We start from the raw sequence: 57,671 nt of genomic DNA on the forward strand, positions 1-57,671 counted from the left end.
GCTGATCCTGCTTGCAGACTTGGTCTATGTACTGGTCGTTGCGGCGCTTGTGCTCAGTCAGGTTGGCACGTTGATTGCGGCACGGCGTGCGAAATCGGCCGGATCGCGTCTACACCTCAGACTGATCGGCGCATTTACGCTTTTGGCGTTGGTTCCAACCGTGACAGTTGCCATCTTCGCCGGATTGACGGTGAACATCGGACTTGAAGGCTGGTTTTCAGACCGTGTTCGGCAGGTTGTGGGTTCGTCTCTCACGGCCGCTGAAGCTTACGAACAAGAGCACCGCGAGGGCTTGACGCAGGACGCCACGGTTCTTGCGCGGTTCTTGGACAATTCACGCGCAGTGGATTTCTATATCTCGGACGCCGAATTGCGGTCTGTGTTGGCACAGGGACAATCTCAGATTCAGCGTGGTCTGCGCGAGGCTTATGTTATCGACGGCAGTGGCGAGATCAAATCGCGCGGCGACAGGTCGTATCTGTTCAACTACGAAGCTCCGACGCCAGAGCAACTGGTCGAAGCTGCTGATACCGGCCTCTTGATCATTGCAGATTGGCAGAACAGCGAATTCCGGGCGTTGGTTCCTTTGCGCGCCTTTCTGGATCGATACCTTTATGTAAGTCGCGAGGTCGACGGGCAGTTGCTGACCTTGCTGGACGACACCAAGGAAACGGCACAGTTCTATCAACAGCTTGAAAGCGACCGGGGGCGGGTTCTGTTCGAGTTCGGTCTTTTATATCTTGGCTTTGCGGTCATTTTGATCCTTGCTGCGATGTCTTTGGGAATGTGGTTTGCCGAGCGCCTCTCGCGCCCGGTGGGGCGGTTGACAACGGCGGCCCAAAGGGTTGGTGCGGGTGATCTGAGTGTTCAGGTGATTGAAGAGGCCAGCGATGATGAGATCGCGATGCTGGGCCGTTACTTCAATCAGATGACACGGCAGCTGAAAGGGCAGCGCGATACCCTTCTTGAGAATACGCGGCAAATCGAACGCCGCCGGCGATTGTTTGACTCGGTTCTCAGCTCGGTCACGTCCGGGGTTGTCGGCGTAGATCCGGATGGTTGCGTAACATTCGTGAACCGCTCGGCTGAACGGTTGCTGGACTGGTCGCGTGGCGAAGAACACTTGGCCATCGGCATTGCCGTTCCTGAATTCCTTCCCCTGTTCGAAACGCTGAAGGACAGCGGTCAGGAAGCGGTTCAGGGTGAGGTCAAGGTGACCCGTAAAGGGCGGTTGGAAAACCTGTTGGTACGTATGGCCACCCGCCGCGGCGAAGACGGTGGACTTGAAGGATATGTGGTTGCATTTGACGACGTAACCGATCTGGTCAGCGCGCAGAGGTTGGCAGCTTGGGGTGACGTGGCGCGCCGGATCGCGCATGAGATCAAGAACCCTTTGACCCCGATCCAGCTGAGCGCGGAACGGATCAAACGCAAATTCTCGACCAAGCTGGATGAAGAGGATTGCGACAAGTTGGTGTCGATGACCGATGTCATCGTGCGTCAGACCAACGATTTGCGCCGGATCGTCGACGAATTTTCGAAATTCGCCCGGATGCCCGAACCCGAGCGGCGCGAGGAGAACATTGTCGAGCTGGTGCAAGAAGCGGTCTTGTTGCAGCAATCGGGACAACCGGACGTCAAGATTCTGGCCTCTTTGCCAGACCAGCCCATCCAGTTGGATGTGGACGCGACGATGTTGAATCAGGCTTTGACGAACCTGATCAAAAACGCGGGTGAAGCCATCGAGACGCTGAAAAGAAAGGGCGCACCCGACAATCTGAAGCCACAGATAAAAGTGGACGTAACGCCCGATGACGCGGGTACGGTGATAACGATAGCAGATAACGGAATAGGCTTACCGGAAGACAGGGCGCGATTGTTCGAGCCCTATGTGACCACACGAGATGAGGGGACGGGCCTTGGCCTGCCCATCGTTAAGAAAATAATCGAAGAACATGGCGGTGCACTGACTTTGGAAGATGCACCGGTATTTGACGGACAGGACCATTTTGGCGCGATGGCCGTGATCCGGTTGCCGGGGGGCAATTTCCCCCAATCCTCGGCGCCACAAAAGCAGGCAATTAAAACAAACAAACTGAAAGCAGGCCAAAGATGAGTGACATTCTAATCGTAGATGACGAACGCGATATTCGCGAGCTGGTGTCCGACATTCTGGAGGACGAAGGCTATTCAACCCGGCTGGCTGGCAACTCGGACGAGTGCATGGCCTCGATCAATTCCGAGCCGCCGGGTCTGTTGATTCTGGACATTTGGCTGAAGGACAGCCGTATGGACGGGATCGACATTCTTAAGGCGGTCAAGCGCGACAATCCGGATGTGCCCGTGGTGATCATTTCTGGTCACGGGAACATCGAGATCGCCGTCGCGGCGATCAAGCAGGGGGCTTATGACTTTATCGAAAAGCCCTTTAACATTGATCAGTTGATGGTTGTGATCCGTCGCGCGATGGAAACCTCGCGCTTGCGCCGCGAGAACGCCTCGCTCAAGCGCAAAGAGGTCACGAATTCCGACATGATCGGCAAGTCCGCCTCGTTCCGCGCGATGCAGGGACAGTTGGACAAGGTGACCAAGTCGAACGGTCGCGTCATGCTCAGCGGTCCTGCCGGATCCGGCAAAGAGATCGCCGCGCGGTACATTCACGCCCATTCGAACCGGGCAAACGCGCCATTTGTTACGGTCAATTGCGCCGGTATCGAACCAGAGCGTGTGGAAGAGGTTCTATTTGGTCGAGAATCATCAGAGCGCGGCGTCGAATCCGGGTTGTTGGAAGAGGCTCATGGGGGCGTTGTCTACTTTGACGAGGTTGCCGATATGCCGTTGGGGACTCAGTCCAAGATCCTGCGGGTGCTGGTCGATCAGCAATTCCAGCGCGTTGGCGGGTCAGACAAGGTGCGGGTAGATCTGCGTGTCATTTCATCGACCAACAAGAATCTCGACGAAGAAATCGCGGCAGAACGGTTCCGCGAAGAGCTGTATCATCGCCTGAATGTTGTTCCGATTGACGTGCCCTCGTTGGAGGACCGGCGCGAGGACATTCCGGTTCTGGCGCAACATTTCATAGAAATGTGCAATGAGTCTCAGGGTCTGCCGGTGCGCGAGATATCGGATGAAGCCGTGGCTTTGTTGCAAACCATGACCTGGCCGGGCAACGTGCGTCAGCTGAAGAATTTGATCGAGCGAGTGCTGATCCTTGGGGATGGGACCGGCCCGATTGAGGCCAGAGAACTGCCGACCGAGGATGAAAAATCAGACGACTCCGGTCGTGTGGTTTTGTCGGGTGCACTGGCGACTCTGCCGCTGCGCGAGGCGCGCGAGGCATTCGAACGTGAATATCTGCTGACGCAGATCAACCGGTTTGGCGGCAATATTAGTCGCACCGCCAGCTTTGTCGGGATGGAACGCAGCGCGCTGCACCGCAAGTTGAAGTCGTTGGGCGTTGTGACATCGAACAAGTCGGGTGCGCGGGTTGCGCAGATTGACGAACCTGAGCCGGCGGAATAATCCGCCGGGTCTTTAACCCGCCTGGCCAGGTGTGATGATCTGGAAAGAGCCATCATCAAATTTGACGAAACAGGACTCGGTGCTCAGGGGTGGTAGTTCGGTTGTGCGAACGGCGGGCACGCGGCTTTTAACGCTTTGCTTACAAGGCGGCAGGCTGATCGGGCGATAACCTTTGGCGGCCATGCACTGTGCTTCGACTGTGTTGCGCAGGCCTTGGTTGACATCGACTGTGTAGATCTGACCAGGTTGCCACCAACCGCCTGTGCGGTGGCATCGGCCGCGGCTGTCGCAATATGTTCGTCCCGGCCAATAAGTCGGCGGCCCCTGACGAACCTGATTGGCGACTGGCGCATCATTCAGGGCCTGCACCTGACATTGCGTCGTCTCGGTCTGCACGCGCGATACACTTTCGCCCTCGCGATAGTACATCGACAATGGTCCGCATGCGGTCAGGACTGTCAAAGGAATGAGTAAACGAATTACTGTTTTCATGGACTTAGAATGCCCTGACCTTTGGGATTTTACAATTCAATTGACCACTTCGGGACCATCTGTCATTCAAAACGTTCAGGCAGAAGGGCCCACGATATGAAGGTCATCATTTGCGGCGCTGGCCAAGTAGGCTGGCAGATTGCACGGCATCTGTCGGGCGAACTGAACGACGTGACGGTAGTGGACAATAACCCTGACCTTGTCCGTAGGGCTACTGAAACACTGGACGTTCAGGGTATTGCCGGCTTTGCCAGCTATCCGGATGTCTTGGAACGCGCAGGTGCGCGTGACGCCGAGATGATCATCGCCGCGACCCATTCGGACGAGGTGAACATGGTCACCTGTCAGATGGCGCATTCCGTCTTTTCAATCCAGCGCAAGATTGCGCGTTTGCGGTCAAAATCCTACCTGCAAGCTATTCACTCAGATCTCTACCGTCGGGATCACCTGCCGATAGACGTCGTAATCAGTCCCGAGCGCGAGGTGGCCGCTGCCGCCATGCGCCGCCTCTCGGCGCCTTCGGCTTTCGATACCGAGATGTTCATGGATGAGAAGGCACAGCTTTTGGGCATCCGTATCGATGAGGATTGCCCGATCGTGAACACGCCCCTGAGGCAGCTGACGGATCTGTTTTCGACACTCAGTTCCATCGTTGTCGGGGTGCGGCGCGAGGGTACGTTGTTTGCGCCGGAATCCGAAGATCAGCTGTTCGTTGGTGACGAATGCTATGTCTTTTCCAATGTCAAAGACGTGGACCGCACGATGGAGGTTTTCGGCAAAGCGCAAAGGAAACAGGATCGCGTGGTGATCGTTGGTGGTGGCAATGTCGGGTTGGAAGTCGCGCGCACATTGGAAGAACGCGAAAGTCGCGTCCGCGCCAAGATTATCGAGCGGGACCGCAGTTGTGCAGAACAGGCCGCCGAAGCATTGGAACGGACAATTGTTCTGAACGGCGATGGTCTGGACGCTGCGCTGCTGCGTGAGGCCGGGATCGAACGGGCGGATGCCATGCTGGCCGTGACGGATGACGACCGCGCCAACATGCTGGCTGCCGTGCGCGCCAAAGCTGAAGGATGCGCATTGGCGATTGCTTTGATCAACGACCCCAGCATGGTCGCGCTGATGGGGCCGCTTGGCATTGATGCATATATCAACCCGCGCGCGACAACGGTCAGTTCGATCCTGCGCCATATCCGGCACGGGCGGGTGCGGCAGGTCTATTCGATCGGGGACGCCGAGGCCGAGGTGATCGAGGCCGAAGTCCTCTCGACCTCTCCAATGGCCGGGCAAAGGCTGCGCGACATTGACTTCCCCGAAGGTGTTCTGGTGGGTGCGGTCCGCAAGGGCGATGAGTTGGTGCGCCCCTCGGGCAGTCTGCGGATCGAGGAAAAAGACGTGGTCGCGATCTTTGCGATGGCCAAGGATGTGCCAGAGGTCGAGCGCTTGATGCAGGTTTCGATTGATTTCTTCTGATGGCGCGGGTTGTTGCACATCAGATCGGACTGGTGCGGCGCTTGCCGTTGTTCTTGTTGATCTGGGGCATCGCCGCGGTGTCGATGTGGATACCTGCGGCTTATGCGCTGGCTTTGAATGACCACGATACCTCGCGGTCGTTCTTCTACTCTGGATTACTGGGTTTGTTTGTGGTGGCCACGATTGCGTTGGCCTCATCCAATCGTATTCCTCGCCGGGGAACTCTTGGGCAATTGGCCGTGCTGCTGGCATGTTTCACAGTGCTGCCGCTGTTTCTAGCGGTCCCGCTGCATGATGCGATGGGGAACACGACTTTTCTGAATGCTTATTTCGACATGGTTAGCGCGATGACGACCACGGGGGCGGATATCTTCCCTGATCCTGAACGGTTGAGCGCCCCGCTGCATCTGTGGCGGGCCCAAGTAGGCTGGATGGGCGGGTTGCTGATGTGGATTTCGGCGGCGGCCATTCTTGCGCCGTTGTCGCTTGGCGGGTTCGAGGTAACGGCGCGTGGTCAGCCCGGACGTCCTGTAACAGGCGTGGCGCAAAGTGAACGTGTTGATCCGCGCGGCCGTCTGATCCGCGTGACCCGGACGCTGAGTCCGATTTATGCCGGGTTAACGCTGGTGATCTGTTTGTTGCTGCTGATAACCGGGGAAACCGGCCTGACCGCGATCTGTCATGCGATGTCCACGATGGCGACGTCGGGCATCTCTCCGGTCGGGGGATTAGAAGGAGCGCAGGCCGGGATCACTGGTGAGGCGATCATCTTTCTGTTCCTTTTCTTCGCGTTGTCGCGTCTGACGTTTTCCACCGATACGGCAACAACCGGGTATTCGCGGCTAGACAAAGACCCCGAGTTCCGGATCGGCCTTATGATCGTTGTCGCGGTCGCCGCACTGTTGTTCACCCGCGTTTGGGCCGGGGTAAACGAAATCGGCAACCAACTGACGCCGGTTCAAGCGCTCAGTGTGATCTGGGGTATGGTTTTCACAGTATTGTCCTTTTTGACCACCGCTGGGTTCGAAAGTGCAAACTGGAACGATGCGCAACAGTTGTCGGGGTTGGGAACTCCGGGTCTTGTTCTGTTGGGAATCGCGCTGATTGGCGGTGGTGTCGCGACCACAGCCGGAGGGGTTAAGCTGCTGCGTGTGTTTGCTCTTTACCTGAACGGTGCGCGCGAGATCGACAGGCTGATCTACCCGTCGTCTGTTAGCGGGGTCGGGGGCGGAAATAAGCGCATCCAAAGCGATGGCGCCTTTATTGCGTGGATCTTTCTGATGATGTTCGCGTTGACGGCTGCATTGTTCAACATGTTGTTGGCAGCAATGGGCGCGGGGTTCGAACAGGCGATGGTTTTGACCGTAGCCGCCCTCAGCACCACGGGCCCTTTGATCGAGTTGGCGACTGACGTGCCCATCAGACTGGTTGATCTATCGGAGGGCGCAAAGCTGACAATGTGCGCCGCCATGGTGATTGGACGGCTTGAGACACTGGCAATTATCGCCTTGATCACACCGTCCTTGTGGCGGGACTGAGAATCAACACTCGTGTTAATGATTGATTTTTCATCTGGAAACTCGGTTAACGACACTCCATACTCCGCCAGAGGGAGCGCGTTGGTCCGCAGCGCGTAGCAAGAACAATGGCGAGTTTATAAAAATATGGCTTCGGACAGACAGAATCTGCAGGACGCGTTCCTGAACAATGTACGTAAGGCAAAGGTCCCGGTCACAATTTTCCTGATCAACGGTGTGAAATTGCAAGGTGTGATCACGTGGTTTGATAACTTTTGCGTGTTGTTGCGCCGCGACGGACAGTCGCAGCTGGTTTATAAGCACGCGATCTCGACCATCATGCCATCACAGCCGATCAACCTGTATGAGGGCGAAGACGCCTCTTGATGGAACATGACAGGACGCGCACCCGCGCCTGGGTGCTGCATCCGGAAATCAAGTCAGATGAACAGCGCCGTGCCCCCGAACCGGCGCTGGCAGAGGCGGTTGCACTGGCCGCCGCGTTGCCCGACCTTGACGTGGTCGGGTCAGAAATTGTGCGCTTGCCGCGGGCGCAGGCCGGTTTGTTGTTCGGCAGTGGCAAGATCGAAGAACTGGCCGAGCGGCTGCATGACAACAAGATCGAACTGGTGCTGATCGACGGTCCGGTGACGCCTGTCCAGCAGCGCAACCTTGAAAAGGCGTGGAAAGTCAAAATCCTCGACCGAACGGGGCTTATCCTCGAGATTTTCAGCGACCGCGCCCGGACACGTGAAGGTGTTCTACAGGTCGAGATGGCCGCACTCAGCTATCAACGGACACGGCTGGTACGCGCCTGGACCCACCTGGAACGCCAGCGGGGCGGTTTGGGTTTTGTCGGCGGTCCGGGTGAGACCCAGATCGAGGCTGACCGCCGTGCGATTGACGAACAACTTGTTCGCTTGCGGCGGCAGTTGCAGAAAGTTGTCAAGACACGCACACTGCACCGGGCCGCGCGCGCAAAAGTACCATATCCTATTGTGGCGCTGGTGGGTTATACAAACGCGGGCAAGTCCACTTTGTTCAACCGTCTGACCGGTGCCGAAGTGATGGCCAAGGACATGCTGTTTGCCACGCTTGATCCAACTATGCGCCGGGTCGAACTGCCTGATGGTCCCGAGGTGATCCTGTCGGATACGGTGGGGTTTATCTCGAACCTGCCGACCGAGCTGGTGGCTGCCTTTCGCGCCACGTTAGAGGAAGTTCTGGGTGCCGACATCGTCGTCCATGTCCGCGACATCAGCCATGAAGAGACTGAAGCACAGGCGCAGGATGTCGAAACCATCCTGACCTCTCTTGGGGTCGAGGATAACCGCCCGCGTCTGGAAGTCTGGAACAAGATCGATCTGTTGAACCCCGAAGAACGCGAAGCGGCTGTTGCCCGTGCGGATCGTGACCCTGAGGTTTACGCGATTTCGGCGGTCACAGGAGATGGGGTTGGCCCGCTTTTGGCCGACATAGCGACCAAGCTTCAAGGCGTTCGACACGAAACGACGCTGTTGTTGGGCTATGCCGAGGGTGACAAGCGGGCATGGTTGTTCCGTCAGGACGTGGTTCGGGCCGAAAAACAAACCGAGGATGGTTTCGAACTGACTGTTCTGTGGACGGACAAGCAAGCCGCGCAATTCGCAGCGCTTTAGGCGTTATTTCCCGTCGATCTGGCGTTGATAATCGTCGGCGTCGAACCATCGCAGCGAAGTTTTCACCTTGTGGTCCTCGGTCAATTCCCACTCTTCCCAGCCGCGGGTGATGACATGGTTTCCGGTTTGCGCGTGATGACCTTCCAATGTCCAAACAAAGATGGCGTCACGACCTGCCCATCGCATCATGTCGCAGCGCACCTCGAGGTCAGGAAAGTCTGCGTAGAACCCGCGCGCCATTTCAGCAACTGCGGCCCGTCCGACAATCGGCTCTCCTCGGTTTATCGTGATTTGCCCGTCAGGAGCGTAAAACTGCGCCACTTCGTCAGGGTTGCCTGAACTCCAGGCAATTGCATAATCGCGCGCGAGATTGTTCAACCTATCCCGAATGCTGGCCATAAATACCCCCAAACCAAATGTCTTTGCTTTAGGGGAGGGTACGGCAAAACCACCGCTTTCGTCCACGTAAGCTGAAAAAAGGGGCAAGGTCTTGCCGAACAGGGGAAATTAGCGCGGGATCAGGTTGGTAACGCCGACCGCAGCCGCACGGGCGAGATCAAGGTCCAGCGACATCGGAATATACTCTCCGCGGCGCCACAGTTGGGCTTGGTCATCATAATAGCGGGATAGAAAATGACCCGACTGACCGGTTGCCGTGATAAAGACCGAACTGTCGGGGTCGGCAAAATCATAGACGCCCCGATATCCTGCACCATGAACGTTCTGGAAAGGGTCCGGCCCTTCGCCCGAGGTGCGCCCGCGTAGCAAAGTATTGTCTCCGCCGCTGGTGGATTGGCGGATATTGACAAAGAACCGCAGAACCGGGACCGAGCCCAGAACCGGGTGATCATGGGTCGCCTGATGCGCATCGCCCCAGCGTAAGGATTGCAGCGCGCCGCCGTATTTCTCGGTGATCCAGATCAGCGCATCATCCAGTGCAAGGCGGGCCATATCACTACATGTTTCCGTTGGTGCGCTTTGCCGAACGTCGCACCAGACCGCCGCGCCATCAATGTTCCGATAGACGCGTTCGATGAACAGCGGCTCGACATGCTTGAACTCTGCCGCGATCGGCCCCAATTCGTCCGAGATCAAACGAATCTGAAGCGCCCGCAGCCACGCCGCGTAGATCAAAGGTTCAGGCAGATGTTCGTTCATCTCGCCATTCCACTCGGCCAGCAAATTAAGTGCAATCTGACGTTGCCGTTCCGGTGTACCTTCGGGGGCCGAAGCTCCGGTGAACCACAAATCTGCCCCGATCAGCGGCAACAGGGACCGTGCAGTGAAGCTTACGGTGTCCAGCTGTGCCTCGATAAAGCTGTCGCGCGTATGGACCTCGCGCGATTGCATCAGCCTTTCCCATCGGTGAATGCGCTGGGTATCGCCCCATTCATACGACACATGTCGCGGGAAAGGGCGGTTGATGACCTTGTTGTTGGTGTTACCTAAGATGCCGCCTGCAGGGGCCACGAATTCGGGGTTATCGCCATAGGGCAGACGTCCCTGCCAGCGGTTTTCGTTCAGCCAACCCGGTGTCGGAATGCGTCCCCGGCTTTGGTTTCGCAGGTCGCGGCGGGGCATCGCACCGATCAGTTTCATACCAATGGTATCCGTATCGACCAGCGAAAGGTTCTGGGACGGAGCGATGAAGAGCTCGGCCGTGTCAATCGCCTGTCGCACTGTGTCCGCATTCATCAGCGCCATTGAAGCCGACATCGAGGTATCCTGCGCGCTGAGCGCAGTCCATGACAACGACGTTACATGCCCCGGAGGCGTGATGGTTCCCAAGTCAAAGTCACTGCCGGGCAGGACAGGTCCGTTCTCTGTCCAGCGTAAGGTCAGTGTAATGGGCGCTTCGTCCTTTATTTCTATGATCGATGGACGGCTGCGGAACTGTTTGAAACCGTCAGGCGTCAGGTATTCTTCAGGGTTGTCGGGGTTGAGCTGTTCGATATGTATGTCCTGGTCGTCCAGATAGGACGATGTCAGCCCCCATCCCAGACGGTCGCTGCGCCCTGTCATGATTGCCGGAACGCCGGGGATACTTGCCCCGATCACGCCACCCTTGGCCAGCTGCAGCCGGGCCAGATACCAAATGCCTGGCGCTGTAAAGCCCAGATGCGGGTCATTGGCCAGCAAGGTGCCCCCGATGGCCGAACGTGAAGGTGCGGCGCTCCAGGCGTTAGAGGCTCCGGCCAGTCCGCGCTTGGGCAATGGGGACAACGGGGTATCGGGCCTTGGGGTTCCCGCCGCGTATCGGGGCACGCCGGGAAACAAAGCTGCGTATTCGGGTAGGGCTGCGATCCCCGACCCCGGAACATCGGGTAAAATATCAGCCAGTCTTTCGGCATCGTTCAGCATCAGCGATGTGCGCGCCCGCAGCACCTCATCCTCAAGATGACCGGACAGTTGCAATGCCATCAGCTTAATGACCGCTAGGCTGTCGCCGGGCTGCCAAGGAGAGACCGGCGCGTTGAACAGGAACATCTCGGGTGCGCCGCGACCCAACGCGCTTTCGTTGATCTCGGCCAGACGTGCGTTGACACCCGAGGCATATGCCCGCAGGGCTGCTTTGGTATAGTCGTCCTGAACCGTGACCGAGCGATGGGCCAGCCCGTACAGGTCCAGTCTGCGCAACAGTTTGTCGATGTGAACGGTGCGTGCGCCAAAAACCTCGGATAAACGCCCCTGTGCGGTTCTGCGCAGAACGGTCATCTGCCAAAGCCGGTCCTGAGCATGCGCATAGCCCAGCCCAAAGAACACATCCGGGTCAGTCGCACCCAATATATGAGGAACATTTGCAGTGTCGCGGATGATCTCGACCGGGGCTGTCAGGCCCTGAACTTCGACCGTCTGATCATATTCCGGCAAGGATTGACTGGCCAGAAAATACACCAGCAGGACAGCGGCCAAAGTTAACAGAACGAGGCCCGATGCAATACGCACCAGCCAGCGAAATACTATAGCCATCTGCGGTCCAATTTCCTGTTCATCCGTCGAATGGCGCAAGAGTAAAGGAACCCATCGCGAACCGAAAGAGCAGCGCGGGCAGTTTGTTCCACTGCGCCGTTACGAAACGCAAACCCCGCCGCTGACCGGGGTCAGGGCGGGGCGAAACTGGGGGTCTCCGGTTCGGGTCTTACGGAATGACCCGTGTGTATTTCGTGCCTTCCACGGTGGCGCCAATCTGCAGGCCGGCTTGGCCAAATACAGCAGCCAACACGGGTGAACGCAGTGTTGTTGTGTCGGTCGAAAGGCTATCGCCCTGATCGCTGACCACATAGCCGATATCGGCCCCAGCGGTCCAACCGCTGGAGCGGCGGAAATCGTTTAGCGCGTCTTGCGTCATGAAGAACAGGACATGTGCGTATTGCTGCGCCCCGATCTGCAATCCGGCGGTGCCTTTGACTGCCGAGTAGTAATCGACAGTGGCGCCGTTGATACGCAGTGCGCCGCGGCCATATCCGCCACCAAATACAAATCCGGCTTCGGTGATCAAAGGCATGACCAGCATGCCGTTGGCCTTTTCGGCGATCTCAACCGTGTTGGGATAGCGCGCGTACATTTCGGTCAAGGTCGCATCGACACGCGCATCAATCGTGGCTGCGTTCGAATTGCCGACACCGTTGCCGCAAGCGGCAGTCAGGGTCAGGCCAGCCATGCCAATGGCAAAGCCACGACGGCTTAGTCGGGGGGAGTTGGAACTGCTCATGTTTTTTCTCTGTATAACTGCCTGAATTGTCGGGTGTTCCCGATCTTATCTGCAAGGATACGCCGATTGATTCTGCGTGTCACGGGAAAGCTGGCCCCGTACCGATCACAATCGGCGAAAATTCGCGACAATATGTCTTTTAACCTTGCAATAACTTGGCGACTGCGGGTGCGAAATAAGTCAGTATGCCGTCGCAGCCCGCGCGTTTGAAGGCAAGCAGGCTTTCCAGCATCACTTTTTCCCCGTCGATCCACCCGTTCTGCGCCGCGGCCTGAACCATCGCGTATTCGCCCGAGACCTGATAGGCGTAGGTCGGCGCTCCGAAGGCGTCTTTTACTCGGCGGCAGATGTCCAGATAGGGCATACCGGGTTTGATCATCACCATATCCGCGCCTTCGGTCAGGTCACGTTCAATCAACCGCAGGGCCTCGTCCGAGTTTGCCGGGTCCATCTGATATGTCTTTTTGTCCCCGGTCAGCGCGCCGGAGGCACCCACCGCATCGCGGAACGGACCATAAAAGGCGCTGGCGTATTTCGCAGCATAGCTCAGGATCATCACATTATGGTGCCCTGCCGCTTCCAACGCCTGACGCATCGCTCCGATCCGACCATCCATCATGTCCGAGGGGCCGATGATGTCTGCTCCGGATTCGGCCTGCGCGAGCGTCATTTTCACCAATGCCTCGACGGTCTGGTCGTTCACAATCTCGCCATCCACGACATAGCCGTCATGGCCATTGATGTTGTAGGGATCCAGCGCCACGTCGGTCATCACTGCGATATCAGGCGCCGCTGCCTTGATGGCCCGTATTGCCCGGTTGGACAGATTGTCAGGGTTCCAGGCTTCGGCACAGTCCTCGGTTTTCAGACCGGGATCAGTGTAGGGAAAGATGCAGATCGCCGGGATTCCAAGCGCCTGTGCCTCGACAGCGGCCTTTGCGATCAAATCGACCGAGCGGCGGACCACGCCGGGCATGGATGGAACGTGCTCTTCCACACCCTCTCCGTCGCGGACAAAGACCGGCCAGATCAGATCATCCGTGGTCAGAGTGTTCTCGCGCACCAACCCGCGTATAGCTGGCGATTGACGGGCCCTGCGAAAGCGGGTCCGGGGATAGGGGGCGATGGTGGGTTTCATGTCGCACTCTCCTTGAATATTCCCGCATTGGGTGGCATGAATTCCGCGTAGTCTCAAGGGTAACGATGGACGCGCCGGTGCGAAGAGGGTCCCTGGTGACAGTGAACAAGGGGCCGATGCGTGAACTTATACTCTTCGATCTTTGAAGTCATTGACATGCGCAGCTTTTCCAATCTGTGGTATTGGATCGTGCTGGCGGTGCTTTGGTCTTCAGCTAGCCACTGGGCGATGGGGGTTCCGTTTGATCTCGTTTCGCGCGCCCGTCGCAACGGAGGTCAGGCCGAGCAGGATCTGTTGGATATCGTTCGGATTAACGTTAATCGGCTGATTTACATCGTCGAGGTTTCGGGACTGGTTATTCTGGCGTTTGGCTGTTTCTTTTTCACAGGTCTGGCTACGCTTGGCTTTTATTACGGGATTGAACTTGCACAGGCGGTATTCTTGTTGTTGTTTCCGGTCGGTTTGGTCATGCTGATCAACATCTCGGCGGCTCGTAAGTTGCAACGAACCGAGGTTGGCCTTGAACCGGTTGCCAAAATACTGACCAGATGCAGGATTTATACGCAGATTGTCGGAATGATTTCGATCTTGATCACCTCGCTCTGGGGTATGTATCAGAACTTTTCGATTGGCGTTCTGGGATAGAGAATTCGGAAAGGCAGGGCGATGAAGGCTCCGAACCATGTCACGGTTGGCGGCGCGCCCGAAGGGTTTGACGCGCAGCTCGTCCTGAATGAGATCACTCGCTCGGGCGGACCGGTATGCCATGTGGCGCGAGATGACAAACGGCTTGAAGCGATGCGCGCTGCGCTGGCGTTCTTTGCGCCGGACATGCCGGTCTTTGTGTTCCCCGGCTGGGATTGTCTGCCCTATGACCGGGTTTCGCCCAATGCTGATATCGCCGCCGCCCGTGTGGCGACGCTGGCCGCCTTGGTGCATCAGATGCCCGATCGGTTTGTGCTGCTGACCACGCTGAATGCAGCGACCCAACGCGTGCCCGCGCGCGAGGTTCTGCGCGAGGCCGCCTTTACCGCCCGAGTGGATCACCGCGTGGATGAGACCGCGCTGCGCAATTTCCTTGTCCGCATGGGTTTCACCCAAAGCCCCACAGTGATGGAGCCCGGCGACTATGCCATTCGTGGCGGCATCATCGACATCTTCCCTCCGGGTGAATCCGGCCCCGTGCGGCTGGACCTGTTCGGAGACGTTCTGGACGGCGCGCGCCGGTTCGATCCCGTCTCGCAGCGCACCACCGAAAAGCTGGACGTAGTAGAACTGGCCCCGGTGTCCGAGGTCATTCTGGACGATGCCGCCATCACGCGGTTCCGCCAGAACTATCGCATCGAGTTTGGTGCGGCGGGCACCGATGACCCTCTGTACGAGGCGGTCAGTGCAGGGCGCAAACATCAGGGCATCGAACACTGGTTGCCCTTCTTCCACGACAAGCTGGAAACTCTGTTCGACTATCTGCCCGATGCGTCGATCACCGTGGATGATCAGGTCACGCCCGCGCGTCTGGCTCGGTGGGACACGATTGCCGATCAGTATGAAACCCGACGTCTGGCGCTGGAAAACCGATCCCGTATGGACACGGTCTATAAGCCGACCCCGCCGGGTCTGCTCTATCTGGACGATGCAGCGTGGGAGGCCGCTGTCGGCGACCGGCGGGTGCTGCAGTTCAGCCCTCTGCCACAAGCCAGCGGGCCGGGGGTGATCGACGCGGGCGGGCGGATTGGACGCAACTTTGCACCCGAGCGACAGCAGGAAAGCATCAGCCTGTTTGGCGCTCTGGCCGCGCATATCACGGACAAGATGGCCAAAGGCCCGGTGCTGATCGCGTCTTATTCCGAAGGCGCGCGCGAACGCCTGACCGGTTTGATCGAAGACGAAGGTCTGGCCGAGGCGATCCCCGTCACCGATGGCACCCGCGTCGGCAAACGGGGTCTGCATCTGGCTGTCTGGGCGCTGGAGCACGGGTTCGAAACCCCCGACCTGACGGTTATTGCCGAACAGGACGTGCTGGGCGACCGCCTGATCCGGCAACCTAAAAAACGGCGTAAGGCCGAGAACTTTCTGACCGAAACGCAATCGCTGTCGCCCGGTGATCTGGTAGTGCATGTGGATCACGGCATCGGGCGCTATCAGGGGATGGAGGTCGTCACCGCCGCTGGGGCCGCCCATGAATGCCTGCTGTTGGAATACGCCGAGCAGTCCAAGCTGTACCTGCCGGTCGAAAACATCGAATTGCTGTCGAAATACGGCCATGACGAAGGTCTGCTGGATCGTCTGGGCGGCGGCGCATGGCAGGCAAAGAAGGCCAAGCTGAAAGAGCGTATCCGCGAGATGGCGGACAAGCTGATCCGCATTGCTGCCGAACGCGCGCTGCGCAAGGCCCCAGTCATGGACCCGCCGCCCCACGCGTGGGAAGAGTTCAGCGCTCGTTTCCCCTATCAGGAAACCGACGACCAGTTGCGCGCGATTTCCGAGGTGATGGAAGACATGCATTCCGGCGCGCCGATGGATCGCCTGATCTGCGGCGACGTGGGCTTTGGCAAGACCGAGGTCGCCATGCGCGCCGCCTTTGTCGCCGCCATGTCCGGCGTGCAGGTGGCTGTGATCGCACCGACCACGCTGCTGGCGCGCCAGCACGCGGCGTCATTCAAGGACCGCTTTCGGGGTTTCCCGCTGGAGGTGCGCCAACTGTCGCGGTTCGTGTCCGCGAAAGAAGCGCAGCAAACCCGCGACGGGCTGGCACGCGGCACAGTCGATATCGTGATCGGCACTCATGCGCTGCTGGCCAAGGGCATTCGCTTCAACAATCTGGGCCTGCTGATCATCGACGAAGAGCAGCATTTCGGTGTCGGCCACAAAGAGCGCCTGAAACAGTTGCGCAGCGACATCCACGTCCTGACCCTGACCGCGACGCCGATCCCGCGCACGCTGCAACTGTCGCTGACCGGGGTGCGCGACCTGTCGATCATCGGCACGCCGCCCATCGACCGTCTGGCGATCCGTACCTATGTCAGCGAGTTCGATGCGGTCACAATCCGCGAGGCGCTGCTGCGCGAACATTATCGCGGCGGGCAGAGTTTCTATGTGGTCCCGCGTATCTCGGACCTGCCCGAGATCGAAGAATTCCTCAAAGAGCAATTGCCCGAACTGACCTATGTGGTCGCCCACGGGCAGATGGCAGCGGGGGAACTTGATGACCGCATGAACGCTTTCTACGACGGCAAATACGATGTGCTGCTGGCGACCACGATTGTGGAAAGCGGGCTGGATATCCCCACCGCAAACACGATGGTCGTGCATCGGGCGGATATGTTCGGCCTGTCACAACTCTATCAAATTCGCGGCCGGGTGGGGCGTTCGAAAACCCGCGCCTATGCCTACCTGACCACCAAACCGCGTAAGAAACTGACTGCCACGGCCGAGAAACGCCTGCGCGTTCTGGGCTCGCTGGATACGCTGGGGGCCGGGTTCACGCTGGCCTCGCAGGATCTGGACATTCGCGGCGCGGGCAATCTGCTGGGCGAGGAACAATCGGGTCAGATGCGCGACGTGGGCTATGAGCTTTACCAGTCGATGCTGGAAGAAGCGATTGCCAAAATCAAATCCGGTGAGATGGAGGGGTTGTCCGACAGCGACGACCAATGGGCGCCGCAGATCAATCTGGGTGTTCCCGTCCTGATCCCAGAAGACTACGTACCCGATCTGGATGTGCGTCTGGGTCTGTACCGGCGCTTGTCGTCGCTGTCGACCAAAGTTGAGCTAGAGGGCTTTGCGGCGGAATTGATCGACCGGTTCGGCAAGCTGCCCAAAGAGGTGAACACCCTGATGCTGGTCGTCCGCATCAAAGCCATGTGCAAACGTGCAGGCATCGCCAAGTTGGACGGCGGCCCCAAGGGCGCCACCATCCAGTTCCACAATGACAAATTCGCGTCTCCGCAGGGGCTGGTTGAGTTCATTCAAAACCAGCGCGGCATGGCCAAGGTAAAGGACAACAAGATCGTTGTGCGGCGCGACTGGAAGAATGACGGCGACAAGATCAAAGGGGCTTTTGCCATCGCTCGTGATCTGGCCGAGAAAGTCATCGCCCAGAAAAAGAAGGCCAAAGCGGGCTGATACCGGTGCAGGGGGCGCTGCCCCCGCCGCGCGTGCCGCGCGACTCCCCCGGGATATTTCAGGACAGATGAACAAGGGATCCCGGCTTCATCTGGCTAAAAATACCTCCGCCGGAGGCATCGCGCGTCAGCGCGATTTAGCTTTGCATTGCGGCCTGAGCGCAGAAACACGAGGCTGCGACTGCCCGATCAGCCCGAGCCAAGGCAAGGTCCAACCGTTGTCTGATCTGTTGGATTTCGACCGTTTCGTTCCGCGCCTTGAGGCAATCGTGTAGGCCCTTGAGGCTCCAGACGTTGTCCGGGTGGATCGACGCGCGGCTGAGTGTGCCGCCAAGGCCAAGGTCTTCGCGATAGACGGCCTCGGCTTCTGTCACGTGGCCCTGTTCGAACAAAAGAGCGCCAAGCGCATGGCGGGTGGGCTGCATCCAGCCCCATGGTTCGTCATAGGGCAGATTATCGTCCAATTCGACCGAGCGGCGCAGGTGGACATAGGCCGCGTCGTAGTTTTCCTTTCGGTATTCGATCTCACCCCGCAGCATTTCGCGGGCGATCTCCAGCAGGTCTACAACACGGTTGTTGTGCATCAGACGAGTTTCGGGGACGCGGGATTTAGCTGATAGAAAGAGTTGTTCTTCGGTTTCGGCCTCGGCCACGTCTCCGGTCGCGGCATAGGCAATCGCGCGGGCGTAATGCGTGGTCGCAGTCAGTGTGCGATATAAGTCGGGGTCCGAGGGCAGCTCCAGCGCCTTGGCCTCATCCCATCGACCAAAGCGGATCAGGATATGGGGACCCATGGACATATAGCTTTCGAAGTAATCGGCCATGGGCGGGCTTTCGATGCGCAGCATCTCTTCGGGTGTGGTGTCCCACAGGCCCTGATTGGCGCGCAGGGCAGGTTCCATCTGCCCCAGAAACAGCGCGCCGTAGATGACGAAGTGGTAGTCGTGCTGACGGTAGCCTGTGTAGATATTGAACGCGCCTTCGCGTTCGTAGTATTTCAAGTCGGCCTCGATGGCCTTTTCATTCCAATAAACGACATTGTGATAGTGGCCGCACAGCACGTCGATATGGGTCGGCATGTGCACCAGATGGCCCGCATCGGGGACCAGGGTGCGCAGGACATCGCCCGCTTTCAGGGCTTTTTCAGGGGTCGGCGACATCTCCATCAGGTGCACATAGAGATGCAGCAGACCGGGATGGGACATGGCGGCGAGGTCATTGGACATGGCGTCTTCCAACGCCTTTTGTGCCTCGAGTGTGGCGGCACCTTTAGCGGGCTGGCCGGTTTTCAAGTCCCACATTTGCCAGGGGGTCAGGTTCAGCAGCGCCTCGACATAGATCGTTCGCAGATCCAGATGATCGGGCTGTGCGGCAAAGGCTTGGCGCATGGCGTCGGCGAAATTGTGGTCCCAGACATGCATGTCGGGGATCGGATCGCGCTGAGGATATCGCGCGGGCAGGGCGTGGATCAGGGCTTGCTCGACTGGAGACCCACTGTCTGCCAAAGCAACCGCCTGCTGTGTCGCGTCATAGGCCAGCGCCAGCGCCTTTTTCTGCCCTCGATCATCGCGCAGATCCCAGGGCAGGTTGTAATTTGGCCCTGCCGCATAGGCGATCCCCCAATATGCCATCGCACAGTCGGGGTCGGCATCGGCGGCCTTTTGAAAGCAAACGACCGCTTCGTCATGGTTATAGCCATAGGTCCAGTTTAATCCTCGGTCGAACCACAGCTGTGCCTCGGGTGAGGTGGTGGTGACCGGGCAGGAATACGTGCCCAAATCGTAATAATCGCTCATCGGAGTCTCCCCTTGGGTTGGGAGAAGCCTAGCGCGATTTCAAAGTCTTGCACAGATCAGGCAGGCAGTCGGTTTTCGATTCGCCCCATATGCAACATCAGGGCGAAACCCAGTGTGCTCATGGTCAGAATGCCAGCGCCCAGCGGCAGAATGGACCCATCGAACAGCAACCCGATCGAACCGGCAATGACGGCAGCCAGAACAGTTGAGACCGCGCCGATGACCGAGGCCGCCATGCCAGCGATGTGGCCCATCGGCTCCATCGCGATGGCGTTGAGGTTACCCATGGTCATTCCGGCCATGAAGAACACCGCCGTTTGCCAACTGACGAACAGGGCGAAGGAGAGGTTGGCAGACAGGTCGAAGGAATTCAGCAGCAGCACAGATGAAGTAAACAGGATCTGACCGCCCAATACCCAGGTCACGATGCGCCGCATCCCCAACCGTACCACCAGCGCCGCATTCAACAGGCTGGCCGAGCCGGACATCAGCGCGACGAAACCAAACCAAAACGGGAAGCTATGGGCGCTGTCGTGGATCTCGCCATAGACCTGCTGAACCATTGTCAGCATCGTAAACAACATTCCAAGGCACAGGGTCTGAACCAAAATCGACACGCGAACCGAGGGATGGGCAAACATCTGACGCGCCGCATCCAGCATCAGCGGAAAGCGCAGGGGGCGGCGGTTCTCGGGTGTCAGAGACTCGGGAAGGCGCAGGCCCATCCAGACGATGGTGATCAGCGAAAACAGCATGAAGCATACGAAAATGCCGCGCCATCCCGTCAAAGCGATGACACCTGCGCCCATCATCGGAGCAATCGCAGGGACCAGAGTAAAGATCATCATAGCGATAGAGACGATGCGCGCCATTTCACGCCCGGAATAGAGGTCGCGGATGATGGCCATCGCAACCACGCGCGGGGCGGAACAGCCCATTCCCTGAAAAATGCGGGCGATGAGTAACATCTCAAGCGATGAGCTGGCCCAAGCCACCGCCGCAGACACAATGTAAAGCGCCGAGCCCACATAGATTACGGGTTTGCGGCCAAACGCGTCTGACAACGGGCCAGTAAAGAACGTGCCGATCCCCATCCCCAACACAAACGAGGTCAGGATCAGTTGCGCCTTGTTGATGTCATCAGGGCTGAACTGCGCGCCGATATCAGGCAGCGCAGGCAGGATCGAGTCGATGGAAAAGGCGATCGTCGCAAACATCATTGCGACAAGCGCGACAAACTCTCCGCGTGACATACGATGCGCCATTGGGCCCTCCTGACCTGTTCGCGCTATCACGCGCGGTCAGGGGGCGCCAGCCATGTCGATGCACAGGGGGCTGTGCTAATTTGCAGAGGAAGCCTCAAGTTGAGACATGATGTCAGCGATTACACGTTCCCACATCTCGGGCGGTTGTGCACCGGGAACCGCATGCTGGTTGGCCACGATAAAGGTGGGGACCGAGTTTACTCCCATCTGGCGTGAGTGGCTGTCGCGTTTGCTGATATCTTCCCGGTCCGCGTCTGACTTTAGCAGTTTCAGAACGACAGCGGCGTCCATGCCGATTGTATCTGCGATATCGGCCAGAACCTCGTGGTCGCCAATGTCACGGGTCTGCACGAAATAGGCATCAAACAGGGCATCCACGGCCTGAGTCTGTTTGCCTTCGATTCCGGCCCAGTGAATTAGGCGATGTGCGTCCAGCGTGTTGGGGGTGCGCTTCATCCCTTCAAAGTCGATTTTCAGACCTGCGTTTTCTGCGTGTTCCACCACCGGCGCATAAGCGCGTACCGCGCCCTCTTTGCCGCCGAACTTGCGTTCGAGGTACTCGCGGCGGTCCATACCAGCATCGGGCATGTCGGGGTTCAGTTGGAAAGGGTGCCACTCGATAACGAACGGATGATCAGGGACCGCGGCCAATGCCTTATCCAGATGTGTTTTGCCGATGTAACACCACGGGCAGATCGGGTCGGACATGATATCAAGCTTGACGGTCTGGGTCATGGTTGGCTCGCCTTGAAATAGGCCGGAAGCGCCCGGCGCAGGAGTTTTCCGTTGCCGCCAGTCGGAAGCTCGGGCAGGTGGATGAAGGCGCGGGGTTGTTTGTACCGTGCCAGGTTGGCCTCCACATAGGTGCGCAGGACCGTCTCGTCCAGCTTTTCCGGCCCGGTGTAGAAGGCTGCTATCAGGAACGTGTCCTGTTTGACCTCGACTGCGGCAGCGCCGACCTGTGTGATGCCGGGAAGCTGGGACAACACGGCCTCAACCTCGACAGGCGACACGCGATAGCCGCCCGCGTTCATCATGTCGTCATCGCGCCCGAGATAGGTGATCTGGCCGTCTATGGCCATGGCGCCCTGATCACCGGTCAGAAACCAGTCACCCTGCATCCGGGCCTGTGCCTCGTCCGGGGCGTTCAGATAGGTCAGCATTAAACCCGGATCATCGCGGTGAATGGCGATGGTGCCTTCCTGACCCTGCGGGACCGGACCATCCGGGCCCAGGATCGCCACGCGGCGACCGGGTTGCGGTTGTCCCAGCGCCTCACCCCGTGCCGGATGGTCGGGGCTGGACGAGATGAAGGTCGAGCATTCAGACATTCCGTAGGCTTCGAACAGCTCAGTCCCTGTGGCGCGCAGCCAATGCTGGTGCAGAGTTGGCGACAGCTTTTCGCCTGCGCATAAGCCGTGGCGCAGTTCGGGCAAATGCAAAGTACCAGTCGATGCGACTATCTTGCGGAACACGCCCGGCGCGGCGGCAAAGATCGAGACCCGGTGGTCGCGTATCACATTTGGCAGTGAGGTAAGCGCGGTGCCGGGGTCGGGGATCAACGCGGTCGCTCCGATGGTCCAGGGGTCCATCAGCCCCGTGCCCAAGGTGTAGGTCCAGTTAAATGCACCCGCATGACACAGTCGGTCATCCTCGCGCAGCCCATACCAGCCATCGACCATCATTTGTCGCGCCCAGATCGCACGATGTGCATGCGCCACGGCACGCGGTTTACCGGAAGTACCAGACGTATAGACCACATAGGCCACACGCTCGGGGTCACCCATCTGGAACGCGGCGGGCGGTAGGTTCCGCATCGCGGCAAGGTCTGGCAGGGTGATCTGCATCGGGTGATCCGTGCACACGACCGAGGGGTCTCGGAGCACAGCGGTGGGGTTCAGATCTTGAATGATCTTCGCCGTCTCGGGCGCGGTCAGCTGCGACGACGTAGGAACGGGTACAATCCCAACTGCGATTGCTCCAAGATAGGCGATGGGGAAATCAACAGTATTCCCAAGGCGCATCAACGCGATATCGCCGGGATGCAACCCGGCCTGAAGCAGCCCGGCCCCTGTTCCCAGAATAGCCTGTTTGAGCTTGGCATAGGTCCAGTCCTTAGGACCGTTCCCGCCGATGACGGACAAGGCCGTCTTTTCCGCCAGACGATCTGCATGACGCAACACATGGGCCGCCAGATTGAAAGGCGCGGGACAGGGCGGGGGAGGGCCTTGATCAAACACAGACAGCATGGGCCTTGGCTAACGTGACGACTGCCGCGTTGCAAGCGGGACAGCCTGCCCCTATAGAATGACGCATGAGCAAAGAAGACCAGACATCGCTGATCCGCATCGCGCGCGAAACCGGAGAGCACACGGAACTAGAGCCGCTGGACCTGGGTGCCCGTGTGCGCGAATTACGCAAGGCGCGCAGCTGGACGCTGGAACAGGCGGCCACGCAGGCGGGGCTGGCGCGCTCGACGCTTAGCAAGATCGAGAACGGGCAGATGTCCCCTACCTATGACGCGCTGAAAAAACTGGCCGTCGGGTTGGAGATTTCAGTGCCTCAGCTGTTCACGCCTCCGCAGCGCGAACAGGTGATCGGGCGGATGTCAGTCACGCGGATGGGCGAGGGCGCGGCACACCCGACCACCACCTATGAGCATGAGTTGCTGGCCGAAACGCTGACCAAGAAGCAGATGCTCCCTTACCGCGCCCGCGTTCGTGCCCGGTCAATGGATGAATTCGACGGCTGGGTGCGTCATGACGGTGAAGAATTTCTGTACGTGCTGACTGGGGTCGTGCGACTGTATACGGAATTCTATGAACCGGTCGAAATGCGCCGTGGCGACAGCGCTTATTACGACGGTAGCATGGGGCACAACGTCGTATCGGTCAGTGATGAGGACGCGATGATCCTTTGGGTGACGTCACTTGCCTAGCCCACGGCTGAACTCGCGGTTCAGTCCTTCGGTGAACAGGAAGTCTTCCAGCTCTTCCCGAGCTTCATTCACGGTCAGGTGGTGGCGCTTGGCCAGATAGGCTTCAAATCCCTTGCGATCTTTGCTGAGTTGCGTCTTGTCCTGTTCGCGCAGGTTCGGAAAACGCCGTTTTGCCCGCGCGTACATCGCATCCCAGTCTTGCGTCAGGTCAGTCCAGTTCAACATCTGTTCGCATCCCGTTTTTCAGGTTCCATCGCTGCCCGGCCCTCCAATAGGTTACGAAGGGGGGGCTGCGCGGGTCGCATGACAAAATGTCGCACCCTTAGGGTGCTTTGGGCGCAATACAAAAAAGCCCGTTGCAGGCAAACCGCAACGGGCCGACGGACCGGTGTTTGGAGTGAGTGGAGGCTGGTCCGTGATTGTTGTGCGCCGCGCGGCAGGTGGAAGGTTATGGTATTAAAAACAAATGAATATTATGGCCGCGCGAAGCGTATCTCTGTCAAAAGGCTACAACGCAAAGATGTATTTCGTAAAGGTATTTCTACGGTTCTTGTGAATTTGATGAAATTCAAAGGTGTAAGCAGCTTATGGTGGGTGAGTATCTGCAACATACATCATGTGGGGAATGTTGCAGATTGTGCTGATTTCCGCCGAGGGCCTTTTCTGACCTTCAGGTGCCAGAGTTGAAAGCCGCTAGGGCTCGTACCACCAAACCTGAGGCATGTACTCCGGCCCGTCGCCGTAGATTGGCAGGACCTCTGGCTGCTTCAACTCTTTGGCATGCGCGATACGCCCGACATCGAAGTTCCAAATTGGAATGACATAACGGCCAGCGGTCAGAACACGATCCAACGCCCGTGTGGCGGCCACGAAGTCCTCGCGACTTTCTGATGCCAGCATAGCGTTGATCAACCCGTCGACGGCAGGTGACGCCACCCCCATCAGGTTGCGTGTTCCTTGCGAGTCGGCATTGTCGCTACCCCAGTACAAGCGTTGTTCATTGCCGGGCGACAACGACAGCGCTCGGCGGAAGAAGGTCATGTCGAAATCCAGATCGCCAGTTCGTCCAGTGAACTGAGCGCTGTCGACTTGTTCCATGTTGACCTGAATTCCAAGGCGTTCCAGTGCGCGGGAATAGATTTCGATTGCGGTCTCACCCTCGCTGTCGCCTTGTTGCAAGAGGACGTTAAGTGTGAATGGCTTACCTTCCGCGTTGCGCAGCATTCCATTTTGAATGGTCCACCCAGCTTCGGCTAGCAATTGGGATGCGTTGCGGATATTGGCCCTGTTGCGAGCGGATCCGTCGCCTTCGGGCAGAGAATACCCTTCAAGGGTGCCTGGCAGCAAATCCTCCTCGAATTGCAGCAAGAGCTCCTCAACGCGCCCTGTCGCCGCGCCGGGTTGCATGGCCAATTCCGAACCTGAGAAATACGAAGTGATCCTTGGTTGGGCGCCGCCAGTGATTGTGTCGTTGATGAACTCGAAGTTGAACGCCAGCATCAATGCCTCGCGTACACGCCAATCGTCAAACGGCGCTTTGCGTGTATTTATCACAAACCCTGTCATGCCCGAGGGCTTGCCGTGGGGTATCTCGGTCTTGATGACATCTCCACGCTGAATTGCCGGGAATGTATATTGCGTGTCCCACTTGTCAGCGTTGAACTCGCGAACGGCCGTCAGTTCGCCGGCCTTGAAGGCTTCGAACAGGACCGTCCCGTCGCCATAAAACTCAATTCGTATTTCATCCAAGTTCATCGTGCCGCGGCGGAAGGGAATATCTGCCCCCCAGTAATCTGGATTGCGACGCAGATTCACGTAGCGGCCAGCCTCATAGCTGTCGACCAAATACGGTCCGGTACCTAGGGGAATGTCTTGCAACGGGGCATTCGCGAAATCCTTTCCCTCCCACTGCGCTTTTTGAAGGATAGGTCTCAGACCGGCGATCAGGGCCAATTCGCGATCGGGTTCATTGAAGGTGATCCTGACAGAGCGGGGGCCGGTTTGTTCGATACTGTCTATTTTGCCCCACAAGCCGCGATAGCGCAGGTGTCCTTCAGTGCCTAATATCTCATACGACCAGATGACGTCCTCGACCGTGAGAGGCGTACCATCTGAAAAGCGGGCGTTTTCGCGCAGCGTAAATTCGACCCAAGAGCGGTCCGGCGCAGTGTCGACTGATTCGGCTAACAACCCGTAAAGAGTGAAAGGTTCGTCCCAAGATCGCCCCATAAGGCTTTCATGGGTCCAAAATCGCAATTGCCAAGGGGGGGTCCCTTTTTGCACAAACGGGTTCAAACTGTTATAGCCGCCGGTATTCCCGAAAACGACTTTGCCGCCTTTTGGCGCGTCTGGATTTGCATAGGGCAAAGACACAAAATCCGGTGGTAGTGCCGGGTCGCCGTACATAGCTATGCCATGTGCCGATTCTGCATTGCCTGACGCAGCGGCAAAAACAATAGTGATTCCCGTGATCACAAAGCGAACGGGACGAAGAAAATCGGGGCTCATTTTGGAAACAATCCTGCTCTGGCCTTATTTTGTTGGGATTCATCGTACCGATGATTTTTCTTATTATCAAACTTTTAGCTTGGACGAAGGCGTGGAATTGCTTATAAAGGGTGCACTGCTCGATAGGTTTCTTGCCTGTATGAAACCTGCCTCAATAACTTAACGCCCGCTTCGTGCGGGCGTTTTTTTTGGGCGGTATGCGTGTCTGAAACTCAGCTTTGATGTTTGCCGTTCCCTTTGCAGGTGCAGCATGGCACTGTGCGTCCAAAGTGATTTGCAAGGGAGAGGCGGCATGAGCCTGACGGGAAAAACGGCGATAATCACGGGGTCGAATTCTGGTATCGGACTTGGCGTCGCGCGCGAGCTGGCCAAGGCCGGGGCGAATGTGGTTTTGAACTCGTTCACCGACAGGGATGAAGACCACGCTCTAGCCGAAGAGATTTCAAAAGAGACCGGTACAAAGGCGCGATACATTAAAGCTGATATGTCCAAAGGTGATGAGTGCCGCGCCCTGATCGAGCAGGCCGGGGCCTGCGATATTCTGGTTAACAATGCCGGCATTCAGCACGTCGCGCCGATTGATCAGTTCCCGGTCGACAAGTGGGACGCGATCATCGCGATCAATATGAACTCGGCCTTTCATACAACTGCTGCGGCGCTGCCGATGATGCGGCAGGCCGGGTGGGGGCGTGTGGTCAATATCGCCTCGGCTCATGGCCTGACGGCCTCGCCTTTCAAAGCGGCCTATGTGGCGGCCAAGCATGGGGTTGTGGGTATGACCAAGACGGTTGCCTTGGAGACCGCGCAGGAGCCGATCACCTGCAACGCTGTCTGTCCGGGCTATGTGCTGACGCCTCTGGTCGAGGCGCAAATCCCTGATACGATGAAGGAATACAACATGAGCCGTGAGGACGTCATCAAAAACGTCATGTTGCAGCGCCAGCCATCCAAAGAGTTTGCGACGGTCGAACAGCTTGGCGGAACGGTGCAATTCCTATGCTCGGACGCGGCGGCGCAGATCACGGGGACGACGATTTCTGTGGATGGCGGCTGGACCGCGCTCTGAGTCAGGAGTTTTTCGGTGAAACGCATCAATCTGGCTTTGCAAGGCGGTGGCGCGCACGGGGCGTTTACCTGGGGCGTGTTGGATCGGATTCTGGATGAAGAGGATATCGAGGTTGCGGCGATCACCGGAACCTCGGCCGGGGCGCTGAACGGGGCGGCATTCAAGTCTGGCATGGTGCGCGACGGGCGCGACGGGGCGCGTGCCAACCTGAACGGATTGTGGGAGCGGATGGGCGCCGTGGGCGACATGCGGCTTGCGAATTGGATGCAGGCGTTTGAACCCGCTCAGATCGCGCAGGCGATGGAATATTCGCTGCCCTTTTCCGTGGGCGATGCGTGGTCGCGGCTGGTTTCGCCCTATGCTTACGGCCCGTTCTACCGCAATCCGCTGGAGCCGGTGGTCGACCGATTCAATTTCGCGCAGGTCTGTGCGGATGAGGGCCCGCGCCTGCACGTTTGCGCGACCTGTGTGCGCAGCGGCAAGATTCGCGTTTTTACGGGGGATGAGATTTCAACCGACGCGATTTTGGCCTCGGCTTGTTTGCCGACGCTGTTTCAGGCGGTTGAAATCTTTGATCCCAAATCGGGCCGGACCGAAGCCTATTGGGATGGGGGATACACCGGCAACCCGGCGCTGTATCCTTTGTTCAACAAAGACCTGCCAGATGACGTAGTGATCGTGAATATCAACCCGCTGGAGCGCGACGAGGTGCCCAAGACCCCGCAGCAAATCCAGAACCGGGTCAATGAGATCAGCTTCAACTCATCCCTGTTCCGAGAGCTGCGCGCGATCAGTTTCGTGCAGCGCCTGCTGGCCGAGGGCAAGCTGCAGGCGGGTGAGATGAGCCGCGTGTTGGTGCATATGATTGCCGATGACGATTTGATGAACGATCTGTCGGTGGCGACCAAGACGGTGCCGAATTCGGTGATCCTGCACAAATTGAAAGAGGCGGGCCGCAAGGCTGCGGATCGTTTTCTGGCCGATCACAAGGATGATCTAGGTCAGAAAAGTACTGTAAACCTACCCGAAATGTTCAGCTGATCACTCTGGCGGCTGGGTCGGGTCTTTATCATTCGGATAAACCAGCCCGGCCGAAATCACCAGTTTGGCAGCGTCCTCGATTGACATGTCCAACAAGATCACATCCTCTTCGGGGAAGAACAGCAAAAACCCCGAGGTCGGGTTGGGCGTGGTTGGGACAAAGATGCTCAGCAAATTGCCGCCGGTCTCGGCGCGATCGCTGACCTCGCCCCGCGCGGTGGTCGACACAAAGCCAATCGCCCAGATGCCTCGGCGGGGGTATTGGATCAGGCAGGCTTTTTCAAACGACCGTTCGGTTTGTGCGAAAACCGTTTCCGAGATCTGTTTGATGCCGGAATAGACGGACCGTACCACCGGCATCCGGTTCACCACGCTTTCGGCGAAGTGGATCAGCGAGCGGCCCAGAATGCCCTTGGCGATCCAACCGACAATTACGGTGAAGATCAGGAAAATCACCACGCCCACGCCGCGCAGGTTGATGCCCACATATTCGGAGGGCTGGAATTTCTGCGGGATCAGCGGCAGGACCGCGCTGTCGATCCAGCCAACCACGGACCAGATCAGCCATACCGTCAACCAGACCGGAGCAATGACAACGATGCCCGTCAGAAATGACGCGCGTAGCCGGGAAAACAGGCCCGGTCCGCGGTGAGGTTCTTCGTCAAAGGGCGTGTTCATTTCGGTCCTGATTGGGCGGTCCTGAGTGATTTTCCGATTTAGTTAAGCAGTCCGGGGCCTTGGTACAATAGCTTTGCTCACTCGGACAGGGCGCGGGCGATTCCGGCGGCCAATTTTGCGTTATTTCTGACCAATGCGATGTTTGCGGTCAGCGAACGCCCCTCGGTTTGTTCATAAATGCGCTGCAACAGGTAAGGGGTGACGCCTTTGCCTGTGATCCGGTGCGCGTCGGCGTCTGCTTGGGCCGAGGCGATGATCGGGGCCAGTTCCTGCGCCGGGATTTGGTCTTCGGCGGGGATCGGGTTGGCCACGAGTTGCCCGCCGGGCAGCCCAAGGGCGCGGCGTGTCGCATGGGCCTTGGCGATATCTGTGGCGGCGTCCATGCGCAGCGGCGCGGCATAGGGCGATTGCGCTGACCAGAAGGCGGGGAATGCGTCCTGACCATAAGCGATGACGGGCACGCCCAGCGTCTCCAGCACTTCAAGCGTTTTCGCCAGATCGAGGATCGCCTTGGCGCCAGCGGCCACAACCGTCACCGGGGTTTGCGCCAGTTCGTGCAGGTCGGCGGAGATATCGAACGAGGTCTCGGCCCCCTGATGCACACCGCCGATGCCGCCGGTGGCAAAGACCTCAATCCCGGCGTGATGCGCGGCGATCATGGTGGCGGCGACGGTGGTTGCGCCGGTGCCGCCAGTGGCCATGCAGGCGGCCATGTCGGCGCGCGACAGTTTGGCGACGCCTTGCGCCTGTCCCAGCGCTTTCAACTGATCGGCCTCAAGCCCCACATGCAGCTTGCCGTCGATCACTGCCATGGTCGCGGGCACGGCACCCGCATCGCGGATATCCTGTTCCACCTGTGCCGCGACCTCGATGTTCTGAGGGTAGGGCATCCCGTGGGTGATGATGGTGCTTTCCAGCGCAACGATGGGCTGGCCTGCGTCTTTGGCGGCGCGGACCTCGGCCGAGTATTGGATGTCGATCACAGTGGGGTTTCTCCGGAAACGTAAGTGGCGGCGGCGTTCAGGGCGCGGGTCAGGGCGGCGTCGGGGTCGGCCCCGGCGGCCTCGGACGCGATATGCGCCGCCATGAAAGTGTCGCCTGCGCCGGTCACACGTGTGACCAGAACGGACGGGGGTGTTTGGGTCAGGATGTCATCGCCATGGCCGACGGTGGCCGAGTTGCCGCCATCTGTCACCAAGACCCGCAACGCGCCGCGGTCCAACAGGCCCTTGGCGGCGGATTCGGAATCGGTGAACTCGCGCTGGCACAGGATGCCTGCCTCTTCGAGGTTCACATAGAGCGTCGCGCGGGCGTGTTTGAGGAAGGGCAGCAGGCGCTCGGCCTTACCGGGTGAGGCCGGAGCCACGCGCAGATCGGCCCGCGCAAAGGCGGGGCTTTGGGCGATTTCTTCCAGCAGGGTCAGCGTCAGGTTGCCGTCCAGTGCAATCGGGCCGTCAAACGGCGCGTCCGTGAAACCCAGCGGGCCTTGCATCAGTGGGCGCAGGATTTTGGCCCCAGCGGCCTCAAGCGAATGGGCATCCGCAATGGCGGCGATCAGCCCATTGGCACCTTCGACAGCCATGTAGCGGTCGGTCGGCAAATCCTGCGAGCGGTAGATGTGATCCGTGACCATGCCCAGCCGTGCGCAGGCATTGACCAGTTCGTCGCCTTCAGGATCGCGGCCAATGGCTGTGAGCAGGGTGGGTGTCATACCGAACCGCACCAGCGTCATGGCGATATTCATGGCCACACCACCGGGCAGGCGGGTGATCCGCCCCGGCACGTCTGACCCCTGCCGCATTGCGCTGGCCGAACGTCCGATCACGTCCCAAAGGACCGAACCGATACACAGGATTTCGCTGTTCTGAGTCATGCCCGTGTCATGCCGCAGCACCCGCGCGGGTGCAAGGGTTAACGCTCACATCGCGTCGGTCAGGGCCTTCAGCGCGGCGACCGGATCATCCTGCGACCAGATCTCGTCCCCAATGCCGAAGAAATCAGTGTGCGGCGACAGCGCGCGGATCAGGTCGGGGGTCAGGCCGCCTTCGGCCACAACCGGAACCTCGATCATCTCGGACCACCACTGGAACAGGTCTTTTTCTGCGATCGTGCCATCGCCCAAGGCCGATGTGCCCACCGGGCCAAATGCTACGTAATCCGCGCCATGCTCGCCTGCCGTCATGCCGTCGTGGCTGGAGGCCGCGCAAAAGCTGCCCACGATGGCATCCGTGCCCAGTTCTTTGCGCACCGCCCGAACCGATCGCGCGCCGTCATCCAGATGCACCCCGTCCAGCCCCAGCCGCTGCGCCAGCAGGACATGGTTCGAGATCACGATGGCCACATCCCGTGCATGAGCAACCTCGCGGCAGGCATCGGCGGCGCGGGCGATGGTGTCCTCGTCATTGCCCGCCAAGGCGAGACGAATGCAGGCGATCTCGGTGCTGTCCAGCACGCGGCCCAACTGCTCGGGGAAGCTGCTTAGGGCGATCGTGGGTGGGGTGATCAGGTAAATCTGCGGCTGCTCGGGGGTGTCCATTGGCGCGTCCTTCGCTTTCAGTCTTTGGCGCGGTTTAGCGGATTGCGCCGGGGAAGCAAACTTTTATGCCGGATATTGGCGCAAATGGCCGCTCGGACGGCTTGCCCTGCGCCAAAGCGCCGATTACAGCAGGCGGAACTTTCGGAGACAGCCATGCCCAGCGACAAATCCCAGCCTTCCTTTGTGCTCGTGCGCCCTCAGATGGGTGAAAACATCGGCGCTGCCGCGCGGGCGATGTGGAATTTTGGGCTGGACCGGATGCGGATTGTTGCGCCACGTGATGGCTGGCCGAACCCCAAGGCCGTTGCCATGTCCAGCGGGGCGGGGCGGTTGCTGGACGAGGCGCAGCTGTTTGATGATCTGGCCGGGTCGTTGGCTGACAGCACCTTTGTCTTCGCCACCACGGCACGTCAGCGCGGGTTGACCAAGCCGGTCTACAGCCCCGAACGGGCCATGCAGATGGCTGCTGAAAAGGTCGCGGCGGGTGAGAAGGTTGCCGTACTGTTTGGCCCTGAACGCGCGGGGCTTGAGAATGAAGACATCGCCAAGGCCAACGCCATCATCTCGGTCCCGGTGAACCCGGAATACGCCTCGCTCAACCTCGGGCAATGTGTATTGCTGACTGCCTATGAATGGATGCGCCAAAGCGCGGATGTGGTGCATGAGGCCACCGATCTGGGCAAGGGCGATTGGGCGACGGGGATCGAGGTTGAAAAACTGGTCGAACATTACGAAGACCGGCTGGAAGAGGCGGGGTTCTTCTACCCGCCCGAAAAGGCCGAAGGGATGAAGACCAACCTGCGCAACCTGTGGTCGCGGATGCGGATGACGCGGGCGGATGTGCAGATGCTGCACGGGATCATGCGGCAGATGGTCCGCTGGAAGGACAAGGGCTGAGGCTGGACCTATCTTCCGCTTCACCCTAGCGTGCGACGAAACAAGGACATGAGGACAGCATGAGCGGCAAGCGCAGCATCTTCGAAGAGGTCTCGGGCGACCAGAAACAAGAGGCGGTTCAGACCGGAATGATCGACCGTGGCCGAGGCGGCGCGCGCAAGGCGATCCGGGCCTGGCTGATGATCCTCTTTGTGCTGGTCGTTATCATGATCGCCGTGGGCGGGCTGACCCGGCTGACGGATAGCGGCCTCTCGATCACCGAATGGCGTCCGATCACCGGGGCCATCCCGCCGATGTCCGAGGCCGATTGGCAATCCGAATTCGACAAATACAAGGAAATCGACCAGTGGCGCATCCAGAACCAGTGGATGGAGCTGAATGATTTCAAATTCATCTACTGGTGGGAATGGGGCCATCGTCAGTTGGGGCGCGTGATCGGTCTGGTCTGGGCCATCGGGTTCTTTGGCTTTCTGGCCGCGCGGAAAATCCCTACGGGTTGGACCGGCAAGCTGCTGATCCCCGGTGTTCTGGGCGGGGTGCAGGGCGCTGTCGGCTGGTGGATGGTCGCCTCGGGCGTGACACAGGGCGAGGGGATGACCGCCGTTGCCAGCTATCGCCTGGCCACCCATCTTGGGCTGGCCTTTGTAATCCTCGGGTTTTTGGCGTGGTATATCTTTGAACTGGGCCGCGAGGAACGCGACCTGATGCAGGCCCGTCGCGCGAAAGAGGCGAAGCTGTTCTCGCTCTCGACCGGCCTGATGCATTTCGCATTACTGCAAATTCTGATCGGTGCATTGGTCGCCGGGATCGACGCAGGGCGGTCTTACACCGACTGGCCTCTGATTGGCGGGCAGCTTTTGCCGCCCGATGCCACGATGCTGGAGCCGATGTGGCGTAATTTCTTCGAAAGTCCCGGTCTGGTGCAATTCATCCACCGTTGTGCGGGCTATCTGCTGCTGATCTTCGGCGTTATCGTCTGGCGGCGGGGTGGGAGCAGCGCACATCCGCAGACGCGGTTTGCCTTCAACGCGGCTTTTGCGGCTCTGGCATTGCAGGTGGTGATTGGGATTGTGACCGTGGTTTATGCCGCACCATGGCAGATCGCGATTGTCCATCAGTTCATGGCCGTGGTCGTCTGGACCCTGATCCTGCGCGCGCGGTTCCTGACCGCTTACCCAATCGCAACCTCGATCCGCGGAGCGTGATATGACCGCCTTTGACGACCTGATGGCCTTTCAACGCGAAACCTCAGCTTTGGGGCAGATTGCCGGGCGGCTGGGCTGGGATCAGGAAACCGTAATGCCGCGCGGAGCTGCTCCGCAACGGGCCGAAGAAATGGCCGCGATCGAAGCTGTTCTGCACGCGCGCCGATCCGATCCGCGTGTGGCCGAATGGCTGGAGCAGGCCGACCCGCAGGACGAGGTCGGTAAGGCGCAGATCCGAGAAATCCGTCGGTCCTACGAGCGCACGGTCAAAGTGCCCGCCGATCTGGCCAAGGCGATTGCGCGTGTCACATCCGCGGCGCAAGGTACATGGGCGCAGGCCCGCGCGGATGAGGACGTGGCCGCGTTCCTGCCCGTGCTGCAAGAGGTCGTCACCCTGAAACGGGAAGAGGGTGCGGCGCTGGCCCAGGGCGGTGATGTCTATGACGCCATGGTCGAGGATTATGAGCCCTACACAACGGGCAGCCAGATTGCCGAGATATTCGACCGGATGCGCCCGCGTCTGGTGGCTCTGCGCGCCGCTGTTCTGGACCGCCCCGCGCCGCAGGCTCTGACCGGCACATTTGACGAACTGACCCAGATGCGCCTGTCGCAGAAACTGGCGACCACCTTCGGCTATGATCTGAACACGGGCCGCGTGGACAAGGCTGTGCATCCGTTCAGCTCGGGCAGCGGTCTGGACGTGCGCATCACCACCCGCACCAGCGAGACCGATCCGTTCAACTGTTTCTACTCGACCATTCACGAGGTCGGCCACGCCGCCTATGAACAAGGCATCGATCCGTCATATGCGCTGACGCCGCTGGGCAGTGGGGTGTCGATGGGCGTGCATGAAAGCCAAAGCCGGATTTATGAAAACCAGCTGGGCCGCTCGCGCGCGTTCACCGGCTGGCTGTTCGATCAGATGACAGCGGCTTTTGGCGATTTCGGGATCAGTGACGCCGACGCATTCTATGCCACCGTCAACGGCGTCCATAACGGCTATATCCGGACCGAGGCGGATGAGGTGCAATATAACCTTCACATCATGCTGCGCTTTGATCTGGAACGCGCCCTGATGGCCGGAGACCTGCAGGTCAGCGATCTGGAGTCCGCGTGGAATGACCGCTTCAAGGCCGATTTCGGCTATGCGGTCGACACGCCCTCGAACGGATGTTTGCAGGATGTGCACTGGTCTGTGGGGCTGTTTGGCTATTTCCCGACTTATGCACTGGGCAACGTCTATGCCGGGTGCTTGTATCAAGCCCTGCGCGCAGCTCTGCCTGATCTGGACGCGCAATTGGCGCAGGGCGATACGTCCGCCGCGACCGGTTGGCTGCGCGAGAACCTGCAACGCCACGGCGGGCTTTATGCCCCACGCGAAACCATCCAACACGCCAGCGGGATCGAGCCCGAGGCCGGGCCTTTGCTGGACTATCTCGAAGCCAAATTCGGCCAGCTTTACGCGCTGTAACCCTCACGTTCTTGTGTTGAGGCATGGGAATTACCGCCTCAACCGATAAACTATCCCGGATATGTTCTGGGAGGAGCGCATGTCGTTCAGAAATAAGGTCAAATCGCACGCTGCCGTCGTCCTGACAAGCGAGGGATTGCAAAGCGCACGCCGAACGGTGCGGGAAACACGTCGACGGCTAAGCGGCACACCTCATGTCGTTCAATACTTCCACGACGTGAGCGATCCTTATTGTCACCTGAGTGTGCAACTTCTTGGCCAGCTTCGCGACAAATATGGCGTGCGGATCGAACCGCATCTCATGTCGCGCCCGGCATCGGATATCCTGCCTGCGCCAGAACAATATCGGCGAAACGCATTGCTGGATTCTGTGAGATGGGCAAAACGATTGGGTTTGAATGCGCCGGGGAATATTTCGCCTGAAGGTCCGGCATTTGATCTGGCCGAGCGGCGGCTTGCAGCCGAGCTGAACGGGGCAGATTTTGTCAAAGCGGCTTCGCAGATTAGCCAAATGCTATGGTCAGCCAAGGACATACCCGATGGGCCGCAGGCCGATCCGATACAAGCGCGTGCAGATGGCGATCGGGCGTTGCAGGCCGCGGGGCATTATCTTGGTGGTACGGTTTCCTATGGTGGTGAATGCTATTGGGGGCCAGACCGGCTCGCCTATTTGGAAACTCGGCTTGAGGCGCTTGGGCTGGGGCAAGCAAACCCGTTTATCGTGCCCGAGGTCAGCGAACCCACGCTCGATGCTGCGGGACAGGAGCTGGAGTTCTTCTTTTCTTTCCGCAGCCCTTATTCCTACCTCGCATTTGATCGCGTCCGGGATCTGACGGCCCGATCGAATGCGAAACTGATCCTTCGACCCGTGTTGCCGATGCTGATGCGGGGGCTTCCGGTTCCAAGTGCCAAATCCTCATACATTCTCAAGGATTGCGCGCGCGAGGCGCGGCGGCTGGGCATCCCGTTTGGCCGCATCAGCGACCCGTTGGGCGCGGGGGTCGAACGTGGATACGCTTTGTTGGACCATGCCGAGGCCCAAGGGCGGCTGGCCGAATATTGCTCGGCCTTCATGACGGCGGTCTGGTCCAAGGGGATGGATGCCAGCACCGATGCTGGGCTGGCCTATATTGTCACGGCTGCCGGCCTGGATTGGAACGCGGCAAGGGGGCAGATTCAATCCTCACAATGGCGCGACAGGGTTGAAGCCAACCAGACCAGACTGCAGCAAATAGGTCTTTGGGGGGTTCCTAGTTTTCACCTCGCGGGTCAAAGCGTATGGGGCCAGGATCGGCTTTGGGTTCTGGCAGACCTGTTGCGTGGCAAGGCTTAGTTTCACGGTCGAACGGATTAGTTTTGCGCTATAAATTGCCCGGAACATGATCGCGCAGGCCGCCCCAAAGCAGTTCCGGGTTGAGGTAACTCCTCGGTAAGTTCAGCCAAAACACCGAGGTTCTCAGAAAGAAAAAAGCCCCGCAGCGAAAAGATGCGGGGCCGGATTTGTTGTTAGTAGTTTTGCCTATTCCTCGGCTTCTTCATCGCCCTGATCGGCGATCCATGCGACGCTGACGACTTCTTCGCCTTTCCCGGTGTTGAACACCCGCACACCGCCTGCGCTGCGCGACCGGAAGGAAATGCCGTCCACCGGCACCCGGATCGACTGCCCCTTGGAGGTGGCCAGCATGATCTGATCGTCGATCTCAACCGGGAACGAGGCCACAAGATCGCCGCCGCGCATGGCCTTGTCCATCGCCGCAACACCCATGCCGCCACGCCCGCGCACGGGGTAATCGTGGCTGGAGCTCAGCTTGCCTGCACCGCCCTTGGTGATCGTCAGGATCAGGTTTTCGGCGGCTGACATCTCGGCATATCGGTCCTGAGGCAGAACGCTGTCGGCATTGCCTTCCTCGTCATCGCCCTCGGCCTCATCGGTGACACCGGCCATCAGGCGGCGCATCTTGAGGTAAGCCGCCCGCTCGTCTGAGCTGGCGTCGAAATGGCGGATGACCGACATCGACACCACCTCATCCTCGCCGTTCAGGCGCACACCGCGCACACCCACCGACGAGCGGCTGTTGAACACCCGCACATCCGTGGACGGGAAGCGGATCGCGCGGCCGGATTTGGTGACCAGCATCACGTCGTCATCTTCGGAACAGATGCGCGCGTTGATCAGCTTGGTGTCGACGTGCTCGTCCTCGAACTTCATGGCGATCTTGCCATTGCGTTTGACGTTGGTGAAATCCGACAGGCGGTTGCGCCGCACGGTGCCCGCGCTGGTGGCGAACATGATCTGCAGGTTTTCCCATTCCTCATCCGGCACATCCACGGGCATGATCGCCGCGATGGATACCCCGGTCGGGATCGGCAGGATGTTGACGATCGCCTTGCCCTTGCCGGTGCGTCCCGATTGCGGCAGGCGCCAGGTCTTGAGCTTGTAGACCATCCCGTCCGTGGTGAAGAACAGCAGTTGCGTATGGGTGTTGGCCACAAAGAGGGTGGTGACCACGTCCTCTTCCTTGGTCTGCATCCCCGACAGGCCCTTGCCGCCGCGCTTTTGCGCCCGGAAATCGGCCAGCGGCGTGCGCTTGATGTAGCCGCCCGAGGTGACGGTCACGACCATGTCTTCACGCTCGATCAGGTCCTCGTCTTCCATGTCGCCGGACCAGTCGACAATCTCGGTGCGACGGGGGACGGCGAACTGATCGCGCACTTCGCGCAGCTCATCGCCGATTATCGACATGATGCGTTCGCGCGAGGACAGGATCTCAAGGTATTCCTTGATCTTGGCGGCCAGTTGCTCCAGCTCGTCCGTGACCTCTTTGACGCCCAGTTGGGTCAGGCGTTGCAGGCGCAGTTCGAGGATCGCACGGGCCTGAACCTCGGTCAGGTTATAGGTGCCATCGTCGTTCATCTTGGACAGAGGATCGTCGATCAGACGCAGATAGCCCTCGATCTCGGCCGCCGGCCAACGGCGGGTCATCAATTTCTCACGCGCCTCGGCAGCGTCTGCGGACGACCGGATGGTGGCAACCACTTCGTCCACGTTCGACACGGCCACGGCCAGACCACACAGGATGTGGCTGCGCTCACGCGCTTTGCGCAGGTCATAGGCCGTGCGGCGCGCAACAACGTCCTCGCGGAAGTCGATGAAGGACGTTAGGAACCGGCGCAGGGTCAGCTGCTCGGGTCGACCACCGTTCAGGGCCAGCATGTTGCAGCCAAAGGATGTCTGCATTGGTGAGAAGCGATAGAGCTGGTTCAGAACCACTTCGGGCGTCGCATCGCGCTTGAGTTCCACGACAACCCGCACACCGTTGCGGTCGGATTCGTCCTGCACATGCGCCACGCCTTCGATGCGTTTTTCACGGACGGCTTCGGCGATTTTTTCGATCATCGCGGCCTTGTTCACCTGATACGGGATCTCATCCACGACGATGGCGTAGCGATCCTTGCGCAACTCTTCGACGCGGGTCTTGGCGCGGATGATGACGCTGCCGCGCCCCTCAAGATACGCTTTGCGCGCACCGGACCGGCCCAGCATGACGCCGCCGGTGGGGAAATCGGGGCCCGGGACGTATTCGATCAGTTGTTCGGAGGTCAGGTCAGGGTCGTCGATCAGCGCCAGCGTGGCGTCGACCACCTCACCCAGATTGTGCGGAGGGATATTCGTCGCCATACCCACAGCGATACCACCGGCACCATTGACCAGCATGTTCGGAAAACGGGCGGGCAGGACGGTCGGTTCTTTGTCTTTGCCGTCGTAGTTGTCCTGAAAATCAACTGTCTCTTTTTCGATATCGGCCAACAACGCGGCAGCGGGCTTGTCCATCCGCACTTCGGTATATCGCATGGCCGCCGGGTTATCGCCGTCCATCGAGCCAAAGTTGCCCTGACCATCCAGCAGTGGCAGCGACATCGAGAAATCCTGCGCCATCCGCACCAGCGCGTCATAAATCGCGCTGTCACCGTGCGGGTGGTATTTACCCATCACATCGCCGACCGGACGCGCCGATTTGCGATAGGCCTTGTCATGCGTGTTGCCGGTTTCGTGCATGGCGTACAGAATCCGCCGATGCACCGGTTTCAGCCCATCGCGCAGATCGGGGATCGCGCGGCTGACAATGACCGACATCGCATAGTCCAGATAGGACGTGCGCATCTCGGATTCGATTGACACCGTCGGACCGTCATAGACGGGACGCTCGGGCGGGGTTTCATCCATGTTTTCTGGGGTTTCTGGCGTATCGCTCACGTAAACTGCCCGATCTTTGGCTTGGGTCTATATCTTGTGGATGCACTCTATCAGACCCGGCACATAAGGTGCAAGCAAGCTGATCATTTCCGCCGAAAAAGCCAGGGTAACAGTTGGGTAACATATTGTTATCCAAGTATTAGGTGGTTTCCGTGCTACCCTGAAGAGACCTTGCAACAAACTTGGAGGTCTGAATGACGCAAAGCGAAACCGAATTAATGCTGAAAGGGTACGGGCTGACAACGGCGGAATTCTTCTACCACATGCCCGACTATATCCACGTTCTGAACACGTTTATCTGGCAGGATTATGATCTTGCCCCGGACCACCCGAAACTGTTCGATTTCATCGAATTCTGGCAGCGCGAGATCGACGGCCCGCTGCATTCCGTGCGCTACACGCATCGCAAGATGATCGCGCCGGGCGAATGGCGCAACATGGTGGGTGAGTTCAGAGTGAACTAGCCGTTCAGCCGACCCGCCATGCGTAGACCGAGCAGCCGGTTGAACCGCTGCCTGTAAAACTGTTGCCATCTTCGGATAGGCGCCCACGCCATGTCACAGTAATGCCCGGAAAGTAATCTGTCCCGCTGAGTTGCTGATCGTTCAGAAAGACCACAGTGTTGGCGTTCTGTCCCAATGAATCGGTGAGGCTTCCGGTATACTTATTGCCGCCCGCTTTGGCATAATTGATTGATCCCGTAACCTTGATAACCAAGGCGCAGGTCGCTTTGTATTTCCAGCTTCCGGTCAGTGTGACAGAGGGCGCTGTCGGTGTTCGGGCAGAGGCCACGGCTTTGCAAACCGTTCCGCTCTTTGCATCAAGCTCCTCTAGCGCGTGCTTCGTGCCTAGATCATCTGCGCCCAGTTCCGAGCCACTGGCGGACAGATAGTTGGCAAAAGCGCGCCGGGTTCTGGGGCCTGCGATTCCGTCCGCTCCACCGGCGCTACATCCAAGCCTGTTCAATGCCGCTTGTGTTTCGCGCATGACCTTAATTTCATCGGAGACAACTGGCAGATCATTGTCGCCGGGAACAGTGTCATCGGTCTGCGTTAAGGTATCTGAGCTGACCAAAACCTCTCGGAGTTGCAGTGCAACTTGGTAGGAATAGTCATCAGATTGATCCGAGTAGTTTTCCAGAAACGTGTCGAAAGCGGCAATCGTGCCGACTGACCGCGCAATGCTCAGATCGGCGCGAATATCCGTTGCGGGCGCCGCTGCGACTTCCGTGGTTTCCAGAGCGGCGGGTGTGAAATAGAAATCACCCAGCAATTCGTCATAATACGCAGGGACTTGGTTATGCTGAACGGTCCGGGAAAGGTCGCGCACTTCGGTGCGCAGGTCGGCGACCATACTGCGCAATTCCAGCCCGGGTTCTGACAGGCGCGGCAGCAGGGCGCGGGTGAACACCGAGTTTTGCGCCGCGTCGTCGTCGCTCAGCCGGTCCAGGGCCATTTGACCGGCGCCAGCCGAGAAAATCACGAACATCCCTTGCGGTGTGTTGATCCGACCAAGACCACGTGTTCCGCCAATGCTGCGCCCATTCGTCGTTTCAAAAGGGTTGTCGCGGCATGCATCGATGATCGCAATAGAGGTCCGCGCACCAGTGGCACGCACACGATCCAACAGGCTCGACAGGGCTATGGACTCGGCTTTTACAAAGCCGGTCTCGCCGGACGTGGGGGTTACAATGTCGGTCGGCAGCAGATAGTTCTCTCCGTCGATTTCAACGCCATGCCCTGCGAAGAAAACAAACGCGGTATCGCCCGCATCCAGTTGGGATGTGAATTCTGAAATGCGCTGGTTCATACCACGACGATCAAGGTTGAGGCCGGTGATCGTCTGAAAGCCCAAACCTTGCAGTTTTTCCGAAACTGCCTCGGCATCGGCCACGGCCTTTTGCAAATCGATCACTGTATCGTAGCTGTCATTTCCGATGACGAGGGCCAGACGCTCTTGCGCGAACAAGGGCATGCCAATGACCGCAAACCAAACGATCCAAAACCATTTCATCCGGGCTACCTTTCATAAGTCGACCTGCGGAAAACATAGCGGATCACAGTCAAAAGGTCAGTGACTTCGATTACAGTGGCTTGTCGGGCATGGATCGTAGATTTTGAAGCGGGTTTGCTTATGATCTGTTTTCAAGAGTGACCGTTCGAGGAGGAGCAGATGAACAGGTTAAGTTTCTTGATCGCAGTCGCGACCATGTTGGGCAGTCCGGTTTTGGCGGACGGCATAATGGGAAACCTGAAAAAAGGGGCGGAAAAGGTCGGGCAAACTGTCGGCAAAGGTGTCGATGCGGTCGGTGATACCGTAGATTCGACCACTAAACTTTTGTCAAACGAGGCCACACCGGAAGAAACGCGTGCCAAGTTGGACGCTATGGCCAGCCAGATCTTGAACCAGCTCATGGTCGAAAACCCACAGGCTCAGGCGCTATATGACGTAAGCGCAGGGTATGCTGTGTTTGATTCCCGTAAAATCACTGTATTCCCGGTTGCCGCAGGTTACGGGCGTGGGGTGGCCGTTTCGAAAGAAACGGGCGAGCACACCTACATGAACATGGGCACGGGCGGTGTAGGGGCTGCGCTTGGCATTGGCGGATTTGAAACGAAATATGTGATCCTGTTCGAGACTCAGGCGGATTTGGACAAGTTTATCGACCAAGGATACGATGCAACTGCAGAAGCCGAAGCCATGCACGGCTACGAAAAAGAGGGCGAGACTCTGCGTTTTACTGATGGGCGGTCATTCTTTGTGCTCAGTAAAAAAGGCTGGCGCGTGTCCGCAGGGGCTTCGGGAACTAAATACTGGAAGTCTCCCGAACTGAACTAGCCTGAACAGCTCGCACCACCCAACACGCAAAACTTGGCGCAATGAGGATGGTTCAGATGCACGTCCGCTTCGGCTTCGGCCAGAGTGGACCCCATTTCGAACTCGGGCTCATACGCCAATAAGGTGCAGGCCAGAACCGCGGGCTTTTCCGCGCCTTTGCGCTTCACGACCATCCGCGCATTTGAGCACATGACCGCTTCGGGGGATTTGTCCAGAATGCCCCAACAGGCCGTCGTGATCTCGGGTACTTCGATGGTTTCATCCATTTCGGGGAACAGAACGGTTTGAGCCGGGTTCTGCGCGTCAATATCAAACCCGTGTTGCTGGAAGAATGAGGCATATCCGGCCCGGCTGTCAGCATCACTGTCGCCCCACACGGTACGACCGGCAACTGCCATCTGAAACCCGTTGTCGCGCAACCACTCCATGCCGGTTACCGTCTTTGCAAAGCTGCCTTTGCCGCGCTCTTCATCATGCAGGGCAGGGTTGTAGTGGTCGACGGAAATCCGAAGGGTCAGCTTTTCCCCATAATCCTGCTGCAACGCCAGCAGTCCGTCGCGCATCTTCCGGCGCATCATTGGCACCATCGCGTTGGTCAGAATCAAAACCTCATAACCGCGTTCAAGAGCGGCGCGGGTCATGTCGATCATCTCGGGGTTCATGAACGGCTCGCCGCCGGTAAAGCCGATCTCGCGTATGGGCCAGTTTCGCTGTTCGATCTGGTCCAGATAGTCGCGCACTTCGTCAGCAGTGATATAGACCAGTGCGTCATTGGTCGGGCTGCTGAGGATATAGCAGTTCTGGCATTCGATGTTGCACAAGGTACCAGTGTTGAACCACAACGTTTCGGGGTTCTTAAACGCCACCGTCGCACGGGTTTGCCCGTCCGCTGTTACCAACTTGTCCTGAAATTTGCCGATATTGGCGCTGCTTGGGGCGTTGTCTTTCATTCCGGTATCCGGTTCTTTGAAGTCATGTCACTGACTTAGCTGTTTGATATGGGTTCGTTAAGTGCGACATCAACGACCTGACATAGTTTTGAAGATGAGGGTAACGGCCCTGATGATTGCGCTAACATTGGACATCACCCAGAGGGCAAGGTAAGGAAAACACATGGTTTCTCGTGTTATCCCTGTTGATCCGTTCGACCTGGTCATATTTGGCGGAACCGGTGATCTTGCGCAGCGCAAGATCCTGCCGGCACTGTTTCGCCGGTTTTGCGCCGGGCAATGGGCCGAGGGCGCGCAACTCATCGGGGCTGCGCGGACCAATTATGACAGCGTTTCGTTTCGTAGTGTCGTCCGCGAATCGCTTTTGAAATTCGCTTCAAGGCAGTGCAAAAACGGCCCTGCGCTAGAGGCATTTCTGCAGCGTATCGATTATGTCGCGCTTGACGGTTCGTCAAAGAATGGGTGGGCGCAATTGGCGGACAAGCTCAAACCCGAGCGGGTCCGGGCGTTCTACTTTTCAGTAGGGCCAAACCTGTTCGGACCCTTGGCCGAAAGGATCGAGGCGCATGACCTGATTTCGCCATTGACGCGGATCGTGGTTGAAAAGCCTTTTGGCCATGATCTGGCCAGTGCTCAGGCGCTGAACGCGACTTTGGCCGCTTATTTTTCGGAAAAACAGATTTACCGGATCGATCACTACCTTGGAAAAGAGACGGTCCAGAACCTGATGGCCGTGCGCTTTGGAAACATGCTGTTCGAACCGCTCTGGAACAGTCAATATGTCGATCACATCCAGATAACGGTGGCCGAGTCCGTCGGGATTGATGGGCGCGAAGAGTATTACGAGCGCGCGGGTGCGATGCGTGACATGATGCAGAACCACCTGATGCAGCTGTTGTGCCTGATCGCGATGGAGCCTCCGGCGAAGTTTGACCCCGATGCCGTGCGGGACGAAAAGCTCAAGGTGATCCGCGCTCTGGACCCGGTCGAGCCGCACCATATCGTTCGCGGCCAGTTCGAGGATGATGGTACCGGGTATCGCCAAATCGTGGGCAATCCACGCTCGACCACGGAAAGCTATGTGGCGCTGAAGGCGCATGTCAGCAATTGGCGATGGGCGGGCACGCCGTTCTATCTGCGTACCGGCAAGCGGTTGGTCGCACGGTCTTCGGTGATCAACGTAATGTTCAAGGACGCGCCGCACTCGATCTTTGGCGCTGACGCCGGCCGGCACGCGAATGTCTTGTCAATCCGGTTGCAACCAAACGAAGGCATCACCTTGAAGGTGACGATCAAAGAGCCGGGGCCGGGCGGTATGCGTTTGGTCGACGTGCCGCTGGACATGAGTTTTGCCGAGGCATTGGGGCCGGAAAATCAGGACCCACCCGATGCGTATGAGCGGTTGGTGATGGACGTCATACGCGGCAACCAGACCCTGTTCATGCGCGGCGATGAGGTCGAGGCCGCATGGGCCTGGACCGATCCGGTTATTGCGGGTTGGCAGGCGCGCGGCGATGTGCCGAAACCATATGATAGTGGCAGCACAGGTCCGGGCGACGCCGAGCTGCTGATGAAACGAGACGGTCGCCGCTGGCAAGGAATAAACCCATGAATATTCAGGAATACCCCGACCGGGACATGCTGGCTATCGACGTTGCCAACGCGTTGGCCGGAGAGCTTGAGGCCGCCTTGCTGCACCATGACATGGTCTCGTTCGCGGTGCCCGGTGGCACTACGCCGGGGCCGATCTTTGACGGATTGTGCGCCGCTGATCTGGAGTGGGACCGCGTTCGCATCCTGCCCACCGATGAACGCTGCGTCCCCGGTGACAGCGAGCGTTCGAATGAACGACTGATCCGTCAACGCTTGCTGACAAATCGCGCTTCGGTCGCGCAATATGTTCCCCTGTATGTCGACGGTAAAGACCCGGACGCGGTTCTGCCCGAGATCGAAAGCCTTATTTCCCCGGTTCTGCCCTTGTCTGTCCTGGTTCTGGGCATGGGCGAGGACATGCACACTGCCTCGCTGTTTCCGGGGATGGAGGGGCTTGCCGCTGCCTTGGATAGTCACGCACCGCCGCTGGCCGTTGCGCGTACACAGACCCAGCCCGAGGCACGCATTTCGCTGACGGCACCCGTACTGGACGGAGCGCTGTCCAAGCATCTGGTTATTTTCGGCGCGGCCAAGCGCGACGCTTTGAACAAGGCGATGGCCTTGCCACCGGAAGAGGCACCGATTGGTGCTGTTCTCAGCGGTATGACAGTTCATTGGGCGGAGTGAGACGATGAAACTGGATGATCTCAAGAGCCTGTCGGGCGACACAAAGACCATTCTGCAGCTGTTCGATCAGGACCCCGACCGGGCGCAGGCGTTTTCAGCCGCGACCGGTGATTTGTTGTTCGACTATTCCAAGACCCAGATTGACGCCGACATTCGCACAGCTCTGATCGGTCTTTGCGACCAATCGAATCTGGCTGATCAACGTGATGCCATGTTCTCGGGCGCTAAGATCAACGAAACGGAAGGCCGCGCGGTTTTGCATACAGCGTTGCGTAACCTCGACGGTGGCCCGGTCGAGGTCGACGGGCTGGATGTCATGCCCGACGTTCTGGACACTCTGCAACGGATGCGGGTCTTTGCGGAAGAAGTGCGTGGGGGAACCTGTGCTGGGGCAGGGGGCAGTTTTACCGATGTGGTGAATATCGGCATTGGCGGGTCCGATTTGGGGCCGGTGATGGCGACGCATGCGCTGTCGCCGTATCACGACGGCCCTCGGCTACACTATGTATCTAACGTGGATGGGGCGCATATCGCGGATATTCTGCGCCAGCTGGACCCGACGCGTACTCTGGTGATTGTGGCCTCGAAAACCTTCACAACGATCGAAACCATGACCAATGCCCGTACGGCACGGGCTTGGATGTCCGAGGGGGGCGGTGATCCGGCACGCCAATTCGCTGCCGTCTCAAGCGCCCTGGACAAAACCAAAGCCTTTGGCATCCCCGAAGAGCGCGTGTTTGGGTTTGCCGATTGGGTCGGCGGGCGGTACTCGGTTTGGGGACCGGTGGGCTTGCCGGTGATGATCGCCGTGGGATCGAACGCGTTTGATGCATTCTTGCGCGGCGCTCAGTCGATGGACGTTCATTTCCGGGCCGCCGATTGGATCGAGAATATGCCGGTGATGCTGGCCCTTGTGGGTATATGGCATCGGCAAGTGCTGGGGCACACCAGCCGAGCGGTTTTGCCCTATGATCAACGTCTTCTGCGTCTGCCCGCCTATTTCCAACAGCTTGAGATGGAGTCTAACGGCAAATCCGTCGCGATGGATGGTTCAACCTTGGATGTACCCTCTGGGCCTGTGGTCTGGGGGGAACCCGGAACCAACGGTCAGCATGCCTTTTACCAACTGATCCACCAAGGCACCGACGTGATCCCGTGCGAGTTCATGGTCGCAGCCCAAGGACACGAGCCTGAATTGGCCCATCATCATCGCTTGTTGCTGTCCAACTGTCTGGCGCAATCCGAGGCGTTAATGCGGGGTCGATCCTTGGAGGAGGCGCGAAGCCGGATGGCCGCCAAGGGGCTGGACGGGGCCGAGCTAGAACGTCAGGCGCGCCACCGTGTCTTTCCCGGTAATCGTCCGTCGACCACGTTGATCTATCCGCAGCTTACACCCTTTGTGCTGGGTCAGATCATTGCGCTTTATGAACACCGCGTCTTTGTCGAAGGTGTTCTGCTGGGTATCAACTCGTTCGATCAATGGGGTGTCGAACTGGGCAAAGAGCTTGCGACTTCGCTGGGTCCGATCGTGGACGGAGAGGAAGACACCGCTGGAAAAGACGGCTCGACTGCCGCTTTGGTCGAATACGCGTTGCGACACCGGGCTGAGTGACCCTCAGCTTGCCGCCGTACGGGCGCACAAACTTGTTGTAAGGCAATGGATTGCTTGGCAGGGTTTTCCCAATCACTTGGTCTTTCAACTGGCCAAGCTAATATTTGGTGCCGCCGACAAGAAGCGGTATCAATAAAGGGAGGATGTCCATGCTGGGACAAATGATGACGCAGCCGCTGCTGATCTCGTCGCTCATTGTGCACGCGGATCGGTACCACGGCCAGACCGAGATCATCTCGGTCGAGACAGACGGGTCTGTGACCGAAAGCAACTGGTCACAAGTGTCCACGAACGCGCGCAAGCTGGCGTCGGCGCTGACGGCACTGGGGTTAGAGCCGCAGGCGCGGATCGGAACGCTGGCATGGAACAATCGCCGGCATCTTGAAATCTATTATGGAACCTCTGGTGCCGGGTTTGTCTGTCATACGATCAACCCCCGCCTTTTCGCTGAACAGCTGACTTACATCATCAACCACGCGCAGGACCGTGTGCTGTTCTTCGACGCGACCTTTGTTCCTCTGGTCGCGGCGCTGAAGGACCATCTGACCGAGGTCGAACACTTTGTGCTAATGGGACCGCGAAATGAGGATGTGATTGCCCAAGTTCCCGGCGTGCAGTTTTATGACGAGTTGATCGAGACAGGCGATGCGGGCTTTGAATGGCCGAGTTTCGACGAAAACACCGCATCCAGCCTGTGTTACACCTCTGGCACGACCGGAAACCCCAAAGGGGTGCTGTATTCCCATCGCTCGACTGTGCTGCATAGCTTTGGCTCGAATACACGCGACGTGATCGGGTATTCGGCGATGGATGTGGTCATGCCTGTGGTGCCGATGTTCCATGTGAACGCGTGGGGTTCACCCTATGCTTGCGCCATGTCGGGGTCTCGAATGGTACTGCCTGGGCCGGATCTGCATGGTGAAGCATTGGTCAAGCTGATCGACGCTTATGGTGTGACGCTTGCTATGGGGGTTCCGACGATCTGGCAGGGCTTGTTGGCCTATGCGCAGAAATCGGGCAGCAAGTTGGACAGCCTTGAACGCACTGTGATCGGCGGCGCGGCGTGCCCACCATCGATGATTGAGACATTCCGCGAAACCTATGGCGTGGACACGGTTCATGCTTGGGGCATGAGCGAAATGAGCCCGCTTGGAACCGCGAATTATCCCTTGGCAAAGCATGGTGACCTGCCAATCGAAGAACAACACAGGCTGCGCGAAAGCCAGGGACGCCCGTGTTATGGGGTCGAACTGAAGATCGTGGACGATGACGGGAACGAACTTCCTAATGATGGAGAAACGCAAGGTGACCTGATGGTGCGCGGCCATTGGGTTTTGGATAACTATTTCCAGATGCAGGATGATGATCTGCTGCAGGATGGCTGGTTTGCTACTGGCGATGTCGCCACTCTGGACCCAGACGGTTACATGACCATTCGGGACCGATCCAAAGACATCATCAAGTCGGGTGGCGAGTGGATCAGTTCGGTTGAGCTGGAAAACATCGCCGTGGCTCATCCCAAACTGGCTACGGCTGCCGTGATCGGCGTTCCCCACCCGAAATGGGATGAACGCCCTTTACTTGTTGCGGTCAAGGCTGAAGGCCAAGACCCGAGTGAAGATGAGCTGTTGGCGTTTTTTGACGGTAAGATTGCCAAATGGCAGGTGCCGGACAAAGTGGTCTTTGTGGATGCACTGCCGCTAAACGCGACGGGAAAGGTGCTTAAACGCAATCTGCGCGCAGATTTCGAAAACGCACTGACAGCTTAGGTCTGTAGAACTAGAGAAAATGGCTCCGGCGGTAGGGATCGAACCTACGACCAATTGATTAACAGTCAACTGCTCTACCGCTGAGCTACGCCGGAACGGTTCGCGCCGTATAGCAATCACAATCTCTGCCGTCCAGAGGGGAGAGGGAAGTTTTTTGACGAAAAAATTCGACCGCAGGACGGCGATCGTTTCATGCCAAATCAGTGTGCCTTCGAAGGGGATTTGGCTCCGGCGGTAGGGATCGAACCTACGACCAATTGATTAACAGTCAACTGCTCTACCGCTGAGCTACGCCGGAACTGAGGGGCGTATAACAACCCCGAAAATTGCAGTCCAGAGGGGAACGACCCGAAATAACGAAAAATTTTTCTGATCATGCAAGACGATGGAATTCGGCGTCTATAGCTAGGTTGCCTTTCGGAGAAGCCATTGATCTGACAGTTAAATCGACCAAATGAGCGAACACGTTACGTTCGGCGGCAGGAAGCAGCGCTTTGGGAGTTTCGATGTAGATACGCTCAGCCAATTGTCTCGCCGTGCCGGGTTGATCGGCAAGCGCACCCAGAATCTGCGCCTCGCGTGTCAGGCGATGCTGTATCAGCCAATCCAACCGCGCAGCTGGATCAGTGATAGGAGCACCGTGTCCTGCGTGAAAGACTGACCAAGCGCGGTCGCGCAGACGGTGACAGGCTTGCATAAAGTCCGTCAGATCTCCGTCAGGGGGTGACACCAATGAGCTGGCCCATCCCATAACATGATCTGCGGTGAAACAGGTATCACCCCAGCCCAAAGCGATGTGGTTGCCCAAGTGCCCGGGGGTATGAATGACCTCAAGCTGCCACTCGTCACCTTCGATGATTTCGCCATCGGCGAGTTCGATATCCGGACGAAAGGCGGTATCGATTCCTTCGCCGCCGCCGGCCAGTCCCTGTTGCGCCAGGTCCGCCATCACCGTACTGCGTCCGGCTTCGGGGCCTCCAAAGGCCAGAATCGGCGCGCCGGTGCGCCGCGCCAATAGAGCGGCGAGCGGAGAGTGATCCAGATGGGTATGCGTGACGATGATATGGCTGATGCGTTGACCCGTTTTAAGGGCGGATAGAATCGAGTCCAGATGTGTCTCGCTCATCGGTCCGGGGTCGATTACCGCGCAATCCTTTGTGCCCAGCAAATAGGTATTCGTCCCGCGATACGTCATCGGCGAAGGGTTCGGCGCCAGAATGCGCCGAAGCCCGGCTTGCAATTCGACCGCTTGGCCGGGCGGTGGGTTGAAATCATCGGGGGCCTGCATTCTGCGCTCTTTCTCTTGTCCGATCAGCCCGTTAGGTTTAGCGCATGTCGAGTGCATGGCTCAAACCCTATATGCCGCGCAGTCTTTATGCGCGTGCGGCCCTGATACTGGTTCTGCCAGTGATCGTGCTGTTGCTCGTTGTTGGCATCGCCTTTTTGCAGAAACACCTTGAGGACGTGACTGCGCAGATGACACGCACGGCTTCCCGAGAGGTGATGCTTGTGCTTGCGACGATGCAGGAGGCCGAGACCCAGCAGCAAGCCATGGCCGAGATTCGGCCTGATCTGAGCGCGCTTGAGATGAAGGTGCGTTTTCTTGGCATCAATGAACGCCCCGAAGTTGGCTATCGTCGCTGGTACGACTTCATTGCGCCGCAGGTCGATTCCGATTTGCATACCTTTCTTCCCAATCTGGTGGCAATTGCGCTGCCCAGCGGGGATGAAGCGCGCCTATATTTGAATACTGATTTGGGATTGTTGCAGCTTACAATGGATCGGCGACGCTTGTCTCCGGCTGCCCCGCACCAGTTGATTGTGACGATGGTGTTTTTTGCGGTCATCATGACGTCGATATCGTTCTTGTATATGCGCAACCAGCTGCGTCCGATTACACGGTTGGCTGATGCAGCGCAGGCGTTTGGCCGCGGCAGGGTCGTGCCGTACGCGCCCGGAGGCGCAATTGAGGTCAGAGCCGCTGGAAACGCTTTTCTCGATATGCGCGCCCGAATCGAGCGGCAAATGGAACAGCGCACCATGATGTTGTCAGGTGTCAGCCACGATCTGCGCACTCCCTTGACCCGTCTGAAACTGGGGCTGTCGATGTTGCCCGAAGATGAAGCCACGCCGTTGCAAAAAGACGTGGACGAAATGCAGCTGCTGCTGGACGCGTTTCTCGACTTTTCACGCGGTGCGGCCGAAGGCGCGCCTGAACAGGTTGATCCGGCTGAGCTGTTGAAACAGATCATCCACGACGCCCAACGGGCCGGGCACACCGCTGAGCTTGTCGCAACCGAAGGCTCGGGTACCGCCATGTTGCGTCCAACGTCGATCCGCCGGGCGGTCGAGAATCTGATCGGAAATGCTGTTCGATACGGAAACCGAGCTGAGGTTAGCCTATCCCTTACCCCCAAATCGCTGCGTATCCGGGTCGAAGATGACGGGCCGGGCATTCCGCCAGAACAGCGCACCGAGGCCGTGAAACCGTTCTCGCGCCTGGACCCGGCGCGCAACCAGAATCAGGGCAGCGGTGTTGGCCTGGGGCTTGCGATTGTTGCGGATATTGCCCGCGCACACGGGGGTGTTTTGCGGCTTGGGAAAAGTGAACGCCTGGGCGGACTCAGCGCGGATATCATCATAGGACGGTAATTTGGTAGGCCCGGCAGGACTTGAACCCGCAACCAAAGCGTTATGAGCGCTCTGCTCTAACCAATTGAGCTACAGGCCCGTCTGAGCGCTTTGAGTATCACGGTGAACGCCCGCGTCAAGCCTGACCGTTGCAACGACGGCCACAATCGACTAACCCGCGCGGGAACCATTCATAAGGGGTTGGCCATGACAGCGGGCAAGAACGGAATCACCTATGCGGACGCGGGTGTTGATATTGATGCGGGCAACGCGCTGGTCGACCGGATCAAACCTGCAGCCAAGCGGACCAACCGCTCGGGCGTGATGAGCGGGCTGGGCGGATTCGGCGCTCTGTTCGACCTCAAGGATGCGGGCTACACCGATCCTATTCTGGTGGGCGCGACCGATGGTGTGGGCACCAAGCTGCGTATCGCTATTGATACCGGCGTGGTTGATGGCGTTGGCATTGATCTGGTGGCCATGTGCGTCAACGATCTGATCTGTCAGGGCGCCGAGCCTCTGTTTTTCCTCGACTACTTCGCCACCGGCAAGCTGGACACGGATACCGCCGCGCGGATCATTGAAGGGATCGCCGAAGGCTGCGTGCAGTCCGGTTGCGCCCTGATCGGGGGTGAGACAGCTGAAATGCCGGGCATGTACCCGGATGGCGATTTTGATCTGGCCGGCTTCTCGGTCGGCGCGATGGAGCGGGGCGCACACTTGCCCGCGGGCGTGCAGCAGGGGGATGTGCTGCTGGGTCTGGCCTCGAACGGGGTGCATTCCAACGGCTATTCGCTGGTTCGTAAACTGGTCGAGATTTCGGGGCTGGGATGGGATGCCGCATCGCCGTTCAGCGACGGTACGCTGGGTGAGGCGCTGCTGACGCCCACGCGTCTTTATGTCAAACAGGCGCTACAGGCGATCCGGGCCGGGGGCGTGCATGCGCTGGCCCATATCACCGGCGGCGGTCTGACAGAAAACCTGCCGCGTGTCTTGCCCGAAGGGCTGGGTGCCGGGATCGACCTGAACGCCTGGGATTTGCCGCCCGTCTTCCGCTGGATGGCCGAGACCGGCGGGATTGCCGAGACTGAGATGCTCAAGACCTTCAACTGCGGCATTGGCATGATCGTGGTCTGCGCCGAAGACCGCGCCGACGAACTGGCAGCGCTTCTGGCTGAGGCGGGCGAGAATGTCTCGCGCATCGGCTCTGTCACCGATACGCCGGGCGTGGCTTACGCAGGCCAATTGCTGTGAGCCACAAGCGCGTCGCGATCCTGATCTCGGGCGGGGGGTCCAACATGGTGTCGCTGGTCGATTCCATGACCGGCGACCATCCCGCTCGCCCGTGCCTGGTGCTGTCCAATGACGCGCAGGCCGGGGGGCTGGTCAAGGCCGCCGAACGGGGCATCCCGACGGCCTCGGTCGACCACCGCCCGTTCAAAGGCGACCGCGCCGCGTTCGAGGCAGAGCTGCTGAAGCCGCTTGAAGCCGCGCAGCCTGACATCGTCTGTTTGGCCGGATTCATGCGGGTTCTGACCGGTGATTTTGTATCGCGCTTTCAGGGGCGGATGCTGAACATCCATCCTTCACTGTTGCCGAAATACAAGGGCCTGAACACGCATGCCCGCGCGATCCAGGCAGGTGATGCGGAACATGGATGTTCGGTTCACGAGGTGACGGCGGCATTGGATGACGGTCCGATCCTTGGCCAAGCCCGTTTGCAGATTGAGTCAAACGACACACCTATGGCTTTGGCGGCACGCGTTCTGGTGTGGGAACATAAGCTCTATCCAGCCGTGTTGCGCCGCTTTAGCTCTGGCGACCACACACCCGTGTTGCTGCCCTGATCGCCGCAGAGTGATTTACACGTCAGTGTTATTCGGCCTATGGTCTGGGCTATCGCCCTGAACGGCACAAAAGCGACGGGCTACGACGAAAAACAAGAGCAAGAACACCACCGCGCATGAAGACCCTGACAACGACGCAAGAGCTGGCCGAATTCTGTAAGGCCGCTGCAAGCCATGACTATGTGACAATCGATACCGAGTTCCTGCGCGAGCGGACGTATTATTCGAAACTCTGTCTGGTGCAATTGGCGGTGCCATCTTCGGACGAGAACAGCGCAGTGCTTGTCGATCCACTGTCTGAGGGTTTGTCGCTTGAGCCTCTGTACGAACTGTTCAGAAACGAGGGTGTGGTAAAGGTTTTTCACGCGGCCCGTCAGGATCTTGAGATCTTCTGGGTTGAAGCAAATGTGTTCCCGACGCCCCTGTTCGATACCCAAGTTGCCGCGATGGTTTGCGGCTTCGGAGAGCAGGTCGGCTATGAAACGTTGGTGCGCAAGATTTGCAAGCAGGGTTTGGACAAGACCTCGCGCTTCACCGACTGGTCTCGCCGTCCGTTGTCGGATGCGCAAAAGACCTATGCCTTGGCTGATGTGACCCACCTGCGGCAGATCTACGAACATCTGGCGAAAGAGTTGAATAAAACGGAACGCAGCCATTGGGTTGCGGAAGAACTGCGCACACTGACCCACCCCGAAACCTATGATATCCGCCCGGCAGATGCGTGGAAAAGGGTTAAGACACGAACGAACTCGGCCAAGTTTTTGGCTGTGGTACGTGAGTTGGCCCAGTTTCGTGAGGCCTATGCGCAAGAAAACAACGTACCCCGCAGCCGTGTGTTCAAGGACGACGCGCTGATCGAGTTGGCCTCGACCAAGCCGAAATCCCCGTCTGATCTTGGTGGCTCGCGTTTGTTGCTTCGCGAGGCGCGCAAAGGCGCGATCGCCGAAGGTATTTTGGCAGCCGTTAAAAAGGGTGTGAATTGCCCGCCTGACCAGATGCCGCGTGTTGATAACAGCCGCGACAAGCTAAAGGTCAATCCGGCGTTGGCCGATCTGCTGCGGGTATTGCTAAAGTCCAAGACCGAAAGTTCGGGCGTGGCAGCAAAACTGATCGCCACCAGCTCGGAGTTGGATCAGATCGCGGCGGGCGAGCGTGACCTGCCTGCGATGTCAGGTTGGCGGTTCGAAGTGTTTGGCGAAGACGCCCTTAAACTGTGCGAAGGTAAGATCGCCTTGGCAGCCAAGGGCCAGTCGGTCAAAGTCGTGTCGTTGTAGCCGACTTAGCGTCGCCGCGATTCCAGAGCATTTTCCTGACCGACCACGCGAACCAGACGGATGCCTTGCAGATCGTCTTGTGACACGTTGATTGCGTCCAACACCTGGCGTGACCGTTCAGACCCTTGATTGGTTGCTGTGGCCGGATACGAAACGCGGAAGGTATATTCCAGTACGCCGTTCTTCTGGTTTTCCTCACTTTCAACGCGAACAAGTCGGGCATCATAAGCGCCCTGACGTGCAGCGACACCAGTGACCAGAATGATCGCACCCCCGGGTGTTGGGTCGATCCTCAGCTCATCAACGCGCGCAATAGCAACACTGTTGTCCACGGGGTCTGGCCGACTGAATAGGCCGGCGCCTTCACGCTGTTGGGGCACCAGTGCGTTTGGGTCATTGGCCAAAGTCTGTGTCGGTGCAGGTGCGGGCGTGCTTGACCCAAACCAGTTGGTCGGGTTTACCCGCGACTCGCGCCATCCGCTACAAGCCGACAGTGTTAGCGTGGCGACCAAAAGAACAGACAGTGTTTTTTGCATGGATTTAAAGCTCTGACCGGTATTTCCCGCACTGGCCTAACGCAAATTCCCTGCTTTGAAAACCCACGCTGGGGCTGGACAGGCAGGGGGCAGAGGCATAGGTCACGATTGTGACCGCAATGAAAGGACCGCAGGGATATGGCAACGCCGGCCTTTGAAGACATCGTCGAGGATTTCGAGTTTCTGGAAGACTGGGAAGACCGCTATCGCCATGTCATTGAGCAGGGCAAGGCTATGGAACCCCTTGCGGACGCGCTGAAAGTTCCCGCAACCAAGGTTCATGGCTGCGCCAGTCAGGTCTGGCTGCATCCGGTTATCGAAGCTGGAGTATTTAGGTTTGACGGCGACAGCGACGCGCTGATCGTGCGCGGCCTGATCGCGGTTTTGCGGGCTTTGTACAATGGCGTGCCAGTTGCCGAGGTTGCCGAGGTTGACGCCGGCGCAGAATTGGCGCGATTGGGCCTGAACGATCACCTCTCAGCGCAGCGGTCCAATGGTCTGCGGGCGATGATCGAACGTATTCGCGAAGTTGCGCAAGAGAACGCGTGACGCAATTCAGCTGCGATTGGCCCAATCTGTTAACGTCGACTCGAGATCGCCGTATCCGGTGAAACGCCTTTCGAACGCCAGGCCAAGGCGGTCGGCGCATTCTTGGGCGCGTTTCGTCAGCAACGGGTCGTCAGTCTGCGCCTGATAGACCAGTTTCGTGTAGTTGCCGAAATACATGTCGCGCAATTCGGGATGCCGGTCCAGGCCCAGCGGCTTCCAAACAAAGGCGTCAAACTGGCGTGCCAGAAAATCGGTCAGGTAGAAGGCGGTGGTTTCGTCCTCGCCGCGTGCGTCGAAAACATCATTGCCTTCAAAAAACGAATAGCAATGCGGGCCTTTGACCATCTCGACACCCAATTCTGCACACGCGTTTTGCAGCAGGCCCCCGGTGCCGCAATCAGCATAGACCACATAGATCGTGTCGTATTGCGTGCGATGCTTGGTGATTGCATCCTGCACGGCTTGGGTGATCCTCTCGGGGTGGACATGTAAGATGGCGGGCAAGCAGGTCAGGTCCATATGGTCCCAACCATTGCGGTTCTTCAGGTCCAGAATCTCGCGTGCCAGCGCGCCGCAAGCCAACAACAGAATTTGCCCTTGCGCAGCGGACTCGTATCCGTCTGTCGTCAAGCTTGCATCGTCTGGCAGATTGTCCTGCGGCATGGCTTGGTTCCTGCGCCTAAGATGTAAACGAAAAGGGCCGCCCGTTGCCGGACGGCCCTGAATTCAGATGTCCGTCTGATCAGCCCGCCAGTTGGTTGTGCTTGCGCGACACGAAGTCTTTTGCGGTCTCAACGGCAACGGCCGCGTCGCGGCAATACGCGTCGGCACCAATGGCTTTTCCGAACTCTTCGTTCAGCGGAGCGCCACCGACCAGTACGATGTAGTCTTCGCGCAATCCTTGCTCGACCAGAGTGTCGATCACGACTTTCATGTACGGCATGGTGGTTGTCAGCAGCGCCGACATGCCCAGAATATCGGGCTTTTCGGTTTCCAGCGCTTCCAGATAGTTCTCGACCGGGTTGTTGATGCCGATATCGACAACCTCGAACCCTGCGCCTTCCATCATCATCGAAACAAGGTTTTTGCCGATGTCGTGGATGTCGCCCTTGACGGTGCCGATCACCATCTTGCCAACGCGCGGAGCGCCGGTTTCGGCCAGCAGCGGCTTCAGGATGGACATGCCGCCCTTCATCGCGTTTGCGGCCAACAGAACCTCTGGCACGAACAGGATACCGTCGCGGAAGTCGTGGCCGACGATTGTCATACCACCGACCAGCGCTTTGGTCAGGATGTCATAAGGGGTCCATCCGCGTTCCAGCAGGATGTTCACACCTTCTTCGATCTCTTCCTTCAAACCGTCGTAAAGATCGTCGAACATCTGTTCGACCAATTCTTCGTCGTTCAGTTCGGACAGGACAATGTCTTCTTCATCGGACATGCGGTGTTTCCCTAGAGCTGTTCGGGCTTAGCGCCCATAGGTGGCGTTTTTTCCGTTTTGGCCAAAACGTCGCATTTAGACTGTGACGATTGCGACCTCGGCGGTTCCGAGACCGACCTATACGTCAGAATATTGATCAACTCGACGTCATAATCTGCAAGATGATCCTGCATTCGGTTCAATTCCAGCATGTTTGGCCAAGCGATTTGAAATCAACACGTAAGACGAGGGGCGCTTGCCTCAACAGCACATGGCGCGTATATCTGCAAAGAGAACATAAAGAGAACAAATATGACTGACGCGCAACTCCGAGGCCGAGGTGCCGCTACAAATGCTGCTGGACGGTTCGAAGCGTTTACCACTGAACGCTGCGCGGATGGATGGCCCGAGGACGATGATCTACCACCATTGCGCACCGAGTTGCGCGACGAGGTCGCGCGCAGCATCATAACCTACAACCGCTCGCCCGATTTGCCGTTTGACCGTTCGATCAACCCGTATCGAGGATGCGAACACGGATGTGTCTACTGTTTCGCACGACCGTCCCATGCCTATCTCGGTCTGTCGCCGGGGCTGGATTTTGAAACACGCCTGATTGCCCGGCCCAACGCGGCCGAGGTGCTGCGGCGGGAACTGTCCTCGAAATCCTACA

49 protein-coding genes and 3 tRNA genes (2 of these 52 cut by a window edge) are annotated in these 57,671 nt (G+C 58.6%); 27 read left to right on the forward strand and 25 right to left on the reverse strand.

Annotated features, from left to right (window positions below):
* Both J7380_RS03425 and J7380_RS03430 read left to right on the forward strand, forming a co-directional pair.
* Positions 1 to 2,116 carry the 3' portion of a PAS domain-containing sensor histidine kinase gene (locus tag J7380_RS03425; protein WP_209194489.1) on the forward strand. 173 nt of this gene lie to the left of the window's left edge, so the window shows 2,116 of its 2,289 coding nt (coding positions 174-2,289); its start codon lies beyond the left edge, outside the window; its stop codon occupies positions 2,114 to 2,116.
* The gene (locus J7380_RS03430; protein WP_170354343.1) at positions 2,113 to 3,522 is read left to right on the forward strand and encodes a sigma-54 dependent transcriptional regulator; all 1,410 of its coding nucleotides are present in this window, start codon (positions 2,113 to 2,115) and stop codon (positions 3,520 to 3,522) included. Before J7380_RS03425 ends, J7380_RS03430 begins: the two co-directional genes overlap by 4 nt.
* Before the next feature lie 12 nt (positions 3,523 to 3,534).
* Here J7380_RS03430 and J7380_RS03435 read toward each other — a convergent pair whose 3' ends face one another.
* Positions 3,535 to 4,014 (reverse strand): hypothetical protein, encoded by a 480-nt coding sequence (locus J7380_RS03435; RefSeq protein ID WP_209194490.1) that lies wholly within the window; start codon positions 4,012 to 4,014, stop codon positions 3,535 to 3,537.
* Between the two features lie 96 nt (positions 4,015 to 4,110).
* Between J7380_RS03435 and trkA the strand changes: the two genes are divergently transcribed.
* The 4 genes from trkA (at position 4,111) to hflX (ending at position 8,662) form a co-directional block, all read left to right on the forward strand.
* Positions 4,111 to 5,487, forward strand: a complete 1,377-nt coding sequence (gene trkA / locus J7380_RS03440) for a Trk system potassium transporter TrkA (RefSeq protein WP_209194491.1) — start codon at positions 4,111 to 4,113, stop codon at positions 5,485 to 5,487.
* Complete coding sequence (locus J7380_RS03445; protein ID WP_209194492.1) at positions 5,487 to 7,025, forward strand: potassium transporter TrkG; 1,539 nt, start codon at positions 5,487 to 5,489, stop codon at positions 7,023 to 7,025. Before trkA ends, J7380_RS03445 begins: the two co-directional genes overlap by 1 nt.
* Before the next feature lie 126 nt (positions 7,026 to 7,151).
* Positions 7,152 to 7,391: an RNA chaperone Hfq gene (gene hfq, locus J7380_RS03450; protein WP_005982826.1), complete on the forward strand. Its 240-nt coding sequence runs from the start codon at positions 7,152 to 7,154 to the stop codon at positions 7,389 to 7,391.
* Entirely contained in the window at positions 7,391 to 8,662 is a 1,272-nt protein-coding gene (hflX, locus tag J7380_RS03455; RefSeq protein WP_209194493.1) for a GTPase HflX, read from the forward strand. Before hfq ends, hflX begins: the two co-directional genes overlap by 1 nt.
* Positions 8,663 to 8,665: 3 nt before the next feature.
* Here hflX and J7380_RS03460 read toward each other — a convergent pair whose 3' ends face one another.
* The 4 genes from J7380_RS03460 to hemB form a co-directional block, all read right to left on the reverse strand.
* Entirely contained in the window at positions 8,666 to 9,061 is a 396-nt protein-coding gene (locus J7380_RS03460; RefSeq protein WP_209194494.1) for a nuclear transport factor 2 family protein, read from the reverse strand.
* Between the two features lie 108 nt (positions 9,062 to 9,169).
* A complete protein-coding gene (locus J7380_RS03465) occupies positions 9,170 to 11,632 on the reverse strand; it encodes a penicillin acylase family protein (RefSeq protein WP_209194495.1) in 2,463 nt (820 codons plus the stop codon).
* 169 nt (positions 11,633 to 11,801) lie between these two features.
* Positions 11,802 to 12,374 (reverse strand): YSC84-related protein, encoded by a 573-nt coding sequence (locus J7380_RS03470; RefSeq protein WP_170752849.1) that lies wholly within the window; start codon positions 12,372 to 12,374, stop codon positions 11,802 to 11,804.
* Positions 12,375 to 12,513: 139 nt separating this feature from the next.
* Positions 12,514 to 13,512, reverse strand: coding sequence for a porphobilinogen synthase (hemB, locus tag J7380_RS03475; RefSeq protein WP_209194496.1), 999 nt, complete (start codon positions 13,510 to 13,512; stop codon positions 12,514 to 12,516).
* A 120-nt stretch (positions 13,513 to 13,632) separates the two neighbouring features.
* Here hemB and J7380_RS03480 point away from each other — a divergent pair, with 120 nt between their 5' ends.
* Together J7380_RS03480 and mfd are read left to right on the forward strand one after the other, a co-directional pair.
* Positions 13,633 to 14,157: a component of SufBCD complex gene (locus J7380_RS03480; protein ID WP_209194497.1), complete on the forward strand. Its 525-nt coding sequence runs from the start codon at positions 13,633 to 13,635 to the stop codon at positions 14,155 to 14,157.
* A 21-nt stretch (positions 14,158 to 14,178) separates the two neighbouring features.
* The gene (mfd, locus tag J7380_RS03485) at positions 14,179 to 17,637 is read left to right on the forward strand and encodes a transcription-repair coupling factor (protein WP_209194498.1); all 3,459 of its coding nucleotides are present in this window, start codon (positions 14,179 to 14,181) and stop codon (positions 17,635 to 17,637) included.
* Positions 17,638 to 17,773: 136 nt separating this feature from the next.
* Here mfd and J7380_RS03490 read toward each other — a convergent pair whose 3' ends face one another.
* The 4 genes from J7380_RS03490 to J7380_RS03505 form a co-directional block, all read right to left on the reverse strand.
* On the reverse strand, positions 17,774 to 19,432 hold the full coding sequence (locus J7380_RS03490) for a hypothetical protein (protein WP_209194499.1): 1,659 nt from the start codon (positions 19,430 to 19,432) through the stop codon (positions 17,774 to 17,776).
* Positions 19,433 to 19,488: 56 nt separating this feature from the next.
* Positions 19,489 to 20,697 (reverse strand): multidrug effflux MFS transporter, encoded by a 1,209-nt coding sequence (locus tag J7380_RS03495; RefSeq protein WP_209194500.1) that lies wholly within the window; start codon positions 20,695 to 20,697, stop codon positions 19,489 to 19,491.
* A gap of 75 nt (positions 20,698 to 20,772) precedes the next feature.
* Entirely contained in the window at positions 20,773 to 21,432 is a 660-nt protein-coding gene (locus tag J7380_RS03500) for a DsbA family oxidoreductase (RefSeq protein WP_209194501.1), read from the reverse strand.
* Positions 21,429 to 22,946: a class I adenylate-forming enzyme family protein gene (locus J7380_RS03505; protein ID WP_209194502.1), complete on the reverse strand. Its 1,518-nt coding sequence runs from the start codon at positions 22,944 to 22,946 to the stop codon at positions 21,429 to 21,431. Before J7380_RS03505 ends, J7380_RS03500 begins: the two co-directional genes overlap by 4 nt.
* 65 nt (positions 22,947 to 23,011) lie before the next feature.
* Here J7380_RS03505 and J7380_RS03510 point away from each other — a divergent pair, with 65 nt between their 5' ends.
* The gene (locus J7380_RS03510; RefSeq protein WP_170354328.1) at positions 23,012 to 23,635 is read left to right on the forward strand and encodes an XRE family transcriptional regulator; all 624 of its coding nucleotides are present in this window, start codon (positions 23,012 to 23,014) and stop codon (positions 23,633 to 23,635) included.
* Here J7380_RS03510 and J7380_RS03515 read toward each other — a convergent pair.
* Positions 23,624 to 23,860 carry a hypothetical protein gene (locus J7380_RS03515; protein ID WP_170354327.1) on the reverse strand — a complete coding sequence of 79 codons (237 nt, stop codon included), beginning with the start codon at positions 23,858 to 23,860 and terminating at the stop codon, positions 23,624 to 23,626. The genes J7380_RS03510 and J7380_RS03515 overlap by 12 nt on opposite strands.
* Positions 23,861 to 24,328: 468 nt before the next feature.
* Positions 24,329 to 26,143 carry an extracellular solute-binding protein gene (locus tag J7380_RS03520; RefSeq protein ID WP_209194503.1) on the reverse strand — a complete coding sequence of 605 codons (1,815 nt, stop codon included), beginning with the start codon at positions 26,141 to 26,143 and terminating at the stop codon, positions 24,329 to 24,331.
* 292 nt (positions 26,144 to 26,435) lie between these two features.
* Between J7380_RS03520 and J7380_RS03525 the strand changes: the two genes are divergently transcribed.
* Both J7380_RS03525 and J7380_RS03530 read left to right on the forward strand, forming a co-directional pair.
* Positions 26,436 to 27,209 carry a 3-hydroxybutyrate dehydrogenase gene (locus tag J7380_RS03525; RefSeq protein ID WP_209194504.1) on the forward strand — a complete coding sequence of 258 codons (774 nt, stop codon included), beginning with the start codon at positions 26,436 to 26,438 and terminating at the stop codon, positions 27,207 to 27,209.
* A gap of 15 nt (positions 27,210 to 27,224) precedes the next feature.
* Positions 27,225 to 28,250: a patatin-like phospholipase family protein gene (locus J7380_RS03530; protein ID WP_209194505.1), complete on the forward strand. Its 1,026-nt coding sequence runs from the start codon at positions 27,225 to 27,227 to the stop codon at positions 28,248 to 28,250.
* Here the strand turns inward: J7380_RS03530 and J7380_RS03535 are convergent, their stop codons facing one another.
* The 4 genes from J7380_RS03535 to J7380_RS03550 all read right to left on the reverse strand — a co-directional run bounded on the left by J7380_RS03535 (position 28,251) and on the right by J7380_RS03550 (position 31,464).
* Positions 28,251 to 28,928 carry a DUF502 domain-containing protein gene (locus J7380_RS03535; protein ID WP_209194506.1) on the reverse strand — a complete coding sequence of 226 codons (678 nt, stop codon included), beginning with the start codon at positions 28,926 to 28,928 and terminating at the stop codon, positions 28,251 to 28,253.
* Positions 28,929 to 29,005: 77 nt separating this feature from the next.
* On the reverse strand, positions 29,006 to 29,911 hold the full coding sequence (locus tag J7380_RS03540) for a pseudouridine-5'-phosphate glycosidase (protein ID WP_209194507.1): 906 nt from the start codon (positions 29,909 to 29,911) through the stop codon (positions 29,006 to 29,008).
* A complete protein-coding gene (locus J7380_RS03545) occupies positions 29,908 to 30,801 on the reverse strand; it encodes a PfkB family carbohydrate kinase (protein WP_209194508.1) in 894 nt (297 codons plus the stop codon). The genes J7380_RS03540 and J7380_RS03545 overlap by 4 nt, the downstream gene beginning before the upstream one ends.
* Before the next feature lie 45 nt (positions 30,802 to 30,846).
* Positions 30,847 to 31,464 carry a thiamine phosphate synthase gene (locus tag J7380_RS03550; protein ID WP_209194509.1) on the reverse strand — a complete coding sequence of 206 codons (618 nt, stop codon included), beginning with the start codon at positions 31,462 to 31,464 and terminating at the stop codon, positions 30,847 to 30,849.
* Positions 31,465 to 31,617: 153 nt separating this feature from the next.
* Between J7380_RS03550 and J7380_RS03555 the strand changes: the two genes are divergently transcribed.
* The 4 genes from J7380_RS03555 (at position 31,618) to J7380_RS03570 (ending at position 36,370) form a co-directional block, all read left to right on the forward strand.
* Positions 31,618 to 32,361, forward strand: coding sequence for an RNA methyltransferase (locus J7380_RS03555; RefSeq protein ID WP_209194510.1), 744 nt, complete (start codon positions 31,618 to 31,620; stop codon positions 32,359 to 32,361).
* A 59-nt stretch (positions 32,362 to 32,420) separates the two neighbouring features.
* The gene (ctaA, locus tag J7380_RS03560; protein WP_209194511.1) at positions 32,421 to 33,566 is read left to right on the forward strand and encodes a heme A synthase; all 1,146 of its coding nucleotides are present in this window, start codon (positions 32,421 to 32,423) and stop codon (positions 33,564 to 33,566) included.
* A gap of 1 nt (position 33,567) precedes the next feature.
* Positions 33,568 to 35,037: a carboxypeptidase M32 gene (locus J7380_RS03565; protein WP_209194512.1), complete on the forward strand. Its 1,470-nt coding sequence runs from the start codon at positions 33,568 to 33,570 to the stop codon at positions 35,035 to 35,037.
* A gap of 79 nt (positions 35,038 to 35,116) precedes the next feature.
* Positions 35,117 to 36,370, forward strand: a complete 1,254-nt coding sequence (locus tag J7380_RS03570; protein ID WP_209194513.1) for a DsbA family protein — start codon at positions 35,117 to 35,119, stop codon at positions 36,368 to 36,370.
* Between the two features lie 186 nt (positions 36,371 to 36,556).
* Here the strand turns inward: J7380_RS03570 and gyrA are convergent, their stop codons facing one another.
* Positions 36,557 to 39,292: a DNA gyrase subunit A gene (gene gyrA / locus J7380_RS03575; protein ID WP_209194514.1), complete on the reverse strand. Its 2,736-nt coding sequence runs from the start codon at positions 39,290 to 39,292 to the stop codon at positions 36,557 to 36,559.
* A 194-nt stretch (positions 39,293 to 39,486) separates the two neighbouring features.
* Between gyrA and J7380_RS03580 the strand changes: the two genes are divergently transcribed.
* Positions 39,487 to 39,756 (forward strand): usg protein, encoded by a 270-nt coding sequence (locus J7380_RS03580; RefSeq protein WP_170752888.1) that lies wholly within the window; start codon positions 39,487 to 39,489, stop codon positions 39,754 to 39,756.
* Positions 39,757 to 39,760: 4 nt separating this feature from the next.
* Here J7380_RS03580 and J7380_RS03585 read toward each other — a convergent pair whose 3' ends face one another.
* Positions 39,761 to 41,305, reverse strand: coding sequence for a caspase family protein (locus J7380_RS03585; RefSeq protein WP_209194515.1), 1,545 nt, complete (start codon positions 41,303 to 41,305; stop codon positions 39,761 to 39,763).
* A gap of 159 nt (positions 41,306 to 41,464) precedes the next feature.
* Between J7380_RS03585 and J7380_RS03590 the strand changes: the two genes are divergently transcribed.
* Complete coding sequence (locus tag J7380_RS03590) at positions 41,465 to 42,130, forward strand: hypothetical protein (RefSeq protein WP_209194516.1); 666 nt, start codon at positions 41,465 to 41,467, stop codon at positions 42,128 to 42,130.
* Here the strand turns inward: J7380_RS03590 and J7380_RS03595 are convergent.
* Positions 42,127 to 43,080 carry a radical SAM protein gene (locus J7380_RS03595; protein WP_209194517.1) on the reverse strand — a complete coding sequence of 318 codons (954 nt, stop codon included), beginning with the start codon at positions 43,078 to 43,080 and terminating at the stop codon, positions 42,127 to 42,129. The two genes, J7380_RS03590 and J7380_RS03595, sit on opposite strands and share 4 nt — an antisense overlap.
* A 163-nt stretch (positions 43,081 to 43,243) precedes the next feature.
* Between J7380_RS03595 and zwf the strand changes: the two genes are divergently transcribed.
* The 4 genes from zwf to J7380_RS03615 all read left to right on the forward strand — a co-directional run bounded on the left by zwf (position 43,244) and on the right by J7380_RS03615 (position 48,741).
* On the forward strand, positions 43,244 to 44,692 hold the full coding sequence (zwf, locus tag J7380_RS03600; RefSeq protein ID WP_209194518.1) for a glucose-6-phosphate dehydrogenase: 1,449 nt from the start codon (positions 43,244 to 43,246) through the stop codon (positions 44,690 to 44,692).
* Positions 44,689 to 45,360, forward strand: coding sequence for a 6-phosphogluconolactonase (gene pgl / locus J7380_RS03605; protein WP_209194519.1), 672 nt, complete (start codon positions 44,689 to 44,691; stop codon positions 45,358 to 45,360). The genes zwf and pgl overlap by 4 nt, the downstream gene beginning before the upstream one ends.
* A 4-nt stretch (positions 45,361 to 45,364) precedes the next feature.
* Positions 45,365 to 46,972 carry a glucose-6-phosphate isomerase gene (gene pgi, locus J7380_RS03610; protein ID WP_209194520.1) on the forward strand — a complete coding sequence of 536 codons (1,608 nt, stop codon included), beginning with the start codon at positions 45,365 to 45,367 and terminating at the stop codon, positions 46,970 to 46,972.
* 149 nt (positions 46,973 to 47,121) lie between these two features.
* A complete protein-coding gene (locus J7380_RS03615; protein WP_209194521.1) occupies positions 47,122 to 48,741 on the forward strand; it encodes a long-chain-fatty-acid--CoA ligase in 1,620 nt (539 codons plus the stop codon).
* A 20-nt stretch (positions 48,742 to 48,761) separates the two neighbouring features.
* Here J7380_RS03615 and J7380_RS03620 read toward each other — a convergent pair.
* From J7380_RS03620 to J7380_RS03630, 3 genes are all read right to left on the reverse strand, one after another.
* Positions 48,762 to 48,836, reverse strand: a tRNA-Asn gene (locus J7380_RS03620).
* A 128-nt stretch (positions 48,837 to 48,964) separates the two neighbouring features.
* Positions 48,965 to 49,039: transfer RNA gene (locus J7380_RS03625), tRNA-Asn, on the reverse strand.
* 75 nt (positions 49,040 to 49,114) lie between these two features.
* Positions 49,115 to 50,029 (reverse strand): MBL fold metallo-hydrolase, encoded by a 915-nt coding sequence (locus tag J7380_RS03630; protein ID WP_209194522.1) that lies wholly within the window; start codon positions 50,027 to 50,029, stop codon positions 49,115 to 49,117.
* Positions 50,030 to 50,073: 44 nt separating this feature from the next.
* Between J7380_RS03630 and J7380_RS03635 the strand changes: the two genes are divergently transcribed.
* Positions 50,074 to 51,393, forward strand: coding sequence for an ATP-binding protein (locus J7380_RS03635; RefSeq protein WP_209194523.1), 1,320 nt, complete (start codon positions 50,074 to 50,076; stop codon positions 51,391 to 51,393).
* Positions 51,394 to 51,395: 2 nt separating this feature from the next.
* Here the strand turns inward: J7380_RS03635 and J7380_RS03640 are convergent.
* Positions 51,396 to 51,472 (reverse strand) — tRNA-Ile (locus J7380_RS03640).
* A gap of 107 nt (positions 51,473 to 51,579) precedes the next feature.
* Here J7380_RS03640 and purM point away from each other — a divergent pair.
* From purM to rnd, 3 genes are all read left to right on the forward strand, one after another.
* The gene (gene purM, locus J7380_RS03645; protein WP_209194524.1) at positions 51,580 to 52,626 is read left to right on the forward strand and encodes a phosphoribosylformylglycinamidine cyclo-ligase; all 1,047 of its coding nucleotides are present in this window, start codon (positions 51,580 to 51,582) and stop codon (positions 52,624 to 52,626) included.
* Entirely contained in the window at positions 52,623 to 53,219 is a 597-nt protein-coding gene (gene purN / locus J7380_RS03650) for a phosphoribosylglycinamide formyltransferase (RefSeq protein ID WP_209194525.1), read from the forward strand. The genes purM and purN overlap by 4 nt, the downstream gene beginning before the upstream one ends.
* Positions 53,220 to 53,335: 116 nt before the next feature.
* Positions 53,336 to 54,493 carry a ribonuclease D gene (rnd, locus tag J7380_RS03655; protein ID WP_209194526.1) on the forward strand — a complete coding sequence of 386 codons (1,158 nt, stop codon included), beginning with the start codon at positions 53,336 to 53,338 and terminating at the stop codon, positions 54,491 to 54,493.
* A 5-nt stretch (positions 54,494 to 54,498) separates the two neighbouring features.
* Here rnd and J7380_RS03660 read toward each other — a convergent pair whose 3' ends face one another.
* The gene (locus J7380_RS03660) at positions 54,499 to 55,029 is read right to left on the reverse strand and encodes a hypothetical protein (RefSeq protein ID WP_209194527.1); all 531 of its coding nucleotides are present in this window, start codon (positions 55,027 to 55,029) and stop codon (positions 54,499 to 54,501) included.
* 138 nt (positions 55,030 to 55,167) lie between these two features.
* On the opposite strand from J7380_RS03660, the gene J7380_RS03665 reads away from it, so the two are divergent.
* Positions 55,168 to 55,578, forward strand: a complete 411-nt coding sequence (locus J7380_RS03665) for a SufE family protein (RefSeq protein WP_209194528.1) — start codon at positions 55,168 to 55,170, stop codon at positions 55,576 to 55,578.
* Between the two features lie 6 nt (positions 55,579 to 55,584).
* Here the strand turns inward: J7380_RS03665 and J7380_RS03670 are convergent, their stop codons facing one another.
* Positions 55,585 to 56,241, reverse strand: coding sequence for a DUF1638 domain-containing protein (locus J7380_RS03670; RefSeq protein WP_209194529.1), 657 nt, complete (start codon positions 56,239 to 56,241; stop codon positions 55,585 to 55,587).
* 79 nt (positions 56,242 to 56,320) lie between these two features.
* Positions 56,321 to 57,019: a B12-binding domain-containing protein gene (locus tag J7380_RS03675; protein ID WP_209194530.1), complete on the reverse strand. Its 699-nt coding sequence runs from the start codon at positions 57,017 to 57,019 to the stop codon at positions 56,321 to 56,323.
* Between the two features lie 291 nt (positions 57,020 to 57,310).
* On the opposite strand from J7380_RS03675, the gene J7380_RS03680 reads away from it, so the two are divergent.
* Positions 57,311 to 57,671: the beginning of a PA0069 family radical SAM protein gene (locus tag J7380_RS03680; RefSeq protein WP_209194531.1), read on the forward strand. Its footprint extends 704 nt past the window's final position; 361 of the gene's 1,065 nt are visible here — the first part of the coding sequence; its start codon is at positions 57,311 to 57,313; its stop codon lies off the right edge, out of view.

The organism is Ruegeria sp. R8_1 (assembly GCF_017743815.1).
Taxonomy (GTDB): domain Bacteria; phylum Pseudomonadota; class Alphaproteobacteria; order Rhodobacterales; family Rhodobacteraceae; genus Ruegeria; species Ruegeria lacuscaerulensis_A.

Bases quoted from the DNA above. Each gene is read 5' to 3' on its own strand.
- J7380_RS03430 (WP_170354343.1), top strand. From the start codon at position 2,113: ATGAGTGACATTCTAATCGTAGATGACGAACGCGATATTCGCGAGCTG.
- J7380_RS03435 (WP_209194490.1), bottom strand. From the start codon at position 4,014: ATGAAAACAGTAATTCGTTTACTCATTCCTTTGACAGTCCTGACCGCA.
- trkA (WP_209194491.1), top strand. From the start codon at position 4,111: ATGAAGGTCATCATTTGCGGCGCTGGCCAAGTAGGCTGGCAGATTGCA.
- J7380_RS03445 (WP_209194492.1), top strand. From the start codon at position 5,487: ATGGCGCGGGTTGTTGCACATCAGATCGGACTGGTGCGGCGCTTGCCG.
- hfq (WP_005982826.1), top strand. From the start codon at position 7,152: ATGGCTTCGGACAGACAGAATCTGCAGGACGCGTTCCTGAACAATGTA.
- hflX (WP_209194493.1), top strand. From the start codon at position 7,391: ATGGAACATGACAGGACGCGCACCCGCGCCTGGGTGCTGCATCCGGAA.
- J7380_RS03460 (WP_209194494.1), bottom strand. From the start codon at position 9,061: ATGGCCAGCATTCGGGATAGGTTGAACAATCTCGCGCGCGATTATGCA.
- J7380_RS03465 (WP_209194495.1), bottom strand. From the start codon at position 11,632: ATGGCTATAGTATTTCGCTGGCTGGTGCGTATTGCATCGGGCCTCGTT.
- J7380_RS03470 (WP_170752849.1), bottom strand. From the start codon at position 12,374: ATGAGCAGTTCCAACTCCCCCCGACTAAGCCGTCGTGGCTTTGCCATT.
- hemB (WP_209194496.1), bottom strand. From the start codon at position 13,512: ATGAAACCCACCATCGCCCCCTATCCCCGGACCCGCTTTCGCAGGGCC.
- mfd (WP_209194498.1), top strand. From the start codon at position 14,179: ATGAAGGCTCCGAACCATGTCACGGTTGGCGGCGCGCCCGAAGGGTTT.
- J7380_RS03490 (WP_209194499.1), bottom strand. From the start codon at position 19,432: ATGAGCGATTATTACGATTTGGGCACGTATTCCTGCCCGGTCACCACC.
- J7380_RS03495 (WP_209194500.1), bottom strand. From the start codon at position 20,697: ATGGCGCATCGTATGTCACGCGGAGAGTTTGTCGCGCTTGTCGCAATG.
- J7380_RS03500 (WP_209194501.1), bottom strand. From the start codon at position 21,432: ATGACCCAGACCGTCAAGCTTGATATCATGTCCGACCCGATCTGCCCG.
- J7380_RS03505 (WP_209194502.1), bottom strand. From the start codon at position 22,946: ATGCTGTCTGTGTTTGATCAAGGCCCTCCCCCGCCCTGTCCCGCGCCT.
- J7380_RS03510 (WP_170354328.1), top strand. From the start codon at position 23,012: ATGAGCAAAGAAGACCAGACATCGCTGATCCGCATCGCGCGCGAAACC.
- J7380_RS03515 (WP_170354327.1), bottom strand. From the start codon at position 23,860: ATGTTGAACTGGACTGACCTGACGCAAGACTGGGATGCGATGTACGCG.
- J7380_RS03520 (WP_209194503.1), bottom strand. From the start codon at position 26,143: ATGAGCCCCGATTTTCTTCGTCCCGTTCGCTTTGTGATCACGGGAATC.
- J7380_RS03525 (WP_209194504.1), top strand. From the start codon at position 26,436: ATGAGCCTGACGGGAAAAACGGCGATAATCACGGGGTCGAATTCTGGT.
- J7380_RS03535 (WP_209194506.1), bottom strand. From the start codon at position 28,928: ATGAACACGCCCTTTGACGAAGAACCTCACCGCGGACCGGGCCTGTTT.
- J7380_RS03545 (WP_209194508.1), bottom strand. From the start codon at position 30,801: ATGACTCAGAACAGCGAAATCCTGTGTATCGGTTCGGTCCTTTGGGAC.
- J7380_RS03550 (WP_209194509.1), bottom strand. From the start codon at position 31,464: ATGGACACCCCCGAGCAGCCGCAGATTTACCTGATCACCCCACCCACG.
- J7380_RS03555 (WP_209194510.1), top strand. From the start codon at position 31,618: ATGCCCAGCGACAAATCCCAGCCTTCCTTTGTGCTCGTGCGCCCTCAG.
- ctaA (WP_209194511.1), top strand. From the start codon at position 32,421: ATGAGCGGCAAGCGCAGCATCTTCGAAGAGGTCTCGGGCGACCAGAAA.
- J7380_RS03565 (WP_209194512.1), top strand. From the start codon at position 33,568: ATGACCGCCTTTGACGACCTGATGGCCTTTCAACGCGAAACCTCAGCT.
- J7380_RS03570 (WP_209194513.1), top strand. From the start codon at position 35,117: ATGTCGTTCAGAAATAAGGTCAAATCGCACGCTGCCGTCGTCCTGACA.
- J7380_RS03580 (WP_170752888.1), top strand. From the start codon at position 39,487: ATGACGCAAAGCGAAACCGAATTAATGCTGAAAGGGTACGGGCTGACA.
- J7380_RS03585 (WP_209194515.1), bottom strand. From the start codon at position 41,305: ATGAAATGGTTTTGGATCGTTTGGTTTGCGGTCATTGGCATGCCCTTG.
- J7380_RS03590 (WP_209194516.1), top strand. From the start codon at position 41,465: ATGAACAGGTTAAGTTTCTTGATCGCAGTCGCGACCATGTTGGGCAGT.
- J7380_RS03595 (WP_209194517.1), bottom strand. From the start codon at position 43,080: ATGAAAGACAACGCCCCAAGCAGCGCCAATATCGGCAAATTTCAGGAC.
- zwf (WP_209194518.1), top strand. From the start codon at position 43,244: ATGGTTTCTCGTGTTATCCCTGTTGATCCGTTCGACCTGGTCATATTT.
- pgl (WP_209194519.1), top strand. From the start codon at position 44,689: ATGAATATTCAGGAATACCCCGACCGGGACATGCTGGCTATCGACGTT.
- pgi (WP_209194520.1), top strand. From the start codon at position 45,365: ATGAAACTGGATGATCTCAAGAGCCTGTCGGGCGACACAAAGACCATT.
- J7380_RS03615 (WP_209194521.1), top strand. From the start codon at position 47,122: ATGCTGGGACAAATGATGACGCAGCCGCTGCTGATCTCGTCGCTCATT.
- J7380_RS03630 (WP_209194522.1), bottom strand. From the start codon at position 50,029: ATGCAGGCCCCCGATGATTTCAACCCACCGCCCGGCCAAGCGGTCGAA.
- J7380_RS03635 (WP_209194523.1), top strand. From the start codon at position 50,074: ATGTCGAGTGCATGGCTCAAACCCTATATGCCGCGCAGTCTTTATGCG.
- purM (WP_209194524.1), top strand. From the start codon at position 51,580: ATGACAGCGGGCAAGAACGGAATCACCTATGCGGACGCGGGTGTTGAT.
- rnd (WP_209194526.1), top strand. From the start codon at position 53,336: ATGAAGACCCTGACAACGACGCAAGAGCTGGCCGAATTCTGTAAGGCC.
- J7380_RS03660 (WP_209194527.1), bottom strand. From the start codon at position 55,029: ATGCAAAAAACACTGTCTGTTCTTTTGGTCGCCACGCTAACACTGTCG.
- J7380_RS03665 (WP_209194528.1), top strand. From the start codon at position 55,168: ATGGCAACGCCGGCCTTTGAAGACATCGTCGAGGATTTCGAGTTTCTG.
- J7380_RS03670 (WP_209194529.1), bottom strand. From the start codon at position 56,241: ATGCCGCAGGACAATCTGCCAGACGATGCAAGCTTGACGACAGACGGA.
- J7380_RS03675 (WP_209194530.1), bottom strand. From the start codon at position 57,019: ATGTCCGATGAAGAAGACATTGTCCTGTCCGAACTGAACGACGAAGAA.